The organism is Bacillus sp. AFS053548, assembly GCF_002575105.1.
In the GTDB taxonomy this organism is placed as follows: Bacteria; Bacillota; Bacilli; order Bacillales; family Bacillaceae_G; genus Gottfriedia.
This window is the reverse complement of the sequence record NZ_NUHI01000026.1, coordinates 461,371-519,041: the sequence shown is the minus strand read 5'-3', so window position 1 is coordinate 519,041 and position 57,671 is coordinate 461,371. Positions and strand designations below refer to the sequence as shown.

The 57,671-nt window shown below is 33.1% G+C and carries 41 protein-coding genes (2 of these 41 only partly in view); 28 read left to right on the top strand and 13 right to left on the bottom strand.

Annotation, left to right across the window (positions count from 1 at the left end; translation table 11 throughout):
* The 8 genes from CN946_RS15885 to CN946_RS15845 all read left to right on the top strand — a co-directional run.
* On the top strand, nucleotides 1–1,125 hold the 3' portion of the coding sequence (locus CN946_RS15885) for an APC family permease (protein ID WP_098862025.1). It extends 780 nt beyond the left edge of the window; only the last 1,125 of its 1,905 coding nucleotides appear in the window; its start codon lies off the left edge, out of view; its stop codon occupies nucleotides 1,123–1,125.
* A gap of 235 nt (nucleotides 1,126–1,360) precedes the next feature.
* Nucleotides 1,361–1,804 (top strand): ferritin family protein, encoded by a 444-nt coding sequence (locus CN946_RS15880; protein WP_098862024.1) that lies wholly within the window; start codon nucleotides 1,361–1,363, stop codon nucleotides 1,802–1,804.
* A gap of 459 nt (nucleotides 1,805–2,263) precedes the next feature.
* Nucleotides 2,264–3,115: a lipase family protein gene (locus CN946_RS15870; protein ID WP_098862070.1), complete on the top strand. Its 852-nt coding sequence runs from the start codon at nucleotides 2,264–2,266 to the stop codon at nucleotides 3,113–3,115.
* 16 nt (nucleotides 3,116–3,131) lie between these two features.
* Entirely contained in the window at nucleotides 3,132–3,980 is an 849-nt protein-coding gene (locus CN946_RS15865) for a lipase family protein (protein WP_098862022.1), read from the top strand.
* Nucleotides 3,981–4,167: 187 nt separating this feature from the next.
* A complete protein-coding gene (locus tag CN946_RS15860; RefSeq protein WP_098862021.1) occupies nucleotides 4,168–5,424 on the top strand; it encodes an MFS transporter in 1,257 nt (418 codons plus the stop codon).
* Nucleotides 5,425–6,009: 585 nt separating this feature from the next.
* The gene (locus CN946_RS15855; RefSeq protein WP_098862020.1) at nucleotides 6,010–10,191 is read left to right on the top strand and encodes a S8 family serine peptidase; all 4,182 of its coding nucleotides are present in this window, start codon (nucleotides 6,010–6,012) and stop codon (nucleotides 10,189–10,191) included.
* Between the two features lie 437 nt (nucleotides 10,192–10,628).
* A complete protein-coding gene (locus tag CN946_RS15850; RefSeq protein WP_098862019.1) occupies nucleotides 10,629–19,115 on the top strand; it encodes an InlB B-repeat-containing protein in 8,487 nt (2,828 codons plus the stop codon).
* A gap of 376 nt (nucleotides 19,116–19,491) precedes the next feature.
* Nucleotides 19,492–20,391: a LysR family transcriptional regulator gene (locus CN946_RS15845; protein ID WP_098862018.1), complete on the top strand. Its 900-nt coding sequence runs from the start codon at nucleotides 19,492–19,494 to the stop codon at nucleotides 20,389–20,391.
* A 49-nt stretch (nucleotides 20,392–20,440) separates the two neighbouring features.
* Here the strand turns inward: CN946_RS15845 and CN946_RS15840 are convergent, their stop codons facing one another.
* Genes CN946_RS15840 through CN946_RS15830 form a run of 3 tightly spaced genes read right to left on the bottom strand, consistent with a single transcriptional unit; the run spans nucleotide 20,441 to nucleotide 24,023 of the window.
* The gene (locus CN946_RS15840) at nucleotides 20,441–21,577 is read right to left on the bottom strand and encodes a Ger(x)C family spore germination protein (RefSeq protein WP_098862017.1); all 1,137 of its coding nucleotides are present in this window, start codon (nucleotides 21,575–21,577) and stop codon (nucleotides 20,441–20,443) included.
* A complete protein-coding gene (locus CN946_RS15835) occupies nucleotides 21,574–22,644 on the bottom strand; it encodes a GerAB/ArcD/ProY family transporter (protein ID WP_098862016.1) in 1,071 nt (356 codons plus the stop codon). The genes CN946_RS15840 and CN946_RS15835 overlap by 4 nt, the downstream gene beginning before the upstream one ends.
* Entirely contained in the window at nucleotides 22,641–24,023 is a 1,383-nt protein-coding gene (locus CN946_RS15830; RefSeq protein ID WP_098862015.1) for a spore germination protein, read from the bottom strand. The genes CN946_RS15835 and CN946_RS15830 overlap by 4 nt, the downstream gene beginning before the upstream one ends.
* Nucleotides 24,024–24,341: 318 nt before the next feature.
* On the opposite strand from CN946_RS15830, the gene CN946_RS15825 reads away from it, so the two are divergent.
* Genes CN946_RS15825 through CN946_RS15815 form a run of 3 tightly spaced genes read left to right on the top strand, consistent with a single transcriptional unit; the run spans nucleotide 24,342 to nucleotide 28,004 of the window.
* On the top strand, nucleotides 24,342–26,660 hold the full coding sequence (locus CN946_RS15825; protein WP_098862014.1) for a xanthine dehydrogenase family protein molybdopterin-binding subunit: 2,319 nt from the start codon (nucleotides 24,342–24,344) through the stop codon (nucleotides 26,658–26,660).
* A 1-nt stretch (nucleotide 26,661) separates the two neighbouring features.
* Nucleotides 26,662–27,495 (top strand): FAD binding domain-containing protein, encoded by an 834-nt coding sequence (locus CN946_RS15820; RefSeq protein ID WP_098862013.1) that lies wholly within the window; start codon nucleotides 26,662–26,664, stop codon nucleotides 27,493–27,495.
* Nucleotides 27,495–28,004, top strand: a complete 510-nt coding sequence (locus CN946_RS15815; protein ID WP_098862012.1) for a (2Fe-2S)-binding protein — start codon at nucleotides 27,495–27,497, stop codon at nucleotides 28,002–28,004. Before CN946_RS15820 ends, CN946_RS15815 begins: the two co-directional genes overlap by 1 nt.
* 4 nt (nucleotides 28,005–28,008) lie before the next feature.
* On the opposite strand, the gene CN946_RS23850 is transcribed toward CN946_RS15815, so the two are convergent.
* Together CN946_RS23850 and CN946_RS15810 are read right to left on the bottom strand one after the other, a co-directional pair.
* Nucleotides 28,009–28,137, bottom strand: a complete 129-nt coding sequence (locus CN946_RS23850; RefSeq protein ID WP_286133943.1) for a hypothetical protein — start codon at nucleotides 28,135–28,137, stop codon at nucleotides 28,009–28,011.
* Nucleotides 28,138–28,150: 13 nt separating this feature from the next.
* Complete coding sequence (locus CN946_RS15810; RefSeq protein WP_098862011.1) at nucleotides 28,151–28,588, bottom strand: hypothetical protein; 438 nt, start codon at nucleotides 28,586–28,588, stop codon at nucleotides 28,151–28,153.
* Between the two features lie 348 nt (nucleotides 28,589–28,936).
* On the opposite strand from CN946_RS15810, the gene CN946_RS15805 reads away from it, so the two are divergent.
* From CN946_RS15805 to CN946_RS15775, 7 genes are all read left to right on the top strand, one after another.
* On the top strand, nucleotides 28,937–29,971 hold the full coding sequence (locus tag CN946_RS15805) for an AI-2E family transporter (protein WP_098862010.1): 1,035 nt from the start codon (nucleotides 28,937–28,939) through the stop codon (nucleotides 29,969–29,971).
* Between the two features lie 184 nt (nucleotides 29,972–30,155).
* On the top strand, nucleotides 30,156–30,566 hold the full coding sequence (locus tag CN946_RS15800) for a spore germination protein (RefSeq protein WP_098862009.1): 411 nt from the start codon (nucleotides 30,156–30,158) through the stop codon (nucleotides 30,564–30,566).
* Nucleotides 30,541–30,693: a spore germination protein gene (locus tag CN946_RS15795; RefSeq protein WP_098862008.1), complete on the top strand. Its 153-nt coding sequence runs from the start codon at nucleotides 30,541–30,543 to the stop codon at nucleotides 30,691–30,693. The genes CN946_RS15800 and CN946_RS15795 overlap by 26 nt, the downstream gene beginning before the upstream one ends.
* Before the next feature lie 87 nt (nucleotides 30,694–30,780).
* Nucleotides 30,781–32,775 (top strand): alkyl/aryl-sulfatase, encoded by a 1,995-nt coding sequence (locus CN946_RS15790; RefSeq protein WP_176547342.1) that lies wholly within the window; start codon nucleotides 30,781–30,783, stop codon nucleotides 32,773–32,775.
* 724 nt (nucleotides 32,776–33,499) lie between these two features.
* Entirely contained in the window at nucleotides 33,500–34,987 is a 1,488-nt protein-coding gene (locus CN946_RS15785; protein ID WP_098862006.1) for an amino acid permease, read from the top strand.
* Between the two features lie 200 nt (nucleotides 34,988–35,187).
* On the top strand, nucleotides 35,188–35,376 hold the full coding sequence (locus CN946_RS15780) for a hypothetical protein (protein ID WP_098862005.1): 189 nt from the start codon (nucleotides 35,188–35,190) through the stop codon (nucleotides 35,374–35,376).
* A 12-nt stretch (nucleotides 35,377–35,388) separates the two neighbouring features.
* Complete coding sequence (locus tag CN946_RS15775) at nucleotides 35,389–35,643, top strand: spore coat protein (RefSeq protein WP_098862004.1); 255 nt, start codon at nucleotides 35,389–35,391, stop codon at nucleotides 35,641–35,643.
* Between the two features lie 40 nt (nucleotides 35,644–35,683).
* Here the strand turns inward: CN946_RS15775 and CN946_RS15770 are convergent, their stop codons facing one another.
* Both CN946_RS15770 and speB read right to left on the bottom strand, forming a co-directional pair.
* A complete protein-coding gene (locus CN946_RS15770) occupies nucleotides 35,684–36,265 on the bottom strand; it encodes a TetR/AcrR family transcriptional regulator (protein WP_176547341.1) in 582 nt (193 codons plus the stop codon).
* An 848-nt stretch (nucleotides 36,266–37,113) separates the two neighbouring features.
* On the bottom strand, nucleotides 37,114–38,058 hold the full coding sequence (gene speB / locus CN946_RS15765; protein ID WP_098862002.1) for an agmatinase: 945 nt from the start codon (nucleotides 38,056–38,058) through the stop codon (nucleotides 37,114–37,116).
* 271 nt (nucleotides 38,059–38,329) lie between these two features.
* Here speB and CN946_RS23525 point away from each other — a divergent pair, with 271 nt between their 5' ends.
* The 3 genes from CN946_RS23525 to CN946_RS15755 all read left to right on the top strand — a co-directional run bounded on the left by CN946_RS23525 (nucleotide 38,330) and on the right by CN946_RS15755 (nucleotide 41,894).
* Nucleotides 38,330–38,479, top strand: coding sequence for a hypothetical protein (locus tag CN946_RS23525; RefSeq protein ID WP_176522518.1), 150 nt, complete (start codon nucleotides 38,330–38,332; stop codon nucleotides 38,477–38,479).
* Nucleotides 38,480–39,150: 671 nt separating this feature from the next.
* Nucleotides 39,151–40,332, top strand: coding sequence for a CaiB/BaiF CoA transferase family protein (locus CN946_RS15760; protein ID WP_098862001.1), 1,182 nt, complete (start codon nucleotides 39,151–39,153; stop codon nucleotides 40,330–40,332).
* Between the two features lie 29 nt (nucleotides 40,333–40,361).
* Nucleotides 40,362–41,894 (top strand): class I adenylate-forming enzyme family protein, encoded by a 1,533-nt coding sequence (locus CN946_RS15755; protein WP_098862000.1) that lies wholly within the window; start codon nucleotides 40,362–40,364, stop codon nucleotides 41,892–41,894.
* Nucleotides 41,895–41,950: 56 nt separating this feature from the next.
* Here the strand turns inward: CN946_RS15755 and CN946_RS15750 are convergent, their stop codons facing one another.
* A complete protein-coding gene (locus tag CN946_RS15750; RefSeq protein WP_098861999.1) occupies nucleotides 41,951–42,562 on the bottom strand; it encodes a TetR/AcrR family transcriptional regulator in 612 nt (203 codons plus the stop codon).
* A gap of 223 nt (nucleotides 42,563–42,785) precedes the next feature.
* On the opposite strand from CN946_RS15750, the gene kynU reads away from it, so the two are divergent.
* From kynU to CN946_RS15730, 4 genes are all read left to right on the top strand, one after another.
* The gene (gene kynU / locus CN946_RS15745) at nucleotides 42,786–44,072 is read left to right on the top strand and encodes a kynureninase (protein WP_098861998.1); all 1,287 of its coding nucleotides are present in this window, start codon (nucleotides 42,786–42,788) and stop codon (nucleotides 44,070–44,072) included.
* 38 nt (nucleotides 44,073–44,110) lie between these two features.
* Nucleotides 44,111–45,541, top strand: coding sequence for an amino acid permease (locus CN946_RS15740; RefSeq protein WP_098861997.1), 1,431 nt, complete (start codon nucleotides 44,111–44,113; stop codon nucleotides 45,539–45,541).
* Nucleotides 45,542–45,742: 201 nt separating this feature from the next.
* The gene (locus CN946_RS15735; RefSeq protein ID WP_176547340.1) at nucleotides 45,743–46,537 is read left to right on the top strand and encodes an alpha/beta fold hydrolase; all 795 of its coding nucleotides are present in this window, start codon (nucleotides 45,743–45,745) and stop codon (nucleotides 46,535–46,537) included.
* A 608-nt stretch (nucleotides 46,538–47,145) separates the two neighbouring features.
* A complete protein-coding gene (locus tag CN946_RS15730) occupies nucleotides 47,146–48,186 on the top strand; it encodes a CotS family spore coat protein (RefSeq protein ID WP_176547339.1) in 1,041 nt (346 codons plus the stop codon).
* 62 nt (nucleotides 48,187–48,248) lie between these two features.
* Here the strand turns inward: CN946_RS15730 and CN946_RS15725 are convergent, their stop codons facing one another.
* From CN946_RS15725 to CN946_RS23845, 4 genes are read right to left on the bottom strand one after another with little or no spacing between them, the layout of a single operon-like run.
* Nucleotides 48,249–49,412: a Ger(x)C family spore germination protein gene (locus tag CN946_RS15725; protein WP_098861995.1), complete on the bottom strand. Its 1,164-nt coding sequence runs from the start codon at nucleotides 49,410–49,412 to the stop codon at nucleotides 48,249–48,251.
* On the bottom strand, nucleotides 49,399–50,502 hold the full coding sequence (locus tag CN946_RS15720) for a GerAB/ArcD/ProY family transporter (RefSeq protein ID WP_098861994.1): 1,104 nt from the start codon (nucleotides 50,500–50,502) through the stop codon (nucleotides 49,399–49,401). The genes CN946_RS15725 and CN946_RS15720 overlap by 14 nt, the downstream gene beginning before the upstream one ends.
* 22 nt (nucleotides 50,503–50,524) lie before the next feature.
* Entirely contained in the window at nucleotides 50,525–52,087 is a 1,563-nt protein-coding gene (locus CN946_RS15715; RefSeq protein ID WP_098861993.1) for a spore germination protein, read from the bottom strand.
* Between the two features lie 5 nt (nucleotides 52,088–52,092).
* Nucleotides 52,093–52,218 carry a hypothetical protein gene (locus CN946_RS23845; RefSeq protein WP_098861992.1) on the bottom strand — a complete coding sequence of 42 codons (126 nt, stop codon included), beginning with the start codon at nucleotides 52,216–52,218 and terminating at the stop codon, nucleotides 52,093–52,095.
* Between the two features lie 310 nt (nucleotides 52,219–52,528).
* Between CN946_RS23845 and CN946_RS15705 the strand changes: the two genes are divergently transcribed.
* A complete protein-coding gene (locus CN946_RS15705; protein ID WP_098861991.1) occupies nucleotides 52,529–53,809 on the top strand; it encodes a helix-turn-helix domain-containing protein in 1,281 nt (426 codons plus the stop codon).
* 120 nt (nucleotides 53,810–53,929) lie between these two features.
* On the opposite strand, the gene CN946_RS15700 is transcribed toward CN946_RS15705, so the two are convergent.
* A complete protein-coding gene (locus CN946_RS15700; protein WP_098861990.1) occupies nucleotides 53,930–54,904 on the bottom strand; it encodes an NAD-dependent epimerase in 975 nt (324 codons plus the stop codon).
* A gap of 295 nt (nucleotides 54,905–55,199) precedes the next feature.
* On the opposite strand from CN946_RS15700, the gene CN946_RS15695 reads away from it, so the two are divergent.
* Together CN946_RS15695 and CN946_RS15690 are read left to right on the top strand one after the other, a co-directional pair.
* Nucleotides 55,200–56,297 carry a CotS family spore coat protein gene (locus CN946_RS15695; protein ID WP_098861989.1) on the top strand — a complete coding sequence of 366 codons (1,098 nt, stop codon included), beginning with the start codon at nucleotides 55,200–55,202 and terminating at the stop codon, nucleotides 56,295–56,297.
* Nucleotides 56,294–57,671, top strand: the 5' portion of a protein-coding gene (locus CN946_RS15690; protein WP_098861988.1) for a glycosyltransferase family 4 protein. 335 nt of this gene lie beyond the right edge of the window; the window shows 1,378 of its 1,713 coding nt (coding positions 1–1,378); its start codon is at nucleotides 56,294–56,296; the stop codon falls past the right edge of the window. The genes CN946_RS15695 and CN946_RS15690 overlap by 4 nt, the downstream gene beginning before the upstream one ends.

Sequence of the window (57,671 nt, the reverse complement as noted above, 5' to 3'; positions counted from 1 at the left end):
ACAATTTCAAATGCAGTACCAGTTTTTAGAGAACCACGTCAAAAAAATGCAATTAAAACATATATAGCACTAGGTGTTATAACATCAATTACACTTTTAGGTTTTGCCTATCATTTATATGTGAACGGAATTTCTCCTAATCCAAACGATACGATGTTGTCACAATTAATAAAAGTGTATTTTGGACATGGAATTTTATATCAAGTCATCATTTGGTTTACATTTATCATTTTAATTTTAGCGGCTAATTCAACGTTTACAGGTTTTTCTCAGTTAGCAGCAATCGTAGCAGCAGATGGATTTTTACCAAGAGGATTTACAAACAGAGGAGATCGTTTAGGTTACTCAAACGGAATTATCGCACTTGCTGCAGCGGCGAGTATTTTAATCATTGCATTCCAAGCGCATACAAATGCATTAATTCCGTTGTATGCAATAGGAGTATTTTTATCCTTTACAATTGCACAATTAGGCTTAACTAGAAGATGGAAACGGGTTAAAGGACCGAAATGGCAAGTGAAATTAGCAATAAATATTATCGGTTTAATTGTAACGTCTGTTGTTACGGTAATATTTGCTGTTACAAAATTTGTTGATGGTGCTTGGGTCGTTTTAGTTGTTATTCCAACAATTATTTTCTTCTCATTAGCAATTTATAAACATTATCAAAATGTAGCAAGCGAATTACGGATTGATTTAAGTTCTTTTAAACCAGAAGCAAATAAAGTTATAACAGTTGTATTAGTTTCGGGTACTCATCGTGTTGTTCACAATACATTATCTTTTGCAAAAGGTATTGCTACAGAACCGATAGCAGTTTATGTAGGCTTTGATGATGAATCAATTAAAGGAATGGAAGAAAAGTGGGAAGAATGGGGGACACCTTGTCGCCTAGTCGTTTTAAAAAGCCCGTATCGATCAGTATTAGCACCGCTATCAAGATTCATAAAAATAATTGAAGCAAAAGAGCAAAATAGTCACGTTCAAATTGTGATTCCACAATTTATACCTAAAAGATGGTGGCATAATCTTCTGCATAATCAAACTGCACTATTACTTCGACTTTGGTTGATTAGTCAGAAAGATGTAGTCGTTACGACAGTTCCTTATCATTTGAGAAAATAGTATTAAAAGCATGAAATATTTATTTCATGCTTTTTTATTTGGAAGTCTTAAGAAAAATAAGTGCAAACAGAAAAGTGAATATAAACGTTTTTTAGTTTAATTGATGGATATTAAAGAAATACAGTTTAAAAAGTGTAACAAAAAAATAACTTAATATTGCTAAACGAAACATACAATATATGGGGTATTAATAAAAAATAACTTAATCTTAATTCAGAATTAATGAGGTGTGGTTATGTATTATTATCAAAACTACCGAAACTTGATTGTGAGAGATCAGAAATTAATAAGTGACGTTGAAAAAGCTATCAATGGTGAATATTCAGCTATTAGTTGCTATGCAAAATTAGCGAATTTAGTAAAGAAAGAGGAGGAGCGTAAAACCATATTAGAGATAAGGGAAGATGAAATTAAACACTACAATCAGTTTGTATCAATTTATACTAGTTTAACAGGAAGACACCCACAGCCGAAAGTAACAGAAAATTGTCCTGATGGCTATATAGAAGGTCTTGAGTTTGCACTAAAAGATGAACAAAAAACAGTCGATTTTTACTTAAGTGTTTCAGACGGAACATCAAACCAATTTATTAAAAATGCTTTTAGTAGAGCGGCAAAAGATGAGCAAAATCATGCAGTCTGGTTCCTTTATTTTTACACAAAAAATAAATTGGATTAATTTTAGGAGAGGACAATGAGAATGGATAAACATACTTCGAAAACTCCATCTCCGAAATCACAAAATTTAAATGAAGAAGTATGATTTGATCTTGAATTCCCTAATGAAAATATTTCATATTGAGCATTCAAGAATAAATGGGTAGGCTGGCCACAATATCCACCTAGTATGGCTGTAAAGAAATTAAATCAGAGGACAATTGTATATGCCTCATTGAACGGTTCGACTGAAACTGTCTCCTGGCAAGTTCTAGCTGGTCATTTACCTAATCAATTACGCATCGACACCAATTTTCCCCGAAAAAGATTTGAGACGAAAATGAGTGTAAAATCAGCTGGACCATATTACCAGGTAAAAGCATTGAATAAGACAGGTCAAGTAATCGGCATTTCACATATTGTTCAAATTTAAAGAGTCAGGTGCATAATAGGCATGCAAAAAACGATAGGGCGTGAGTATATGAATCTCTCATCCAAAAGAAATAGTTTCAATAGTAAAGAAGCAATCTTACTTGCTGCATTTAGCTATCAAACTTATGTGCTTTATCAATCAGGAAAAATTAATTTACCAAAGGGCTATGTGCTCAAATATACTATATTTGCTGATGCGAATGTAGAAAATCCAACTAATGAGGTATTTGGATTTATTGCTGAATCGAGTGAAAATGTCATCATTGCATTTAGAGGATATGCTTCTTATCCGGCAGATCTCATTGCTGCATATGATATTCTCCAAGTTCCATATCCTTATGTAGAAAATGCCGGAAAGACCTCTCGAGGTTTTACATGTATTTATCAATCTACAAGAAAAAAATTATTAAAAGAAATAAATAAACTATCAAAGAAGAAAAGCCTATTCATAACTGGACATAATTATGGTGGAGCTTTAGCGACGTTAGCTACTTTAGATCTTGTTGTAAATACAAAATTTGAAAATATATTTGTCTATACTTATGGGAGTCCTCGTGTTGGAAATCCAAAGTTTGTTTTCAAATTTCATCAAATCGTTCGAAATAGCAATAGAGTCGTGAACATCCATGATTCTTTTCCAACTTTTCCAGAAAAAGTTTATCCTCCTCCTTTTACTGAAGAAGGATTATATTATGAACACGTAAATACAAAGTATCCACTTTCATTTCAGCTGAACGATACGCCACGAAACGATGGGATTGGTTGCTATTTTAAAAATCTAAGTAAATTAAATCCAGACTATTCAGAAGTGTTGTGTTCAGAAAATCCCGAGTTTTGCCCCAACTCAGAAATGTGTTTTCCGTTCCAACGAACATGTAATTGTCCAAAACCTTGTCAGTAAAGAAGGTGTGGCTAGTATGGATTATTCACGTATTGGAAATATATTTCATAGTAAAGACGCTATTTTACTTGCCGCGATGTGTCATCAATCGAATCAGCTGATCGAGAATGAAAAAGGGGAAATAATCTTACCAAAAGGATTTAAACTTATTCATACAATTTACGCATTTGCAGGAGTAGAAGAGCCAGAGGCAGAACCATTTGGATTTATCACAGAATCAAAAAATGAAATCATTATCGCATTTAGAGGTACGGATTCATTTAAAGATAATGAATCAGATCAGGATTTATATCAAGTAGAATATCCATTTGCTGAAAATGTTGGAAAAACTCATCGAGGTTTTACATGTATATATCAATCTGCTAGAAATGAAATAATTAGAGAATTAATGAAACTTTCAACTGATAAAACACTATTCATAACAGGTTATAGTTTAGGGGGAGCTTTAGCAGTTTTATGCTCATTTGATATTTCGATAAATACAGATTTTAAAACACCATATGTTTATACATTCGGTAGTCCAAGAGTAGCCGATCCAGAGTTTGCATATCGATTCGATCAAACTGTAAAAAATAGTGTACGTATTTTTAATGTTCATGACATAATACCTACGTTACCAGCAGAAGCATATCCTTCACCATTTACAGTTAGGGGGCTATACTACCGACATGTGAAAAATAATTATTCTGTCTCTTTTCAATTAAATAGCATAGCTCGTAATCATTATATAGGCTGTTATTTTAATAAAATGAGAGAGTTGAATCCTGAATATGCTACTTCATTATGTTCAAATAATCCCGGCTTTTGCCCGAATGTAAAAATTTGTGTTCCTTATAAAGGAAATTGTATAGATAAAAAAACTTAAGTAACAATCAAAGAGGGAAGAGGGCGTAACGGCGCTCTTCTTTTAATTTTGTTTTGTATTTTTTTCGATTAGAGAAGTAAGTCCTATATAGGTAATTAAAATTTCGTTTTATACTTAAGAAGTATTAATCAATAGTTTTCGTAAGTATTTACGAAAAGAATCATTCACTATATAGGAGAGATTTGGGTTGAATCGTTTGAAAATTCTTGCTTTTATATTTGTATTAGGAATTATCAATTTTGCAGATAAGTCGGTTGCTGGATTTTCAGCTGTTCCTATAATGAAAGAATTTCGGCTTTCATATGAACAATGGGGGATTGTTGGAAGTAGCTTTTTCTGGTTTTTCTCGATAGCAGGTATCTTTGGGGGAGCTTTATCAGATCGAATCGGTACAAAAAAAATGTTGGCGATTCTGGCGGTTTTTTGGTCAATTGTTCAGGTTAGTGCTTTTTTCATTACTGGTTTCCCATTACTAATTTTGTCACGGGTAATGTTAGGTATTGGAGAAGGACCTTTTTATGCAACTGCTGTCAATCATTTGAGTAATTGGTTTTCGAAAGACTCGCAAAGTTTTGCTTTATCTATTTTGAACTTAGGAAATACGATTGGTGCATTAGTATCTGCACCGATTTTAGTCGCAATCATTTCGTCTAGTGGATGGAGGATGGCATATGGCTCTTTAGGTCTGCTTAGTATGATTTGGTTTTTTTGTTGGGTTTGGTTTGGTCGTGAAAAACCGAATGTTGTATTAGAAAAACAAGAATTAAGACCCGATCCCTTAGTAAGTAAAAATCAAGTTATATCAATTTTACGAACACCAACTTTTATTTTTTCATGTTTAGCTTCCTTTTCAGCTTACTGGATGACTTCATTTAGTATAGTTTGGCTTCCTTCTTTTTTGGTACAAACAAAGCATTTTACACAAAGTCAGATGAGTTATGCTATAGCTTTTATTGGAATTTTAGGAATTACCGTTAGTATCATTACTTCTAGATTTGTAGATCAATTATATAAGAAAAATGAAAGCTATCGAAAATCACATGTATTCATTGGCGGGTTCTCTTTAATTTTTGCGGGGATACTTACTTATTTTTTAACGATCATTTCTTCTACAGTAATCATAATTGCTATGTTTTCTATTATACAAGGACTATGTATTCTTATGTTTGGTTTAAGCCCTCAAATCGTTAATAGCTTATTGCCTTCTAAAAAAGGATTTATGAGTGGATTAATAGTTGGAATTAGTTCATTGGCAGGTACAATTGGTTCGATTGTTACAGGTAAAGTCATACAATCTGCTGGTACAAACATAGATCTTGGATACAATCATTCAATTTTGTTATCAGCATGTTTCATGCTATTTTTTGGTGTAGCATTTTTGATTTTCGTGAGACCAGAAAATAATATGAACGTTAATGCATCTAAACATCAAGTGGGAGCTTGATAAATGTTCAGCACCTAAAATTAAAAAATCAGAATTAAATTGCTCAATTCTTTCCATAAGAATTGGGCTTTTTTATTTTTCACGTATAATATCTAGCAAATGTTACCATATTTTATTATGGTTGAAATTTATCGTATTTAACAGATTATTCGTTAGTTTTATAGTGCTATTTTATTATTCTTATTATTCTGATAATTAAGTTTTTGATATATTTACAATATAAATATTGGTAATTTTCTATTTTTCCCCCAAATTTTAACCGGAAAATAAATCATTAGCTACAAAATTTGTTTCTAAAATTTAGCTTAAAGGTTGATGAAATTTCCTTTTTCTACACTATTATTCAAAAAACGACATAATATTCGGAAAAACGAAAGGGAATATAAGTCCTTTGAACCAGACGTGAAATCTGAAATTTCCCCAATTTACACTATGCTCATATTTTTCAATAATAGTAATAACATAGGTAGTCTGTAATGGGACGAACGAGAATTTAATGAGAACTAACTTTAGTTGTAATTAAATAAAAGGATCGTTATTCATGAACACTTACATATGTAATAAAGAAAGGCATGGAGGTTTAAGATGGGGAAAAAGTCATACAATAGTAAGATTGTGAAAAGTCTATCTGTAGTTACATTATCATCTAGTTTTATTTTAGGTTCTCTTGGAAATTTAGAATTAACTAAGGCTGCTGGGTATTCAAAGGTTGAAGACATCCTAGCTAATTTAACTCCACAACAACGATCTGCATTAACTCAACTTTCAACAAACGAATCAACAGGACTTCAACTTTCATCTGATATTGATCAAAATTCAACTAAACAAGCATCAGTAATTGTACAGTTTGCCAATCAACCGGTAAAGGTGGCGCAAATTGAAGCAAGTCTTCAAGGACAAACTTTAACTTCAAATGAAGCAGAAAATTTAATTGATCAAGATCATGAGACATTCAATCAAGATGTTGATCAAATATTAATAAGTGATAATAAAAAGGTAGATTACAATATTAATCGCTCATATAAAAATGCGTTTAATGGTGTGTCGATGAGCCTGCCAGCTAATCAAATTAAAAATCTATTAAAATCAAAGGCAGTTAAAACAGTTTGGAGCAATGAAACATTTTCAATTGATCCACCTACAGTGGATGATAATAATCAATTAAAAACAGATGAGGCGAAAGTAGGAAACTATACACCATTTGATGGTTTAGATCGTTTACACGCTGAAGGGTTTACTGGAAAAGGAATTAAAGTAGGAATTTTAGATACTGGTATGGATTATAATCACCCAGATTTAAAGGATTCATATAAAGGCGGATATGATTTCGTCGACAATGATAATGATCCAATGGAAACAACTTATGCTGATTGGAAAAAATCTGGCAAACCAGAACTTAATGGATCATCTCCTTACTACACAGAACACGGCACGCATGTCGCTGGTATTATTGGGGGTCGTGGTAAAGCTGATAGTGATTACAAAATGTTAGGTGCGGCACCAGATGCTGATCTTTATTCTTACCGTGTACTTGGACCATATGGTAGCGGAACGACTGATGCAATTATGGCCGGTATCGATAAGGCAGTAAAAGATGGTATGGATGTTGTAAATATGTCACTTGGAAACACGTTAAATGACCCACTTTACGCAACATCTGTAGCCGTTAACAATGCAGTATTAAGCGGTGTAACAATGGTTGTTGCAGCAGGAAATAGTGGCGATAAAAATTATACTTTAGGCTCACCAGGTACAGCTGCATTAGCATTAACAGTTGGTGCATCATCCATCTCACTTAATGCTTATCAATATACTGGTGTACATAATGGTAAAAATTATACAGTGAGAGAATTAGCAAGAAATTATTCAGATGACCTTACTCAATTAAAAGGAAAAACATACCAATTAGTTGATGTAGGATTAGCAAGAACAACGGCTGATTTTAACGGCAAAGATTTAAATGGAAAAATTGCGTTCATTAAACGTGGAACAAATGCATTAATTGATAAGATTAAAAATGCAAAAATCAGAGGTGCTGTTGGCGTACTGATGTATAACGATGAAGCTAACCAAGCGGAAGGACCTATTAATGCACTAATCGGCGAATCAATTGATGCAGTCCCATCATTTACGATCTCTAATAGTGATGGAGTAGCAATTTTAAATGCAATAAAAGCAGGAAACACAAGCTTCACTTTCGGTGACTATTCGAAAATCCAAACAGCGAGTGATGAATTAGCTGGATTTAGTTCTAGAGGACCATCTCGAGTGAACTATGATATTAAACCTGAAGTAACTGCACCAGGTGTTGCTATCATGTCAACTGTTCCATTTTATGTAAATAATAAAACGGTAGACGGTACTCATACTGAAGATTACAAATATGCTTATGAGCGCTTATCTGGTACGTCAATGGCGACACCATTTGTAGCGGGTGTTTCTGCCTTATTATTACAGTCGAACAAAGATTTACAACCAGCTGATATTAAATCAATTTTAATGAATACAGCTGATCCATTATCAAAAGCATATAGCGTGTTCGAAGTTGGAAGTGGACGAGTTGATGCATACGAAGCAATTCATTCGAATGTAGAATTTGAAGTAGTTGATCAAACTCCGACACTGAATGATAAAGGTAAAGAAAAAACGATTAAAGAATTAACAGGTGGCATGAGCTTCGGTTCTTATGGATTTGACGACCAAGATATCTCAGATGAACGTACTGTTAATTTAAAAAATAGAAGTGAAAAGGCTAAAACATTTAGTGTGAATGTTAAATTCCAAACGGGCTTAAGAGGTTCATTGGATGCTGCGAAAAATAATGTAACATTAACTGGACCTACCTCAGTTAAATTAAGTGGAATTAGTTCAAAAAATATTAAGTTTAATTTAAACATACCGAAAACTGCTGAAAAAGGAACATACGAAGGATATATCGTTTTTACGAACGATGCAGATCCTACTGAAACTTACCAAATTCCATTTGGTGGAAGAGTCGTGAATGAAGGAATTAATTCACTTAATCTTAGTACTCAAACATATTCAGGGGATACTTCTGTGCCTGCGCAAGCGATCCCGTATATTTCATTTAATTTCTCATTAAAATCGCATATGAAATCTGTAGACGTGGTACTACAAGATGCAACAACTGGCGAAGATATCGGTTTCCTTGGAACGTTTGATGGACGTGTAATCAATGAAAATGTCGTATATGGAATTGCAAGTGGATTTACTGGAGCATTTTTCCCATTAACTGGTGATCCGAAAAATCCTATTGGTAGTTCAATTGTGATGGCTAAAACAGGAAAATATAAGTTTAGAATAATTGGTACAAACGACCAAGGCAAAACATTCTCTAAATCAGTTGATTTTATGTATGAAAAAGGTGCTCCAACAATGACATCAAGCTTTGATTCGTTGGATCAAAAAGTTATTGAATCTAAAGATAGTCAATTTGATGCGAATGGACAATATTTATATGATTTTAATATTAATTTAAATGATCCTGAAACTGACGAAGCAAAACAATTTGGTTTACCAGTGGATCAGTCAAGTAATAAAGTTGTTTCACAATATGATAGTCCGTTTTTTTACGAACCTGTAAACACTGATGAAAATGGAAATTACCATGATCAAATTTTAGTTAAAAAGAGATCAACTCCATTGAAAGTACAGTTTTATGGTATGGATGCTGCTAGAAATTTTACATCTGATCTAACAGCGATGGAAAGAGTTGTGTTTGTTCCAGATTCGTATCCTTATTATTACTTAAAAGTAAATAAACGAACTGCATCAACTGGTGATACAGTTAATTACTCAATTCGTTCTAATAATATGAAAAACTTAAAAACAGCTAAAATGACAATTCCAGTCCTAATGATGGACGGAAAAGACTTAGCGACGATTAAAAATGTAGTCGTTAATGATGCTGTTAAGCAATATGGTGACGCACAAGTAAATGTTACATCCACAAGTGATGGAAATCAAACATATTATACAATTACGTTTGATTATTTAGGAAGTAAAGCATTACCAGAAGATCTACAACTTGTTAATTTTGATTTAGAAACGGCTAAGCGATATGCAGTTAACTTCCCAATCAACTGGTACAATATGGAGTTTACAAGTTCACTAACTGATCAATCAAATGCTGTAACGAATAAAGTATACACTTATGTAGATGCTTTTCATTTAAAACAAACTTTCACAAGATTAGAAGGGTCAATGAAATTAGAAGGTACAATTGATCCTGCAACAAACCAAACAAACTGGGCAATTAACCAACAAAATATTGGTGCAAAAGTAACTGTTACTTCTTATGATGGAACTGTTTCAGATGGTCAGTTTACAAACAAAAATGGTAGTTACGTTATAGATGGAATTATACCTGATAGTAAACCTGCAACAATAAAAGTTGATGTACCAGGACACTTTACAATGTATAAGCCATTAGTGTTGTCAAATGAAGTTCGAGGCGAACAACTAGGAAGAAGATTAGGCTTCAACTTAGCTACGGCTGCAGCTGGAGATACAAATAAAGATAATGTCATCGACATCCTAGATGCATTAAATATCCAAACATATTGGGGTACTAATAAAGTAGGTTCTGACTTAAACTTTGATGGTATTGTAAATAAAAAGGATATGGATTATGTAGTTAAAAACTTTGGTTTACAAAATACTACAGTTCCAAATCCACCTAAAGCTAAGGTAGCTTATAAAGGTGTAACGTTAGATGATGTTTTAACTCAATTAGGTTTAAAATAACAAAATAGATTATTATTACAAACAGTTTAAATGTTTTATAAGTTTATTAAAAAACTATCCTACTTTTTTAATTAAAAGTTTGATAGTTTTTTTTGTTAAAAATAGGAATTCTATGTCTTTTCATTTTTTTTAATAAAAAACCTCAAATTCCCCCAAATTTTAAAAAGTCGAAAATTTCCCACTTTACTTAAAATTCGTTGTTTTATAAGGGTTATTAGCCAGGATTCTACAATTAATGTCAAATAATAACATTTTTTTTAATTAAATACGAAAAAAAATGAAGCGTAAATCGCTAAATTTCCCCAATACAAGACAAGCGAAACATGGAGTAATATGTAATTAAATTTAAGTGTTTAGAAAAATTTTAATACTTAAATTTTCTGAATTTGGACAAATAATCGAATTTTTTATTATTTGTTTATACTGGGGGGGAAAACATGAAAGAGAGAAAATCGTCTCATAAAAGAAAGAGGCCAACAAAAAAAATACTTTCGATCTTTGCGTTAAGTTCGATGTTTTTAAATGTTGTGATTCCTCATAGTTATGCAAGTGGAAATACTGCTGAAGCAAAGCTTAATCAGCAAGATTTATCTAGTAATACCTTTGATGCAAAAGAAGTAAACCGTATTCTTGACGGGCTTACTGCTGAACAAAAAGCAAATATTAATAAGCTTACCGGTGCAGATAATGCTGAAAAAATACGTGTAGACAAAAAAGATTTAATCGGTTCAAAAAAGGTTAATGTTATTGTTCAATTTAAACAAGATCCAGCTAAAATACAAATCATTAAGCAATCTTTAGCTAAAGGTGGAGCAACTGCAAATAGTCAAGCGTTTAATAGTGAATATACCGAAGCAATCAACAAAGTTAAAGATTCACATGCAAATTTTAAAAGTTTTTTAAATGCACAGCCTAAAACAACGATAGTGGGTGGGAAATCTGTTAATTCTTCGGCTAGTATTACGCGAGAATTTACAGATGCATTTAATGGAGTTGCTTTAACCTTACCAGCGAATTTAGTTCAAAAGCTTGCAGAAAGTCCAGATGTTGCGTCTGTTTGGTCTCAAGTAGAATATTCTTTACCTGATGAAGGAAATTCTAAAACTACAGCAACAAGTACATCTGTTGGCAAGCCAACTTCAGCACTTTCCTATTTAGGGATTGATAAACTTCAAGCTGATGGTAACACAGGTATCATTAAAACAGGTCCACGTGCGGGTCAAAAGGTTAAAGTGGGTGTATTGGATACAGGAATCGATTACAACCACCCTGATCTTTATAAAGTAACACATGATGAAAATGGAAAATTATATGGTGGACATGACTTTGTTAGTAATGATGGATTAGATGCAAACGGAAACGTTAAATATGTAGATGACCATGATCCAATGGAAACAACTTATGATGATTGGGTAGCTGATAAGGCTAGTTCAAATCCAGTTTGGGGAACACCACCATCAGATTATAAGCCATATATTACTTCGCATGGAACACACGTTTCCGGTACGATTGCAGCAAATACGACGGAAAATAACGATGTTTATTCGGCAAATGGGGTAGCACCTGATGTGGCTCTTTATGGTTATCGTGTATTAGGACCAGGAGGACACGGAACAACGGAATCTGTACTAAGTGGTATCGATCAAGCTGCAAAAGATCATATGGATGTAATTAATCTATCTCTTGGTGCAACTGTTAATGATCCACTTTACCCAACAAGCATTGCGATTAACAATGCTACTTTAGCTGGAGTTGTGTGTGATGTTGCTGCAGGTAATAGTGGCCCTGGGCAAGCTACAGTAGGTTCACCAGGAACTTCAGCACTAGCAATTACTGTAGGTGCAAGTACAGTCCCTGAAGATATTGCAACAATGACAATTAAAAATGGTTCAGTTTCTTATAAAGCACGTTTATTTGGTAAAAACTTCTCTCAATCAGACGATGCTTATAAAGGTCAAACACTTCCAATCGTTGATGTTGGTTTAGGGAGTCAAGCAGACTATAGCGGAATTGATGTGAAAGGTAAACTTGTTCTAGTAAAGCGTGGCGTAGACTATTTACAAACAAAAATGGCAAATGCTAAAAAATCTGGAGCAGCGGGTATGATTATCTGGGATAATACGGATGATAGCGATAGCCAAGGCTTTATTCCTAATTTCTTAGGTGTCAGCATGGATAATGTTTATTCAATTTCATTGACACAAGCACAAGGACAAGCTCTATCTGATGCGATTAAAAAAGATCCTAAATCTGCTAGCATTACGTTCCCTTCTACACTTGATGCTTATATTAGTAAGAGTGGAGATGAATTAGCAAGCTTCAGCTCAACAGGTCCAGTTAAAGATTGGACAATTAAACCTGATGTTGTAGCGCCTGGTGTTGATATTTCTTCAACAGCTCCATACGATATTTGGGAGCCAAATGCATCACATGATTATAAACTTGGTTATCAGATTATGTCTGGTACTTCAATGGCAACACCACACGTTGCTGGTATTTCAGCTTTAATTAAAGCTGCACATCCAGATTATACACCTGCAGATGTAAAAGCAGTGTTAATGAATACAGCTAAAAGTATTGATACAGATTCAAAGAGTTATAGTGTCTACCAAGTAGGTGCTGGACGTGTTGATCCTGCTCGTGCAATTGCTACAGATGTAAAAATTCAGGTGTTAGATAAAGCAATTACGGCGGATAATCTATCAGATGCATCAACTCTACATGAAGTAGATAATCTTACAGGAAGCATGTTCTTTGGTTTTAAAGGTCGAGGAGAAGGTGCAACGAACGGCTCAGATGATGTTGTTTCTTCAAAAGACTTTAACGTTTCGAACCAAGGAAATAGCAGTAAAACATTTAAAGTAAGTACTGATTTTATATCAACAAAATTTGCTGGATCGAATAAAGTAGGTCCGGGCACTGGAAATGATGTAAAAGTTGATTTTACTGTCGATGGACAAAACGTAACAAACATTAATGTTGGCGGTGGAAGTACTGTTAAAGCAACAGCAAAAATTACAGTACCATCAAATGCATTAGAGGGCACTTACGAAGGTTATATTAACCTAGTAAACACAGCTGATTCATCAGAGTCCTATCGCGTTCCGTTTACAATTACAGTTGCGGAAAAAGGCATTAACAATTTCCAAGTCGGGATAAAAGCGGCGGCAGTAGGAAATCTTTCATCTTATTATTTCTCAGTAAATAACGAAGTGGATAACTATTATATCCTAGTAAAAGACAAAGACGGGAAATATATAGGGTTAGCAAGCTCATTAGTAAACGGTAGCAATATCACTCCTGGTGTCCAATACGGTCCACGTATCGTACTATTTAATGGTTGGTATCTTCCATTTACAAAGGCATACGATGGAACGTATGATCAGTCTGGCATATCAAAAGACGTACAAGTGTTACCAGAAGGCGCATACTCTCTTGAGATGATTGCAACAGGTAAGGATGGTCATCGTTACACTGCAGAAGATACGCTATATGTTGATGGTACACCGCCAACTATGACAATGGATAGTGACTCCAAAGGCGGAATTTATGAAATTGATCCGACAGGGTATCTACCTGGACAAGAAATTAAAGGGTTCACGGGTACAGTTTATGACTCGAACATAGACGTAATGAAAGCTAACGGGGAAACGTCCGTGCCAAGCCCTCAGGATGGTATTACACCAGTTCCTGTTGATCAAGGCTTGAACAGTGTTGTAGGTTATCAAGACAGTATGTTCCCAACAGTATACTTCAAAACCAATGCGAAAGGTCGTTTCCATTTTGGTGTGACTGCTGAAGACCTTGCAAATAAATGGGGAAGTCAATTTATTATTGACCCAATTGATTATTCCGGTGAGAGTGATAGTATAAATGATCAAACCTATTACTTTATTAAAAAGGGAAATCCGTATGTTACTTTAACTTCATCTAATGGAGTAGATGCAGGACCAGGTAACGAAGATAAAGTGGTTGTTGATGCGAATAAACCATTCAAAATGACAATGACAACACACTACGGTGTTGGAATGACTGGCGGTAAATTTTTACTGAATGATAATCATGTCTACCAATACAGTAATATCCGACTAACAGACGAGTATAAAAATTATCTTATTAGTAAAGGGATTGATCCAACTAAGGTTCTTACTGTAGGTCAACCTTATGTTCATCAATACTATCAAGTTGGAAAAACAACAGATGTGACACTTTCTAATATAGGAGCAGCAGGTGCACTTGACCATGATATGCCAATATTAGAAGCAGATGTGACCTATTCAAGCCCTGATCCGATTACGGGACCATTCCCATATCAATTATTACAAGCGAATTTAACATTATCAGGTGAAGATACAGAAATCGCATGGTTCCCAACGAATGAACCTTATGTAAGACAGAACATTTCTTTAATTAGAGGACGTGTGGCAGCGGAATCTTTCGCAAGAAATAACATAAACAACAATTATCCACAATTCACAGTTGATTCAGGTGCGAAGGTAACGGTGACGGATGATCAGGGCAAAAAATTTACAACGGATCAACCGACATCAACTAATAACACAATGGCCTATGCGTTTATTAATCCATATTATGCGGTGACAGCAGATGTAAGTAATAAACCATATTCTATGGAAGCAAGTGTACCAGGACATTTTAAAGGATATGGAAAAACACCTGTAATTGGTCAAAACAAATACGGTTATCAATCAGGTACTGTAAAAGATCTTCCAACTCTTTTCCCAATTTTATTAGGAGGAGACGTAAATGGTGATAACGTCATCGATATGAAAGATTTACTGAAAGAAATCGATGTTTATTATCAATATAAAAATATACTAAGTTCACCACCAGGTACGTTGAATACATTAGCAAACAAAACGGCATTCTTAAACACGAATCGTGATGCAGATATTTACTGGATTAAGCCAAGTGGCTTTGGTTATGGAATTGATTATAATGATTTCTACTTTATCTTTAAAAACTTTGGCACGCAAAATCAAAGTGCGAAGGATGCAGGATTAAGTGTTCCAACCGCACAAACAACAGTAGATAAAGATACGACTTTCACAACTGATTATGCAGGTTCAATTACGTTAAATGCTGGTGACACATTAGAGCAAGTTATGCAAAAGCTTAATTTCCCAGCTCCAGCTCAGCAAATCGTATCAACACCGAAGTTAGAAGATTTACAAAATGGAGCAACAATTTCACTTTCTCCAACAAGTGCGGTGTTCGTAGACGATGTAAAGTGGAGAAAATCAATTACAAAAATCATGTTAGGTTCTACTGATGTAACCAATTTAGTGACAATCAATCCTGGATATCAGTATACGGATGCAAGTGGCCAATCGGCAACAATGCCATCAAAAATTACGTTCCCTGGATCGTTATTCCCAACGGCAACAAATTACACAATGACAATAAAAGCGGCAGGATACCAAGATGTAACTAAATCCTTAACAATCTCAACGGTTCCAATTCCGACGCCAGCGATTCCGATTATTACTGACCCAACAGTGGCGCATATTGGAAAGGATTTAACATTAAACTTCACAGAAGATGCGAAATGGCGAAATGGAATCAATAAAGTGATTGTGACAACAAACGGTAAATTAAGTATGGATATCACTAATTTGATCAATCCAGATACGAATCAAAAATATTACGACATAAGTAAGCCTGGAAAAATTACGTTTAACGCAAAAACATTTATGACGAATGCGACTCTTAATCCGAATGATGGTAAAACCTATAATAATGCAACTGTAGACCCAGGTGGAACAAGTTATCTACCACAACTTTACAAATTTACCATCAGTTCACAAGGTGCAGATGGCACTGTTTATCCAGATGTAATTGCTGGTTCAGATCCAGTTTACACGGCTCAACAACCCGTCGGATATAGTGTTACGTTTAATAGCCAAGGAGGAACGCCGATTAATCCGATGGCGATAGGATTTAAAGCAGCCTCAAGTAGATCAAATGGTCCGAGCAGTAATTTGATATCATATAATACTCCTGCCCCAACGAAACCAGGCTATACGTTCCTTGGTTGGTATAATGAGGCATCAGGTACAACACAATGGGATCCATCATCATATACTCAAACTGAAGACAAAACAGTTTATGCAAAATGGCAAATGAATACGACCCAAAGTTATTCACCTGTTGATAAATCGAATCTGAATGGAGCGAAATTCGACCCAAGTAACTTAAATGCAAGTGGTAACGGTTGGGTACTTGGAGAAGGCGATTTAAAAATCAACATCCCAGATTATTTAACAAATGTTTCTTGGTTAACAGGAAAAGACAAAATTGCAAATATTGAAGCGACATTCTATGGAATGAAGAGCGATGGCAATACAGATACGGACCCGACAAAGTATACGTTAGACCCAAGTACTTATGACTTATCGTCTAACGGAAGTAACGGGATTCTATCATTCACAACGGCTACACATGATCAAGCTGTTCAAGCAGGTCAAAATAAACTAGGTGAAAAGTTTGCCTTCAGTGAAATGCCAACTCTTGCAAATCTTGGGAATATTAAAGGATACAATTTAAAGATAACGTCGACAACTGGTGAAAATTTCACAATTAAAGATGTTAAACTTGGTTATAGACGACATGTTGATTTAAACGGTGGTACGTTAAAGAATGCAAATGATACATTCTTTGCTGATGCGTTAGTTAATGCACAAACAACTGCGCCAAATATGACTACAGGTGCAACACATGTAACGAATGGAAATTTAACGATTAGTCCAGACCTTTATTTGGATGCAGCTAATTCAAGTGACAAGAAGTCTGATATTACAACAAATCCGAAAGTCTTAACCGGTAATTCTACATTCTATCTATGTTGGATTAAAGTTCCACCAACAGTGAATAAAGACGTTGCTGGAAACATTGTTGGAAGCGATATTACGCTACCATTTACTGATGACGGAACATGGAAAAATAATATCAAAGCTGTAAAAATAGCTGATAAAACTTTAGAGCTGAATAAGGATTACACAATCACTAATAATAGCATTATCCTTAAAGGTGCACTATTCACGGTTGGACAAAAAGTCAACGTGACCATTGTTTCAGAAGGGTATAAAGATGTTGTAGTGGCTGACCAAGTTATTGGTTACACAGTTTCATTTGAATCAAATGGTGGAGACCCAGTTTCAGCTCAAATCGTAGATAGAAATGCGACAAAACCAGTTGATCCAACAAAAGTAGGATACAAGTTCTATGGTTGGTACATGGACAAAGATTTAACAATGCCATATGATTTTGATAACATTGTGACAAAACCAATCACACTTTACGCGAAATATGCATTAGCTGGTTCAGTTGTAACAGCTGATACAACAGACAATGCAGTAGGCAACGATATGGTATTAGAGTTCAGTGATAAAGATTGGGCTAATGCGATTACTGGCATTAACATCAATGGTCTTGCAGTAGACGCATCGAAATACAATGTAGATAAAGAAAATCGTACGATTACTCTAAACAAGAATCTGTTCACAAGAGCTAAAGATTATACGATTACTGTAAAAGCTAAAGAGTATGCTGATGTGACAGTAGTACAAAAAGTTGTAAATGGATATATTGTGCATTTCGTAATGCCAAAGAATGCACCTGCTGAAGTGAAAGAAGCAACAAAAGATCAAATTGTGGCCCGTAGAATCACAGCACCAACTGTACACGGTTATGATTTGACTTGGTTTGCAGATGAAGCATGTACAATTCCTTGGGAGTTCACAAATTCAATTTACTCTACAAAAACGATTTACGGACAATGGAAACCAGCAAAATACACTGTTATTTATGACACACAAGATGCTGGACTAGCAGTTTCAGTGAAAGCTGAGTACAATTCTTTACTTGATGAATCAAAACCAACAAGAACAGGCTACACATTCGTTGGATGGTATAAAGATGCTGAAGGTAAAACACCATGGAACTTTGCGACAGAAAAAGTAACTGGTGACACGGTTCTATATGCAAAATGGAGTATTAACTCTTACTCTGTTCATTTCAATAGCAATGGCGGAAGTCAAGTAGCTGATAAAACGGCAAATTATAACACAGGTATTACAGCACCAACAACAACGAGAACTGGTTACACATTCGTTGGATGGTACAAGGATGCTCAAGGAAATGTTGCTTGGAACTTTGCAACAGATAAAGTAACAAACAACACTACGTTATATGCGACGTGGAAAATCAACTCATATAAAGTGAGCTATGTAAGCAATGGTGGATCTACAGTTCCTGCTCAAACTGCGAATTACAATAGCGTTATTAATTTACCAAAACCAACAAAAACAGGTTATACATTTGCTGGATGGTATAAAGATGCTACGTTAAAAACGGCAGTAGGAAATTCTGTAACATTAACTAACAACATCACACTTTATGCAAAATGGAATCTTAACACGTACACTGTTAAATTTAACAGTAACGGAGGAAGTTCAGTTACTTCTAAAACAGCAATTTACAATTCAACGATTAGCCAACCGAAGTCACCGACTAGAAAAGGCTATGCATTCATTGGATGGTACAAAGATGCTGCAGGTAAAGTAGCTTGGAACTTCTCAAAAGATCGTGTAACAGCAAACACTACAATTTACGCGAAATGGGTAGCAATTCCTGCTAAACCATCAAATGCGAAATTAACGAAAGCTGGAAAAGATTCTGTTAAATTAACTTGGTCAAAAGTATCAGGTGCAACTGGATATGAAATTGTTAAATCAACTTCAAAAACAGGAACATATTCTCACCTAACTAGTGTGACAACAACAAATTACACGAACAAAGGATTAAGTAAAGGTAAAACTTACTATTACAAAATCCGTTCTTACAAAATGGTTGGATCACAAAAAATTTATGGTGAGTGGACAAGTGTAATGTCTATTAAGCTATAAAAAGTGAAATAACAAGCAGTACAAATTACTCTCAACCAAAAAGGGTGCTTATGAAATTAGGAAGATGGAGTAAACACCCTTTTTGGAAAAGTAAAAATGATTAGATCATCTTTTTCAAATTAAAAACTTTCCCTTAAAAATAATTAAAGACAAGAATACGATTTAAGTAGTATTCTTGTCTTATTTTTTAATTTCAATAAAATTGTTAAAAGTTTAAAAATGAAGATATATTAAGCGGAACTAAATAATTACAAACCTATTGTTACGCATGCTAACACTAAATATGTTAATAATAAGAAATAATTGATTTTTATTAAAACGATAATATAAAATTGAAATCATCACAAAGAGATAGGTTAAGGAGAAATTGTAAAAAATGAATTTTGAGCAAATGGAACATATTGTCTTTGCAGCAAGAGAAATGTCAATCACAAAAGCTGCTGAAAAATTATTTATCTCTCCTTCTGGGATGAGTCAATCAATTACTCAATTAGAAAATGAACTTGGAATAAAAATATTTAACCGTTCAAAACAAGGTGTTACACTTACTTTTGAAGGAAGAATCGTTATATCAAAAGCTATGACTTTATTGAGCACGATTAAAGAGCTTAATAAGGAAATTTATGACATTAAAAATAGAAGTGAAACTCATTTGAAACTCTTAACTGCACCTACTTTTAGTTATCTTCTTCAAGAAACAATGGTAAAGTTTAACAAAGAACAAGAGGAAGTTTCATTTGAAGTTGTGGAAGAAAATCCAGCTACAATGATTCAAAATTTTATTAAACAAGATTATGATTTTGCACTTATTCCTGCAACACTTGAAGAATTAAAAAAAGAAAAGTTCATTGAATTTGAACATTTACATAATGGGCATTTTTGTATTGCAGTAGGTAAGAAATCACCATTTTATTCTTATGATTCTGTATCTCCTAGTGATTTAGTAAATGCAAAAATTGTAATGTACAAAAATTCCGATTATAAAAAGTTACTAAAATTTACGAAAATGAACCCTAAAAATGTTGTGCTAAAATCAAATCGTAGTAGCTTGCTTTTTGAGTTGGTAAAAGAAAGTCAAGCCATCTTATATTTACATGAATTTTCGATTCGAAATCGACCAATGGTCATAAACGGAGACATAAAAATAATTCCAATGAAGGATGAAGAAATATTTGATCTTGATTTTTGGTTAATTTATTTACAAACAAAACCGTTATCACCTTTGGCAAAAGAATTTCTTGAGGAATTAAAAAAACAATTTCATTTAAGTAATTAAAAAGATAGTGAAGCCAGCATAACAACTGACTACACTATCATTTTTTTAATTATTCTTCAAGTTGAGACTCTTTTCCAATTGCTCCTGTACTTAATATGGAAACTGTCACTTTCGGTTTGATTTCAATAGTAGGATATTCCTTTTGCCAATTTAGTTTTCGCCATTCTTCTGGCTGATGTTCTTTTAAATATCTTCCAATACCAAGCACATCACTATTAGCAACCTGAATTTCTTTGATTACCTCTTGAGCTCTTTTATTTAAATCTTTCTTAATATTGGACAACATTTCTTCTTCTTCTAACATTTTAATTGATGTGATTGCGTCTATTCTAACAAATGCATCAACTTTTAAATTTACTTTTATTTTATCTTTAGAAGTCGTAATAGAGAAATTGTTTCTAGGTCTAATGATTTCATAAGCTATTGTATTGTATGGTGCTTCATATTTTTTAGGAAGCTTTGTAATAAAATGGCCAGTATTTCCATATTTCCCCATCATCATTAAAAGAATAGGAGATTGATCAGAAGTTATGAAATGACCAGTATAGCTAGTATTATGCATTAGTCCTGCACCAACAACTTCTACTCGTTTATCTGATGATACATCTACAACTGGGATTGTGAAATCAATTCCGTCTTCAGAAGTATAAGTAAAAATATTAAATAACTCCATTTTTTGAGCGATGGAGGTTAACTCGGCATTATCAATTGTATCTTTTAATATAAATGACAATGGTTTTGAACCAACGGTTTTTAATTCCAAAACGTTTTTTGCAGGTTGCTTATTTGTTATAGCGACAGATACATTTAGATTTGAAAATGTTCTACGCCGAAAGGTACTTAAAAGATGAATAAATTTAGTTTTCGAGAAATCTTCACCTAATAATAAAACCCTCGTTTTTGATGTGGTTATATCTCCAGGTAAAAATGATTGTATTTCCATCCCAGCACGAGATACTGAATTCTGTGTAGATTTAACAGATTCATTTTGGAAATCGAAGACGCCAGATCCTCTTCCGATAATATCAAGTATTAGTGCATTCACCTCAATTTTTTTATCTTGATCTATATCAATACTAATCCCATTTACTAATGTTTTTTTTGTAATTGTTCTTGAATCCCAGCAACCAGTAGCTACTAAAAGGAATAAAAATAAACAAATAATGATTATTGACTTGCGAATCAATTGATTAGCCCCCTAACTTTATTAATTAGGAACAATAGGCATGGAATAATAATAATAAATAAAGGGTCTAAATAACTACCGAAATTTACAATTGTTTCTCTTCTGATTATATGGAAGGAAACTAACGGATAAAAAGCAAATACTACTATAATGATGAAAAGTAATATGCTTTTCCTATTTTTTACAATTAATGATAGTCGCTTATGTACATCTTCACTAACGATATAAATATAGCTAACTATTGTAGCACAAATGACAATTGTCCATAAGCTTAAAAATATCGTATCTAAACTTTCAATCATTTTCGAGTGATAGGTTTTAAAAATATATAGAATGGGGTCTACGATATAACTATTTTCTTTGTTACTTAATCGAATATAGGAAGTAATAATAACAAAGGTATAAAAAATTGTCGTAAAGAAATTTGCAAAAGATAAAGTAAATAATTTCTTTTTTGTATCTTGAAAGTTTGGCGCCAAAAATAAAAAGATTTCAAAACCTAACATTTCAAGAAAGGATGAATATGCACCGGAGCCAATCTTTTTTATTGGATATTGGCCAATAGGTAATATTCTGCCAATATGAACATTATCATAAGCAGATAGTAAAAATAAGATAAAGATTAGAAAGATAAATGTACAAAGTACATATGTTCTTGCAATGGTTTGGATGTCATTTTTCGCGATAATATACGCCGTTACTAAAAATAAAATGAGAATAAGCCAAGAAGGGCTTTTAGGAAAAATCCAGATCGTGATAATATCTGAAAATCTCATCGATACTACAAGCACTAAATACAAAAAATAGACGTAATAACAAATATTTATACATGTTCCAATGAATGGATTCGTTATTATTTTTGTATAGTCAGTAAAGCTTTTGTCAGGAAATTTTTTATATAAACTATAATAAAGTAAGATTAAAATTTGAATGATTATTCCACCTATAATAGTAGAAATCCAGCTATCATGACCTGCAATTTTATACATATTATAAGGATAGCTTGTAATGGCGACGCCGAATTGGGTAAATATAATCAAATAGAAAAGGTGTTTATTATTAATCATGTTTCTTTCCCCTTTCTATTTTTAAAAAGAACAAACTCAGAGAAACCTGGATTTTCAACATATCGAAAACTAAAGGCTTTAATTTTTGATAGGTGAGCAAAAATCATAAAGACGCCTAAACTAATTCCAATAAATCCAAAAATTGATGCAAGGATTAAGAGTGGTATCCCCATGATTCGTGATGCAATTGACATTTCCCTTGATGGAAGTGAAAAAGATGCAATGGCAGTGACTGCAATCACAACAACCATAGAATTTGAGATTAAATTCGTTTGTACAATAGCCGTGCCAATAACAATTGCTCCGACAGTACCGATTGTTGATCCAATAGGATTTGGAAGTCTTAAAGCAGCTTCCTTCAACAGTTCTAAAATAATCATCATCGAAAAAGCTTCGATTAATGGTGGAAGTGGGACATTTTCTATTGATAGCTTTAAAGTATAAAAAATTGAAACTGGCAAAATATTTGAATGATAAGTTGTAATCGCAATATAAATTGAAGGTAATAATACAGCTATCCAAAAAGCTAATATTCTTAAACAATAGAAAGATACTCCAAAAAACCATCGGAAATTAAAATCATCTGCAGCTCGAAAAGAACCATAAATATCACAAGGAAATAATAATGCACTAGGATCATTGTCAACCATAATAGCAGGTCTTCCTGATAATAAATGACGGACTGTACGATCAGGTCTTTCAGTGAACAATACCTGTGGAAAAGGTGAAGAAGGATACTCTTCTATAATGTTTTGAACATGTACAGACTCAATCATTTGATTAGGTTCGACTTTTCCATTCGACTCAAGTTTTTTTATTTTCTCTTCAATTGTTTGAATCATAGATTGAGGGGTTATATCATTTAAATAAAAAATGGAAAGGTTTACAGGATATTTTTTACCAACAGTTATATTCCTGATAATTAATTCTTTCGTACGTAATCTTTTTCGAATTAAAGTTGAATTGATTTTAAGGCTCTCCACAAAACTGTCATGAGCACCTAATGATACTGTTTCAGAAAGTGATTCTGATATTGAACGGTCGCTATTATTACTAGGTGCAGAATATGACTTTGCTTTACTTTTATTATTATCATTAAAAACAATAACGTTTCCAGAAAGAATAGCTTGTATACATTCATCAAGAGTATATGCATCATCAGAATCTAATATAGTCGTGATGATTCGACCTGAATGATCTTTTGAAACTACTCGTTCTAATATATGTGTTTGAATAACCTCTGAATCGATCATTGTATCTAGATAACATAAATGAAGAGTTACTTCACCAATTGAATATTTTTTATATTTAAAATCTGAACTTGAATGAAATTCGTTTTGTACTTCCTCAAGCATGGGGGTTTTTTCATTTACTTCCATTTAAACCAACTCCTTAAAAACTCCGCAATGAATATAAGTATTATTCCCTGTTATAAATTGGATATGTATGGAAAAAAGTCCTGGATTTTATAAAGTACATAAAGTGTCAAAATTTAAGCTCATATAGAAGGAAGAATAACTAAACTTCATTGTTTATCGTTCTGATTAATATGCTTGATTCTCCTATCTGGGCATTTTTTAAGTATTCAAAACATAAATTTTTAAAGTATCTCATATAAAAGAAATCTTAAATTAAATATTGCTAAAGTATTAAATACATTGTGAAATGTTTTTTACGAGAGGGGTTGAGAGAACATCATGCATATAATTGGAAAAGGTATACCCCGCAAAGATTCTTTCGAAAAAGTGACAGGATATGCTAAATACACAGATGACTTTGAAACAACCGATATGCTACATGCCCGTCTAGTCACAAGTCCATATGCACATGCAATTATTAAAAGTATAGATGCAACCGAAGCTCAAGTTGTTCAAGGAGTACGGAAAATAGTATTTGGTGAAAATCTACCTTTAACAGGGGAAGGGGTTCTTGATCGTTTCCCAATCGCTTTTGATCGTGTACGTTTTTTTGGTGAAGTAGTAGCAGTCGTTGTTGCGGACACTCCTTATGTAGCACAGCAAGCTGCAAATTTAGTAAAGGTGCAATATGAATTACTTCCTGTCGTTAACTCACCGACAGAGGCGCTTAAACAAGATGCTCCACTTTTACACCCTAAACTTGGAGAGTATGAAAAAACTGAAGGCATTTATCCAGAGCCAGGTACAAATATTGCCACAAGAATTAAAATTCGAAAAGGCGATTTTAACAAGGGCTGGAGAGAAAGTGAAGTAATGATTGATGAAAGTTTTGCATTTAGGCCATCTGATCATGCTGCGATGGAGACAAGATGTTCGTTTGCTCAAATCCATCACGATGGCACAATTGAGATTACTACTTCTTCACAATGCCCATTTATGGTTAAAGACTTAATTGGAGAGTACTTTGGAGTAAAACCTGGTAAAGTCATTGTAAATACCCCGTTTGTTGGTGGGGGATATGGTGGGAAAGGGGCAGTCCAGTTAGAGCTTTTAGCCTATATTGCTTCAAGAGCTGTCAATGGTAGATTAGTTAAAATATTAAATAGTCGTGAAAATGATATGCTTTCATCACCTGGACATATCGGACTTGAAGCGAATGTGAAGCTAGGATGTACAAAAGAGGGAATGCTCAAGGTTGCAGAGATTCAATTTTTATGGGATGGCGGTGCGTATGCTGATAAATCAATTGATTTAACACGAGCGGGAGCAGTTGATTGTACAGGACCTTACAATATCGAAAATATTTGGTGTGATTCTTTTTGTATGTATACAAATCATCCATACCCAGCACCTTTTAGGGGGTTTAGTCATTCAGAAGTACATTTTGCATTTGAAAGAGCGATGGATATTCTTGCTAGAAAATTAAATATGGATCCTATTGAACTAAGAGAAAAAAACGCAATTAGACCTGGTGATCAAACGCCTACTCAAGTTGTATTAAATTCTAGTACAGTTGGGAATCTTCCTAAATGTATTGAAAAAATGAAAGAATTAATCAATTGGCAAGAAGGTCAGGTTATTGACCTAGGCAATCATAAAGTAAGAGCAAAAGGAATAAGTTGCTCTTGGAAAACTTCTACCATAACACCAAATGCAAGTTCGGGTGTCATACTAATCTATAATGCTGATGGAAGTATTAATTTACTTTCTGGTGTTGTAGAGCTCGGTCAAGGTACAAAAACGATTCTTGCTCAAATGTTAGCAGAGATTCTAAAAATGGATGTAGATGATATTCATGTTCAAATGAAGATTAACACATTAAATACACCAGAGCATTGGAAAACTGTTGCAAGTAGAGGGACATTCATGGCAGGAAGAGCATTGCTAGCAGCTGCTGAAGATTTAATGAGTCAATTAAAAGATTTAGCTTCATTTATATTACGTACACCCGTTGAAGATTTAGAAGTAGGCTATGGAAAAGTATTTTTAAGGAGTGAACCAACTAAAAATATACCGATAAAAGATATTGCTTACGGATATACTTTTCCAAATGGAAATTCGATTGGTGGACAAATAATCGGTAGGGGCCATTATATTTTAACTGGTTTAACACGTATAGATCGAGAAACAGGTGCTGGAAAACCAGGACCAGAGTGGACGGTTTGCGCACATGGAGTAGAAGTAGAACTAGATACGAAAACATATGAATATAGGATTCTTAAAGCTGTTACAGCTGTTGATATTGGCAAAGTACTTAACATTAAAACTGCAACTGGCCAAGTGAAAGGTGCAATGAGTATGGGATTATCTTTTGCAGGAAGAGAAACTTTTTATTTTGATGCGCAAGGGAAGGTATTAAATCCCCAATTACGAACATATCGACCAATTCGGTTTGGAGAGAACCCTAAATATGAAGTAGCGTTTGTCGAAACACCACAAATCGATGCGGTATTTGGTGCAAGAGGAGTAGGGGAACATGGCTTACTAGGAATGCCAGCGGCTCTTGGAAATTGCCTTTCTACTGCACTTTCTGTTAATATCAATCATTTGCCAATTATCCCTGAACTACTATGGAAAGTAAAAGAAGGTGGGATTTAGATTGTTATCTTCTAATATAGAATACTATAAACCAGCGACTATTAAAGAAGCATTGGAGATTTTTTATTTTTTAAAGGCTAATAACAAAAGACCAATTTATTATGGTGGTGGAACGGAAATTTTAACACTGGGTCGTTTAAATTTGGTCGAAACAGATGCACTGATCGATATGAAAGATCTAAAAGAGTGCCAATTGTATGAAGTTAATCAGGACTACTTAATAACTGGTGCCGCAATTACACTTACTGATATTGAAGAGAAAAACCTATTTCCATTACTCTCTAAATCGTCAATGGAAATAGCTGATCGGACTGCTAGAAATAAAATAACTTTAGGTGGAAACATATGTGGTCAAATTTTTTATCGTGAAGCCGTTTTACCTTTTTTACTTTGTGATAGCCAAGTGGTTATTGCAGGATACAATGGTGTAGAGGCTTTTCCAATCGAACAAATCTTTAATCAAAACCTACAACTCCAAGACGGACAACTTCTAATTCAACTTTTAACAGAGAAGAAATATATTAATCTACCAAATATGAGCATTAAAAAACGTCAGCAATGGGTTACGGGTTATCCACTACTGACGATCGCTTCTATTAAATCGGATAATCAATTACGATTTGCTTTTAGTGGGCTATGCCCTTTTCCATTTCGTTCAAAGCAAATGGAAACTGAACTAAATAATACGAACTCAAGTGTAGAAGAAAGAATACAAAAAGCCATTCAATACATTCCTGGTGAAGTACTTGATGATGTTGAAGGTTCAAAAGAGTATAGATTATTTGTACTAAAAAACACATTAGAAGAGATCATGATCGAAATGGAGGTAAGGTAATGGACCAGTCTCCAATAAAAAAATTAAGTGTTTCTTTAAATATAAATGATGAAATTCGTCAAGTAGAGATTCGACCATCGGATACTCTCCTTTTTGTGCTACGAAAAAAGCTTGGTCTCACTGGTGCAAAGCCGGGCTGCCTAAATGGAGATTGCGGAGCTTGTTCGGTCGTTATGAATGGTACTGTATATAAATCATGTATTATGCTTGCTATTGAGGCAATTGGACAAAAAATAACAACAATTGAAGGCTTAAAAGATTCACCGATACAAAAGGCTTTTGTTGAAAATTTTGCGTTTCAATGTGGTTATTGTACTCCTGGATTTATTATGAATTGTCATTCTCTTTTATTAAAACAACCAAATCCAACCTATGAAACGATGAAGGAATGGCTATCTTCAAATATTTGTAGATGCACATGCTACGAAGAGATTGAAGAAGCTGTTTTATCAGTTATCGAGAATAGAGAAAAACCAATTAATAATGAGTTAGAAAAAGACGAATTGTGATCTTTTAACTCACCGGTGTTGAATCACTTGCTTTTCGTTGTGTAAAGAAAAAAATAAACGAAATGACGGAAATTGCCATAAGAAAAACTTGGGTATCAGTAGGTCTTACTGTAGGGATATCTGTTAAAGACATAATCACCATTCCTTTATTTACTAAAGATTCGCGGATCAATATCAAAATGTTTCGAAACAATTTTTTTACAAAAGTAATACGTTTTTTTTAGAAAAGGAAGTGTCGGCTCGCTAACTGGTGCGCCAAAAATGGGACCACTGACATTGAGTGAGAATCTACCAGGTCCTATAACAGAGCTTACAACTCGAACTTCATCAATTAATAATAAAATCGCAAGGATTATATCGATTACATCAATGAGAGTATTTGTTAATTGATCTCCATATTTACTTTCTATACGTTCTCTACCTAATAAGGGTCCACTTAGAGAAAGACTAAATTCACCAGACGTTACAAAAACACCTATTAACGTAATTTGACCAGTTAATAATAGTGCAGCAGTAGCGACATTTAAATCTCTTTGAAGAGTAGCGATAATACGAAGATCTTCTTTAATTTTATAGTCATTCATTGAATCACACCCTCATGCCTATTGTATTCTTTCAGTGCCCAAGTGTGAATGAAAAGGGAAGGGGACAAATATTGACACAAAAAGTTCAATTAAAAGATGCAGTTAGACTTAAATTGTTTAGCTGCATCTTTATTTTTGGTATTAGAATTGGTAAAATATAAAGTGGCGCTTTTCAACATAGAGAATTTGTTAAATGAAAATTCATAATTGAAGATTTTATTAAATAAAAATGAAAAGAGATGCAACTTTATGAGCCACTTCCTTTGGGATGGGGTTATGTTTTTATCATAAAAATTAAGATTTCCATACTACTCAACAAAATAATATCTAAGTAAGGGGGGGTGTGGAATGGAGGTCAAAAAATTTATTCAAAGCAGCACGTTTAGTCGACTTGCAATGATGGCTTGTATCATTCTTGTACTGATCTTAATTCGAAAAATAATAAATTTAGTATTACTCATTTTCATTTTTACTTATCTAATGGATCGGATACATAAATTTATTACGCATAGATTAAATAAGATACTGCCAGTTAATCGTTTAGTTGTTGTCTACTCTTTGTATGTTGTCATAGTGGCGGCGTTAGTTTTTGGAATCTATAATTATTTACCGATTATTACAACTCAAGTTGTTCAACTAATCGTCCAAATAAAAACATTTTATATGAATCCACCAGATGAGCGAATCATAAACTATATCGTTACTGCAATTAAAAAGGTCGAAATATCAGGTTATACGGAGCAAGGATTAGATTTTTTATATAAGTATGCTTCTAATATTAGTCAATGGGGGATCGAAGTATTAATTGCTCTAGTTCTGAGCTTCTTTTTTCTACTTGAAAAACCTCGAATTATAGCTTTTACTCGAAAATTTAAAAATAGTAAAATATCAGTTCTTTATAATGAATTGGCCTATTTTGGTGAAAGATTTTCGCGTTCTTTTGGAAAAGTGATTGAAGCGCAGTTTATCATTGCACTTGTGAATTGTATTCTATCGGTAATAGCTTTAAAATTTATGGGATTTCCTCAGTTAATCGGTTTAGGCTTTTTGATTTTCTTACTTGGACTAATCCCTGTAGCGGGAATGTTTATCTCATTAATTCCTCTTTGTACGATTGCCTATACAATCGGTGGAATGGCTCATATTATGTATATAATCATCATGATTTTAGTCTTACATGCGCTAGAAAGTTATTTCTTAAATCCAAAGCTTATATCAGCTAAAACAAACTTACCTGTTTTTTATACATTCTTGATACTTGTATTTTCAGAACGTTTTTTTGGCGTATGGGGTCTGATTATTGGGATACCAGTTTTCATCTTTTTATTAGATGTATTAGACGTAACAGATCATGGAACAAAAAAAGCAGAATCGACTGAGTAAATGAATGAAGATGATATCGTTATTCTAAAACGATATCATCTTTTTTTGTCTATCCTAGCGTAATAGCAGATATAAATAATAAATGGTTGCTTCTTCCTGCTTCTCCAAAATTAAGTAATTAGCTTAACATAAATTGAAATTTGCCGGACAAACTAACAAAAAATATGTTTAAGGTGATTTTTTAGTGAATAACATAGAACAATCTACTTTATTAGTAAGTTTAGAAAAGAATATTCATTATTTAAAAGAAAAGTTTAATAACTCTACTGATCTAAAAATTAGACCATTAACTGTTAATGATGAAGTGATCAGGGATGCGGCCGTTTTATATTTAGATGGAATAACGAATATACAAGCTATTCAGGATAATATTCTTACTCCTTTGTTAAGGGTTATTAAATTCGATAGTATAGATGCCATTATGACTCGTCATCTTTCGGCCGCAGATGTCATGAAGGTGACATCGTATGAAGACGCTTTGGTAGGACTATCGAAAGGAAAAACACTCATATTAATCGATGGTTATAATGAAGGAATATTAAAAAGGACTACTCATCGGATTCATCATTATGATCGCTTATTTGGCATCAATTAGATCATTAGGTGTTCCTTATTTAGCACCGTTTATACCATTTAATCCTAAAGAGATGAAAGACGCCCTATTTAGAGGAGATTTAAGGAAGATTATTAATAGTAAACATACATATCCTCATAAAAAATAAATTGGAACAAAGAGTGACGTTTTGGAAATCATACGTTGCTTTTTGTTCCAATTCTGTATGCTGATGTCAAAAACTAGGAGTAAAATCATGTTTGAAAAAATAAAATCAAAAAGATTAACCATTTTTCTATTATTAACCATTTTATTGTTTAGTACTTTTAATGCTAACAATGTATACTCTAAGGCTATGCCTCCCACGATGGATACAATTAAATTAAATGAAAAAATTTATAGTGAATTAAATTTCAATGATAAGCAAGATTTTATTGATGCACATAAAGGGTTCATTGCACCATTAATGCAAGATCAAATAAAAAATTCAAAAGGTGTTGTTATTTGGGATTGTAATCAATATTCAATTATTAAAGAGGGGGCTTCACCTTTAACGGTAAATCCATCCTTATGGAGACAAGCTCAATTACTAGATACTCCTGGGCTTTATAAGGTAGTTGAGGGAGTATATCAAATTCGTGGACAAGATGTATCTGTGATGACAATTGTGGAAGGTAAAACAGGTTTAATCGTATTGGATACATTATCAACGATTGAAACAGCTAATGCAGCAATGGAATTATATTATGCGAATCGTCCTAAAAAACCAGTTAGTGCTGTGGTTATTAGTCATAGTCATGCTGATCATTTTGGTGGGGTGAAAGGGGTTGTACAATACGCAACAAATCCAGAAAATGTACCAATTATTGCTCCATTAAACTTTTCGAAGGAAGTAGAAAGTGAAAATATCCTATTAGGTAACATCATGTCACGAAGAGCAGGTTATATGTTCGGAAATCTTTTACCTGTAAATAAAAAAGGATACGTAACAAATGGGATTGGTCCAAGAATTAGTACAGGTACAATCAGCTTTTTGCCACCGACAATTGAAATAAAAGATAGAGTACAGACGATGGAAATAGATGGAATTAAATTCAAGTTTTTATTAACGTTAAATACTGAAGCACCCTCAGAAATGCATTATTACATAAATGATTACAAAACGTTAGTAGTGGCTGAAAATACGGGTCATACAATGCATAATTTTTACACTTTAAGAGGAGCAAAAACACGAGATGCGTCAGAGTGGGTAAAAGCTTTGGATAATACTATCAAGTTATTTGGTAAAGAAGAAATCGAAGCATTAGTAACAGCTCATAGCTGGCCGTTATGGGGGAAAGTTCGTGTAATAGAACAGCTTACAAAGCAACGTGATTTATATAAATACATTCATGATCAAACAGTTCGTCTAGCCAACCAAGGTTACACTGCAGATGAAATAGCTGAACAAATAAAATTACCTGCTAGCCTTGATAAATATTGGGCCAATCGAGGATATTATGGTAATTTGAAGCAAAATGCTAAAGCAGTTTACAATTATTATTTAGGTTATTTTAGTGGAAACCCATCTGATTTAGATCCACTTCCACAAGTAGAGACTGGAACTAAATATGTTCAATATATGGGTGGAGAAAAGAAGGTTCTGAAGCTCGCAAAACAGGATTTTGAGAAAGGTGAATATCGCTTTGTTGCTCAAGTTTTGAAAAACGTAGTCATGGCAAATCCGAATAACAAAGAGGCAAAGAACTTACTAGCTAAATCTTACGAGCAGTTAGGTTACAGAGCCGAATCTGCAGCCTGGAGAAATGTTTATTTGACGGGTGCAATGGAATTGAGAAAAGGTATTAGGAAGACAGATGATTCACAAACTTTAAGTACTGTAGACCAACAAACGATCTTAAATATGAAAGTAAGTGATTTTTTTGATTATATTTCGATTACGCTTAATGGTCCAAAAGCGGAGAATAAGCGTTTTACATTCAATGTGAATTTTACTGATCTGAAAACAAATTACACAATTGATATAAAGAACGCTGTTTTTAATTATAATGATGGTTTAACTACTTCAAGTCCTGATGCAACACTACTTGTAGATAAAGCAACTTTTTATTTAGTTATGTATGGGAATCTCAATGTAAATCAGGCTATTGCAAATGGAAAGTTAAGTATTACTGGGAATGAGGAGAAATTTAAAGAGATGTTAAATTTATTTGATCATTTCAAACAAGAGATCCATATCGTTACTCCATAAGAGAAATTAAAAATAGTTAAAAAATACATTCTTCAGGAGAAATGAAGAATGTTTTTTTGATTTTTTGTTCTAAAAATTCAGAAAACTATCGAACTAGTTTTATTCATTTTTTTGAATATAGTCGATGACAGTAAAGTTAAAAAACCATGACATTTTCACTAAAAAAAGAGTGATTATTTTCCTATATACAGATTCATTAATTTGGAACTTTTATCAAGTCTAGCGCTTTATTAAATAAGGAATGTCCATATTAAACGATAACAAAGCGCTTTCATTATATAATATTTTCCAATCTAAAAATTAATAGTTGAAGAATGTTTAACTAGGACTTAATATATATTTATTGTTTCAAATAAATATACGGTTTTTGAAAATTTAACTATACTTAAATAACTCTAAATTATCTAAACAATGAAAAAACTCCTTCTATTTTTCGTCATATTATGATAATTTAAATTAAGTACAATTCGATGATGAAAGCAAAAAAAATGAAAACGCTATCAGCATTGAGGGGACAAGCTTTATTTCTTTGTTTAATTAGAAGGTAGGATTTTCATCTTTACATCGCTCTCGTTCCAGGATTAGTATTAAAATACGGAATTCGGAATGTGTTTTGTAATTTCTTGACGAATGACAAATTTTCAAAGAAATTGGAATGCGAGCTTTTAAAGATTTAAACAATCCTTCTTGGAGAAATTTCAATTTAAAATAAAGAGGTGTATTCATGCAAAATACAAACCGTAAAGATGATTTCACAATTCAAAGTAACGCGCCTAAAAAAGAGCATTTAGAGAGAAAACTAAAAACAAGACATTTAACTATGATCGCTATGGGTGGTACGATTGGTACTGGTTTATTTTTAGCGAGTGGAGCAACTATTCATGATGCGGGACCAGGTGGAGCTCTAGTTGCCTATTTAATTGCTGGTATCATGGTTTACTTCTTAATGACTAGCTTAGCTGAAATGGCAACTTTAATTCCAATTTCAGGTTCTTTTAGCACATATACTTCAAGATTTGTTGATCCAGCTCTTGGTTTTGCTGTTGGTTGGAATTATTGGTATAACAATGCAATCATCCTTGCATTAGAATTATCAGCTTCGGCTTTAATTATGAAATATTGGTTCCCACATACTCCAGGGATTGTATGGAGTTCTATATTCCTTGTTTTAATTTTTGGATTAAATGTACTTTCTGTAAAAGGATATGGAGAATCTGAGTTTTGGTTTTCAATTATTAAAGTAGCTACAATCATTATTTTTATTGTAATTGGATTATTAATGATTTTAGGTATTATGAGTGGTCATACAGGTGGATTTGATAATTTCACAAAAGGAGAAGCACCATTCAAAGGTGGTCTCTTATCGATCTTTAGTGTATTTATGATTGTAGGTTTTGCTTTCCAAGGAACCGAAATGGTCGGAGTAACTGCAGGGGAAAGTGAAAATCCTGAAAAGAATATTCCAAAAGCAATCAAGCAAATCTTTTGGCGTATTTTATTATTCTACGTATTAGCGATTTTCGTTATCGGCTGTTTAATCAGTTATACAGATCCTAACTTATTAGGTGGAGATGTTGATAGTATTGCGATTAGTCCATTTACTTTAGTATTTAAACATGCAGGACTTGCTTTTGCAGCTGCTGCAATGAATACAGTTATCTTAACTTCAGTTTTATCAGCGGGTAATTCAAGCTTATACGTTGGTTCTCGTGTACTATGGGTATTAGCTGAAGAAGGAAAAGCACCAAAGTTCTTAAGAAAAGTAAACAAAGGTGGAGTTCCAGTTAGTGCATTAATTGCGACGACTCTAATTGGTGCGCTTTGCTTCTTAACTTCATTATTTGGTGATGGTACAGTATACTCTTGGTTATTAAATGCAGCAGGCTTAGCTGGTTATATTTCTTGGTTAGGCATATCAATTACGCATTACCGCTTCCGTAAAGCGTATATCGCTCAAGGAAGAAAATTAAAGGATCTACCTTATTTAGCGAAATGGTTCCCACTTGGTCCAATTTTAGCAACAGTTTTATGTTTAGTTGCTATGCTTGGAACGAATTATCATGCATTTACTGGAAAAAATATTGACTGGTATGGTATGGCAGTTTCTTATATTGGACTACCATTATTCATTCTTGGATACCTTGGCTATAAAGTAGTGATGAAAACGAAGAAGGTTAAATTAGAAGATGCTGACTTCAGCAGTGAGGGCTAATTAAATTTGACAAGCAGTTTAAAGCTCAATCTATCAAGTGTAGATTGAGCTTTTTTACGTATTATTTTACAGGATTTTGGAAAATTAATAGTGTCAATGTGTGGACTGTTGAAAAACCTTGTCGATTAGATTAGGACAGAAGCGCAGGCAGACGAAAAAGTGAATTATGTAACTTATTGTTCGAAAGGAGAAATTAAGAAATGAACAATTCATTAACAGAACTTGAATTAGAAAATCTTCGTCATATGATCGGAGGGCATAGTACAATCGCAAATAAACTAGAGGCTTATGCTCAGAATTGCACTGATCCTGAATTAAAAACTTTATTAGAAAGAGATGCTCAATCAGCAATGGAATCTAGACAACAACTCTTAAATTTTTTAGGATAAGGAGATAAGATTATGTTTCAAGACAAAGAAATGGTTAATGATTATTTAGAAGGACTAAACGCAAGCTTAACAGGTTATGCAGGATATATTAATGAGTCAGCCAACTCTGAATTAAGACAAACGTTAATTCAATTACGCAATCAAGATGAAGCTCGTCAGCGTACTTTGTACAATTATGCACTTCAAAAAGGTTATTACAAGCCTGCTGCACCAGCATCACCAGAGATTGTACAGCAATTCAAATCTGACTTAACTTCAAATCAGTAAAATATCGCAAAAAGGCATTCGAGAAATCGAACGCCTTTTTCTATTCATTTTTAAATCCGTACCAAAAATTCCTCCATATATTCGAAATCCTTGGCTTCATCTTTTCAGCCCCATAATAAGACAGTTCAATAAAGATACCATCAATTAAGCAATAATAAGACATTACAAAGTCTTCTACATTTCCTGTTCGAATTTCATTATTTTTAATCCCTTTATCAATCACCGATCTTAAAATAGTCGACATTGCTTCCTCAGATTCCATGAACTGTGTATGTAATTGCTCCTTTAAAGGTTCAGGAGAAAAAAAGACAGCGCGGTTCACGAAAGTAGATTGCTCCTCGAACTCAATATAATATTCAAATGTTACGTTTAGTATTTGATAAAGCTGTTCCTTCGCAGATAGTTCGCCAATTTCACTCATCAGCTCGTCTACTTTTTTCACATGTAGCCATAGAATGTTTTCATAAATTGTAAGAAAGATTTCTTCTTTACTTTTAAAATGATTATAAATAGATGGTTTTTGAATCCCAACTGCTTTTGCAATTTCAGTTAAACTTGTGCCTTCATAACCATTTTTAGAAAATAAGGCAAGGGCTGCTGCAATAATCTTATCCTTTGTCATCTTCATCCTCCGAAACTAACTCTTGTTAGCTAGATTATAAACTGGAATCATTGTGAAGTCTAAATATTGTTTATATTTGTTGTAAAAAAGGTTTGTTTGGCGGAGAAAGGGCGGCTTAGTTCATGATGTTGAAAATCATGGATACTTTACCCATGAATGGCTCATGAGTAAGTAAAAAAGCAAATTGCAGGGAATCAGTTCCTCATAAAGGGTTCATGAGTAAGTAAAAAGTCAAAAAGCTGAACTATACTACCTCATAAAGGGTTCATGAAGTAGTAAAAAGTCAAAAAGCTGAACTATACTTCCTCATAAAAGGTTCATGAGGTAGTTAAAAGTCAAAAAGCTGAACTATACTACCTCATAAAAGGTTCATGAGGAATTAAAAAGTCAAAAAGCTGATTTATACTACCTCATAAAAGGTTCATGAGGAATTAAAAAGTCAAAAAGCTGATTTATACTTACTAAAAAAGGGTTCATGAGGAAGTAAAAAGTCAAAAAGCTGATTTATACTACCTCATAAAAGGTTCATGAGTAAGTAAAAAGGCAAAAAACTGATTTATACTTACTCATAGAGGGTTCATGAGTAAGTAAAAAGGCAAAAAACTAATCTATACTTCCTCATAAAGGGTTCATGAGGAAGTAAAAAGGTAAAAAGCTGATTTATACTTCCTCATAAAAGGTTCATGAGTAAGTAAAAAGGCAAAAAGCTGATTTATTCTTCCTCATAAAGGGTTCATGAATAAGAAATGGTCAATCTGCAATTTGTGTTAGTTTTATTAAATATTTTGCAATGTTATAGCTCAATACTCCGAAAAAAAGCTCTGTCTAAAAAAACAGAGCTTTTTAAATTACTTTGAGTTTTCTTTATTAATTTGCAATGTAGCTAAACTAGCAAATTCATGAACTAACGTTGCAGCTAATAGTGATGTGATTTGAGTTGGGTCATAGGATGGTAGTACTTCTACGATATCAAAGCCAATAAAATTGAAGTCAGTTAATGAGCGAATCATTTTTAATGTTTCCATACTATTGTATCCACCTACTTCAAGAGTCCCAGTTCCTGGTGCACAAGATGGATCGACAAAATCAATATCAAAAGTTAGGAAACATGGTGTATCACCAATTACTTCTTTCATTTCTTTTAAAATAACTTCAAAACCACGTTCATACATTTCAGGAGTAGTAATAACATTGTAACCAAGTTCATGGCTAGCATCTATATCTCCTGGATGATTCAACGTACCTCGAATACCCAATTGGAATACCTTGTTTGGATTTAGAAGTCCTTCTTCGTGAGCGCGAATAAACGGTGAACCATGCCAGTATTTTTCATCGTAATATGTATCCCAAGTGTCTGTATGTGAATCAAAATGAATCATCGCAACTGGGCCATGTTTTTTAGCCGCTGCTCGTAGGTTTGCTAATGTAATGGAATGGTCGCCACCTAAGGCAATAGGGATAATATTGCTTTCCATTAAATCAAACATTGCGTCTTCGATCATTTTATAGCTTCGATGGATATTATGAGGAATAACCGATACATCACCAATATCAATGGCATTGCTATCGTCAAATGGATAAACCTTATGAATCGGATGATATGGGAATAAAGTCATAGAAGCTTGTCGGATTGCTTGAGGAGCAAATCGTGCACCAACACGAAATGAAGCTGCGGTATCAAAAGGCATGCCAACGATTGCTAATTTCGCATTTTCTTTTGCTGAAGGAAGTCTCATAAATGTTCCAGTTGTACAAAACTCAGGTTTTACATCAGGTGAAAGTGGATATTTCATAAAAATCATCTCCAATTTTGTTATTCCGGCTATTAACTACCGGTAGTTAGTTTAATATGATTATAGTTTGTTAAATCTGAATAGTCAAACTATTAATTTGGAAAAAGATGCTTATTTTTCAATCAAAAAAAGGGATTGGCTATTTAGACAGCTTTTTTGAGCCATTAAAAATTGCTCGCTTCATTATTTGAAATTAGTCAATTCCGTGGGATATGAGAAGGGTTTTTGTAAATAATATGATTGTTTAACAATAATCTTAGGAGGGATTTTTATGCCACAGAATCAGCAAGGAAAAGGGAATATGGGAACTAATATGAAATCAGGAACTAATCCTCAAAAAGTAAAACAACAAATTCAAAGTGATGTTAGCCATGGACAGGGAGCAATGACTTCTCGTGAGGCAGGGGCAATGCGTGATTAATAAATCCACTTTTTAGTGGTTTTTTAAAGCAGTGCATTTCATGTGAACGAATAATGAAAACTTTAAAAAATGAACCGACCATTTTTGATCGGTTCATTTTTAGCATTTAATAGTTAAATCAGTATTTAGTTAATGTCATTCACTTCGAATTCATCGTTTTTTTTGAGGTTCGATAATGATAATATCGTTTGGATAAGTGTTTGTTAAGGTTATATCGTTAAATCGATTGTTAAACCTTTCTTGTGTGTTATACATATTTTGTCTCCCTCAATGGACGAAATTTACAATTACGAGTAATCGTAAGTATTAAGAATATTTAATAGTGTATATTTATTATATAACTTTAATAAATATTCAAATGGTGTAATTTTGTCCAATACAACTTGCAAAAATTCGTCTAATGCATTGTCATCTTTTAATACCTTCTATCGATTTTCAATGCCAACTATCGAAGCAAAGGAGATGTGCCAAACTTTAGTTATAAAATAAATTTGCAATTATAAAAAATAAAGTAGATATGACAATAAATGCAATTATAAAATATCATATTCAATAAAGTGATTTCATCCTCTTTTAAAAAAGGAGAGATACAAAGTAATCTAGAATAATTAATGTACACGAGAAACTATAGTGATGGAGGGAGAAATAATATTGAATAGTAGGTTTACTCCATGTTAAATAAATTGAAAATTCTGGATTTTACACGTCTTTTACCGGGTCCTTATGCAACTATGATCCTAGCGGATTTAGGTGCAGAAGTATTACGAATCGAATCTCCATATCATCCCGACTTATTACAAACTTCACCTCCATTTGATGGGGACCAATCTGCCGCACATCAAACGATTAATCGTTCTAAGAAATCTATTACCCTTGATTTAAAAAGAGAAGAAGCTATTGAGATTATCTATAAACTAGTGAAGGAGTATGATATTGTCATTGAACAATTTCGACCCGGAGTGTTGGAAAAGCTTGGCTTAAGTTATGAGCAATTAAAGAAAATAAATTCGAAACTAATTTACTGTTCAATTACTGGTTATGGTCAAACAGGTCCGTATCGAAATCGAGCAGGGCATGATAATAACTATCTTTCATTAACTGGTATTTTGAGTTATTCAACAAGAAAGAATGAACGTCCAGTTCCAATGGGAATCCAAGTTGCAGACCAAGTAGGTGGATCGTTACACGCGATTATTGGCATTTTATCGGCTGTCATTCATCGTGAGCAAACTGATGAAGGACAATGGGTTGATATTAGCATGACAGATTGTACTTTTGCGTTGCAATCTTTAATGGGATCTGGTTGGTTAACTCAAAAAATTAATCCAAAGCCTGAGGAACACCTTTTAAATGGTGGCGTGTTTTATGACTACTACGAAACAGCAGATGGGCGATTCTTTTCAGTTGGCAGTCTTGAACCTTCATTTCGAAAACAGCTATGTGAGGCATTAGAAATCATGCCATTTCTTCCTTATTCTTTTAGTGAGGAGAAGTATGAGATAGATTTATTTAAAAATGAGTTAAAGCATGCATTTAGTAAGAAAACGTTTAATGAGTTAAAAGATATTTTTAGTAAATTTGATGCCTGTGTTGAGCCAGTTTTAACTTTTGAAGAAGCATTTGAGCATCCGCAAGTAAAAGAAAGAGGGCTTTTAGTAAACGTCCAAAGGAATGACGGAACAAATCAATTGCAAATTGGTTCACCTTTTAAATCATCTGTGTTTAAACCTACTTATCAACATGTCGGAGTAAAACCTGGGACGAATACAAAAGAGGTTTTATTAAATTTAGGATATGATGATCAAACAATTAATCAATTCATTGAAAAAGGGGTTATTAGGTCTGCTAATTAAATCTAATTATAAAATTCGGGGGTAAGCAAATGAGTTTTGGAAATGTATTATCGTTAAACGCACAAAGGCACCCAGATAAATTAGCATTAGTCTATCAAGACCGTACATACACATATTTGGAATTCAATAAAGTGGTTAATCGTTTTGCATGGGGATTACAGAAACTAGGTTTAAAAAAAGGTGAAAAACTAGCTCTTATGATGGCAAACTCTGACTTGTTTGTGATTGGTTATTGCGCTGCTTTAAAAGTAGGTGCTGTCGTCGTTCCAATTAACTTCCGCCTTGTTTCTCGAGAAGTTGAATATATTTTAGAGCAGTCGGATAGTGTGATGGTTGTTTGTGATTCAGATCTAGAGAAAGTCGTGTTAGATGCTTCAAAGTCCTCTTCGAAAGTAAGAAATATCATTACTGCTCCTCTAGCTTCATCGCCGAATTGTTTAAGTTTCTTTGATGTGTTGTCATCAATTGAAGAAGATCCCCAAGTAGAGATTTCCGGAGATGATGATTTTCATTTACTTTATACATCTGGGACGACAGGTCAACCAAAAGGTGCGCTTTTCGACTATAAACGAATTGAAAAGCTCATTAATGGATTGAGTGCGGTAATGGGACAAAGCTGTCAGGATCGCCTTTTACATGTTGCTCCATTATTCCATTGTGCTCAGCTCGTAATCTTTCTATTACCAGGTTTATATTTAGGAATGACAAATATTATTCATCGAGATTTTAACCCATTAAATGTTTTAAAGGATATAGAAAAATATAAAATTACTTTATTTTTTGGCGTTCCTACAATGTATAACTATTTACAGCAAGTTCCAAATGCTGACCAATTTGATCTCTCTTCAATAAAAAGATGTGCATACGGTGCAGCTCCTATGCCTCCTGAAATCTTAATGAAAAGTATGAAATTATTTAATACAAAACAATTTTTCAGCTTATGTGGATTAACAGAAGGGGGACCTACTGGGGTTTATCTTTCTCCAGAAGACCATGAGCACCATTTAGGAAAAACAGGAAAAACCCCTTTACTCTATACAATTATTAAGGTAGTCAATAAACAAGATGAAGAAGTTTTACCTGGTGAAGTTGGTGAATTGATCTTAAAAGGTGAAACAATTATGAAGGAATATTATAAAAAGCCGCAAGAAACAGCAGATACGATAAAAGATGGTTGGTTATATACAGGAGATTTAGCTGTAGTAGATGAGGAAGGATATATCACTTTAGTTGACCGCAGTAAGGATATGTTAATTTCTGGTGGAGAAAATATTTATTCAGTTGAAATTGAAAATATTTTATATGAGCATCATTCTATTTTGGAAGCGGCAGTGATCGGTACGCCTGATGCTAAATGGGGAGAGGTCGTAACAGCAATTGTCGTATTAAAACCAGGGCATCGTCTATCTCTTGAGGAGATTCAAACTTTTTGCCGTGAAAGAATGGCGGGGTATAAGATTCCTAGAGTTGTTGAAATTATTGAGCAGCTTCCTAGAAATGCATCTGGGAAAGTACAGAAGTTTATATTAAGAGAAATATATTGTAGTGCTAATTCAAAATAGAATTCAAAAAGAGCTCAAACTTTAGAAGTGAAAGTTTGAGCTTTTTTATTTGGTTCTTAATAAAGACCAGTTGTATAAATTGATGTGATTGTTTTTGCAATTTCTTCAATCGTATAATGCTGTTCATTTCGAACGATTTCCCATAAGTACATCTCATTTGTAAAAAACCAAGCACGCGCGACTAGTTCATGATTTAGCTCTTTTCTTGCTAATCCTGTTTTTTGTGCATATGAAACATCGAGTGATATGCGATCAATAAACTTTTCACGTATCGTTTTCCATTTGTCTGAGATGATTTCAGAAACTCCAATAGCCTGTTCAAAAATTTGCATCATATTTCGCTCATCTTCTGCCATTTTTAGAAAGGAAGTAGCTTGTTTAAAAATAATCGATTCAGCGGATTCTTTTGTTTCTGGAAAAAAGTGAGTTTCAGCAATTTCATAAAACCTTTCCATTACATTTTCCATTAACACAATTAAAAGTTCTTCTTTACCTTTAAAGTGTACATAAGCTGTTCCATAACCAATATCAGCTTTTTTTATCATTTGTGTTATCGTCGCTTTTTGAAAACCTTCTTCAAGAAATACTTCTTTAGCAGCTTCTAGTAGTTTTTGTCTTGTCTTTAATGAACGTAATTGACGCTTAGATTCTACTTTGTCATTACTCATACTACGATCCTCCAACATATGTTACTTCTAGCATATAGGTAAATTTATAAAAATGGAAGAAATGACAGGAAAACTATGTACGATTAATATAAAACCAGCGCTTTATAAGTAAAAATTTTTATTGTCAGAATATTTGACATGATGTCATTGACATGTTGTCAGTTATTTTGATATGATTTTTTCACAATAGATTTAAATAGTAGATTGATAGAGGAGGAACATTATGAATACGAAAGTTACAGAAACAACATTAGAGTACGCCAAAAAAATGGACAGTCTTGATTCACTTAGACAGTTTAGAGATGAGTTTTACTTAAATCCTGGATCAATCTATATGGATGGTAATTCATTAGGTCTACTTTCTAAAAGAGCTGAACGTACTTTACTAGAATCATTGGAAGATTGGAAGAACTATGGAATAGATGGTTGGACAAATGGAAATCATCCATGGTTTTTCATGGCCGAAAAATTAGGAGAAAAATTAGCTCCTTTAGTTGGTGCTTCACCTGAGGAAGTAATTGTAACCGGTTCCACGACGGTTAATTTACATCAGTTAGTAGCTACTTTTTTCCAACCAAATGGGAATAGAAAAAAGATATTAGCTGATGAGCTTACATTCCCATCAGATATTTATGCCCTTCAAAGTCAACTACGTATTCACGGATTAGATCCTGAGCTGGATCTTATTTGCGTAAAAAGTAAGGATGGACGTTATTTAGAAGAGGACGACATTATTAATGCAATGACGGAAGAAATTGCTTTGATTATTTTACCAACCGTTTTATACCGCAGTGGTCAAATTTTAGATATGAATCGCTTAACTGAAGAGGCTCATAAACGAGGAATTTTAATCGGTTTTGATGGTTGCCATTCAGTTGGATCAATTCCGCATTCTTTTACTGAGTGGGATGTTGATTTTGCCTATTGGTGTAATTATAAACACTTAAATGGTGGACCAGGTGGTGTAGGTGGATTATTTGTTAATCGCAAACATTTTGGTGCATTGCCAGGACTTGCAGGTTGGTTTGGTTCTAGAAAAGATAAGCAATTTGATATGGAACACACTCTAACACCTGCTGAAACTGCTGGAGCTTATCAAATCGGTACTCCACATGTATTAAGCTGTGCACCATTAATAGGATCTTTGGAGATTTTTACAGAAGCTGGTATTGATGCGATTCGAGAAAAATCACTACGAATAAATCAATTTCTAATGGATTGTATTGAACAAGAATTAGCTGAAATGGGATTTTTCATTGGATCTCCTAGAGAGGATACACGACGAGGAGGACATGTAAGTCTAGAGCATGAAGAAGCAGCACGTATTTGTAAGTCTTTGAAAGAAAACGATATTATTCCTGACTTTAGGGCACCAAATATTATTCGTCTTGCACCAGTAGCACTTTACACTTCTTATGAGGAAGTTTGGGAAGTTGTACAAACACTTAAGAAAATCATGACTGAAAAACAATATGAAAAATTTAAAAATGAACGTGAAGTTGTGGCGTAAGTTTAGTTGGCTATCTAAGGGGACAAGGGGATGAGATCATGAAGAAATCCACCACTAATTATAAAATTGAAAACGAGCAAGAAAAAGGCTTAAAAAGAGAGTTGAAAACTAGTCAACTAACAATGATTGCAATGGGTTGTGCGATTGGAACGGGCTTATTCCTTGGAAGCGGACTAGCAATAAAAACTGCTGGTCCAAGCGTATTACTCAGTTATGCAGTTGGTGCATTTATCGTTTTACTGCTCATGGGGTGCTTAGCTGAAATGACTGTTGCACATCCTACTAGCGGTTCGTTTGGAACAATTGCCGAAAAATATATTCATCCTATGGCGGGATATCTTGTTCGTTATTCATATTGGGTGGCACAAGTTCTTGCTGTTGGAGTAGAAGTAAGTGCAATTGCAGTCTATATGAAATATTGGTTTCCAACTGTACCTGGAATCGTTTGGATTGGCTTTTTTGCTGCAGTATTAATCTATATAAATGCTACAAGTGTTAATACATTTGCAACATTTGAGTATTGGTTTTCAATGATTAAAGTAAGCGCAATTGTTGGGTTTATTCTACTTGGATCGTACGTCTTGTTTGGTTCATCTAACCATGAAAATATTGGTGTAGAGAACTTAACAAATGATGGAGGATTTATGCCATTTGGCTGGTGGGGCATGTGGGTAGCCGTCTTTATATCATTATTTAGTTTTCTAGGAACAGAAATGATAGCGGTTACAGCAGGTGAAGCAAAAGAGCCTGATATTGCTGTTCCAAAAGCTCTTAAAGCAACAGTTTTTCGTTTATCAATTTTTTATGTATTAACAATTGCAATCATGCTCATCATCGTACCGTGGAAATCAGCAGGGGTTGATGAAAGTCCTTTCGTAAAGGTAATGGAAATATTAAATATACCTTTTGCATCAGGTCTTATGAACTTTATTATTTTAACGGCAGCCTTGTCAGCGATGAATAGCCAATTATATGCTTCAACTCGTATGGTTTATTCGCTTTCAAAAACTAATCATGCGCCAAAAATTTTAGGAAAAGTAGGAAAAAAAGGTGTTCCGGTAAATGCTCTTGCAGTTTCAACCATTGGTATTGTAGTTGCCGGAATCGTAAATGCAGTACTACCAGATTCCTCATATGCATTTATGATGGGTATCTCAATGTTTGGTGCCATGTTTACTTGGATGACAATCTTTATTTCACATCTATTTTTTAGAAGGAAATGGGAACAGTCAGGCGGGCGAAAATTACCAGTAAAAATGATCGGTTTCCCTTACTTCACAATATTAGGAGCCATTTTATTGTTGGGACTAACAATTACTTCTTGGTTTACTGGCTTTAAAATTATGCTTCAATTCGGAATACCGTGGTTAATTGTATTATCTGTGGCTTACTTATTTATAAATAAAGATAAGGGTCAGAAAATTCAACGTAACGATGCAGTTTTTAAGCAGAAAGTAGATAAGTTTTAATGTCCATCTTGTAAATAGGGGTGTCTCTCATTTTTGAGACACTCCTTTTCTATTTAAAGATTATTTAGCGAAAAGAGAGGAGAAAATAGTTAAGTGCAGAATTTTGTTCATAAGATTCTTTTATGTAAGTTTTTTTTATAAAGGTATTTTCTATTTAGTAAATGAAAATAGTCCGATATAAATATTCTCGAATGGAGTTGAATGATCATTAATAGTAAAGTAGAACTTGAAAATTTATCAATTGCTTATAAGGACCAAGGCAAAGGGAAGCCAATCGTTTTAATTCATGGTTTTATGGGAAGTCATGTATATTGGGAAAAAGTAGTTCCAAAGCTAGCTGAGAATTATCGAGTGATAGCAGTTGATTTACCAGGACATGGAGACTCTACAGCTATAAAAGAAGAGCATTCAATTGAAGATTATGCAGATGTGATGAAAGATTTATTAGATCAACTAAACATTAAGCAAATAACGTTGTTTGGCCACTCGCTAGGGGGCTATATTACACTTGCATTTGCGGAAAGATATTCTAATTACTTAAATGGATTTTCATTAATCCACTCTACTGCATATCCAGATAGTGAAGAAGCAAAAAAAGGTAGAGTAGCAACTAGTGAAAAAGTGAAAAATGAAGGAGTGAAAAATGTAGTTGATGGATTAATTCCTAAACTTTTCTCTCCAAAAAATATACAAACTAATAGTGCAGAAATAGAATTAGCAAAGCAAATAGGGTATAAAACTTCAGTAAATGGCACGGTTAATGCCTTAATTAGCATGAAAAATAGACCTGACCGAAATCATGTACTTAACGATACAAGTTTACCTGTACTTTTACTTGCAGGTAAAGACGATCAGATTATACCGCCTGAAAAGACTTTTTCGGTCGAAAAAGAAAATATTAAAACTGCTACTTTGAACAGTGCAGGACATATGAGCATGTATGAGTCACCTGAAGAGTTAATTAATGAAATGAAGGATTTTTTAAGTTCGTTTTAAAAATTAATTATGAAATATAAAAACGTCGGATATAAAAAATCCGACGTTTTTTATTATGTATATTGGGTGGGGTTCATGAGTAAGTAAACGAACAAGAATATGAAACTAAGTTACTCATAAGGGGCTCATTAGTAAGTTAAAAAGGAAGAATATGAAATTTGGTTACTCATGAAGGGCTCATGTGTAAGTAAAATGGGAAGAGTATGAAATTAGGTTACTCATAAAGGGTTCATGAGTAAGTAAAAGAGGAAGAAAATGAAACTAACATACTCATAGATGGTTCATTAGTAAGTAAAATCTTTAGGATTATTTTATTTGTACACGTAAAATAAGTGCTTAAAAATCATCAATTACTATTTCAAAAAGCATTTAAACACTTAAGAATATATGGAATTATTGCTGTAATTTATTAGGAAATTAAAAGTAAACTTATATAGAAAGAAAATAATTTATACATTTTGAAGATTAAACAGTTATTTCAGAAAAAGTAAGAAATTTATTAGTAGAAAATAATTTACTTCCTAATTTATTTAGTAGATTAGCCGTCTCTAAACATGTACATATTCATAGATTAACAGTGGATAAGTATTATTTGGGAGGTATTTTTTTTGGACGCTTTTTTTAGTGATATAGTAAAAAAAGTAATTGCAAATTACCCTTTAGAAGTAAAACATAAATCTTTAGAATACATTGATGAAAAAAAAGCTGATTGGCCCATTGATACAACTATCGGTGAAGTATTATTGAAGAAAGTTTTAATTGATGAAAGATATATTGAATTTATGATTTATGCAATAGATTATCTTAGAGATAATGGCGTATTTACACCAGAGGTATTAACAACCAAATTAGGTGACGGTTTTGTAAAGATGAAAAATGAATATTTTATGTTATTTGAAGCTGTTAGTGGGAGGAGACTAAATTTTGAGAGTGAAGAAGATCTTATTCTGTTGATGAATGGGATTGCATCTTTTCATAAAGCTTCAATTGGCATTGAATTAACAAATGAGCATATTTCATCCATTCAATCAAATTGGAAAAATGATTTACAAACTAAATTTTTAAAATTAACAAATTGGAAAGAAGAACGAGCTAAGTTAAAGCATCAAAATGAAATCGATAAGCTGTTTTTAAAAAATATAAATTCGGTTTTAATGCAATGTGAAAAAGCTTTAGCAATAATTGATAAATATATTGCTGAAGTAGCAGAAGAGACAGCAAAAACGAAAACATTATGCTATCATAATTTTGATGTAAACGATCTTATAGTTGGAGAAGACGAGAATTTATTTTTCTTAAATATGAGTTCGTTAAAAATGGAATTGCCGATTCATGATATGAGAAGAATTTTAAATATCATAATGAAAAAAGAAAAAAATTGGAATCCAAAGTTAATGAAGAAAATAATCATCGCATATCATGAAACCAATCCGTTAGCATGTTTGCAATACCAATTTCTTAAAGCTGATTTGTTATTTCCTCATTTATTTTATGACGTATTTTCGGCACATTACGAAAATAAGGAAATGTTATGGAGTGATTCTAGTTTAGTTTCAAAAATGAAAAAAATAATTACACTGGAATTAAGCAAAGAAAAAGTGATTTCTACTGTTTTCTTACAAACAAATGAAGCACTTTATGGTCGATAAAACTAACACCTTAAAATGATAAAGCTCAAATCCTTTTTATTTATGGATTCGAGCTTTATTTGTTATTTGTTTTTTTTCTTTCCAATCATTCCATAGTCTCTGACTGTAATATGAACATCGTAGTTTATTTTAGCTTTACTAAAAAGTTCATCCCAATTCTTACTCATTTTTTTCCACTTTTTTGGGTATTGAATTCTTACTTCGTTTCCAAATCCAGCAACATCTGTTTTATATTCATTTTGAAGCTTGTTTGTTACATTTTCTACTATTTTTGTAACTTCATCATCAGTTGCTTTTTCAATTCTTTTAACGTTTTTCTCTGCAAATAATGGTCTTAATTTAGGATTCCAATATTCTGCTACTCTACCTTCAGACACAATTTTTACGTCAAAAGAGATTTTGTCACCTTTTATATGTGGTGTAACTTTACTTTTCATCGATTCAATTTGAAACCAAGTTGGTCCATTGGATTTTTTCGTGTATGCCTTTACTGCTCCACCTTTTCCTTGAGCAGTTATCCAATTAATTCCTTCTACTTCCTGAGTATTAAGAGTGCCAACCATTTTATTTTTCTTACCGTTAAATATTGCTCCACCAGAAAATTTCGCACCTTTATCAGTCGTTTCTAATAATTGGAGGAGGAAGCTAGAACCAGAGTTCATTAATCCACCTATTCTAATTAAAGTTGTTTTACTGACAATTTCTGAAGTAGCTGCTTGGTTTGCAATTTCTACAATTCGTAATGATGGTATTACATTTTGTTCTTTTGTTTCTAATGCTTGGATGGCTTTACCTTTTGTTATAAAAATTAACGTACTTCCACGAATATCAATATCGCGAAAATATAAATCAGTAAGTTCACGTAGGTTTATTTCTCTAGCAAGTTCTTCACTAATGATAATACATTTTTGATGTGATCCAAAAATGTATCCTTCCCTACTTAAAGTTGTTTCCCATCCAGAAGGTTCTAACGAAATGCCTTCCCCGGTTACATTTATATAGGGTTTTTCGGAATTAACCCCACCTGATTTTGTAGTCAATGCCTCAGGGACTGCATATTGTAGTGTGGATTTTAATTTTCCATCATCATCCTTATCTAAGGCAGAACCTAATATAATATTTAAGTCCTCAATTGGTTTACTACTCCAGCATCCCGATAATAAAAATAAGAGACTTATATTAAAAATTGAAATGATAAAAATTCTTTTATAGCTACATTTTCTCATTTAATTTTTTCCTCACAAAAGAAATCACTAGTAGGAGAAGAGGGATGATGCCAAATAAATAAAATGCAGTATTTCCGATTGTATCAGCCATTGTTAAAGTCTGATTTATATCTTTTGGAATCATTGAGATAATGTAAATAAATGGTAATGTACCAAAAAGAAATGGCTTTATACTTTTTTTATTAAAAATTTGAGCCATTCCGAGGGTACATATATAAAATGCAATGATATACGTAGCAAAAATTTGCATAATCCAAATAACTAGAAATAATGAGTCAAATCTTTCTACAAATAGACCTTGTATATCGTAACTGCGAATATAAGTAAGTACTGGCCAAGTTTGTAATAAAACACCGTCTACTGAGAAAGCACCGACTACAGCAACAACTGTAATGGTATAAAAGACAAATGGAATACCTATTCCGAACAGAATTGTTTTAGATATTTTCGTTTTATCTTTCATAAACATAAAAATAAATAAAAACACTTCAAAACCAGAAAAAGAAAGGGAAGTTGTTTTGAGTCCATTAAGGACTGGTTTAATTCCATTTCCTAGGACAGGACGTAGGTTATCAATTTCAATAATTCCTATTCCTAAAAAAATAACTAAAAGGAAAAATAATACAGTGATTGGAAAAATAAGTTCCAACATTCTTGCTATTGGATTGATCCCACCAAGTACTAAATATAAACCAATCCACAAGAACGGAATTAAAATAGCCCAAGTAGGAGTACCTTGTAGTAAAAACAACCTAGTAGTTTCTGCCATCATCCGAACCTCTAAGGCTGAAAGGCATAGATAATAAACGATTATAATGATACTTAATGAAATTCCTAACCATTTACCAATTATTTTTTGATTAAATTGAAAATATGTTTCGTTCGGATATTGTTTACACAGCATAACGAGTAAAAAGACTAAGAGGGTAATGATCAAGCCGGATATGATTACTGAAATCCAACCATCTGGCGTTTTTACTTTGTCGGTAACACTTCTTGGTAATATTAAAATACCTGCACCAAAAATAAAATTTACGATTAGCATCACAGTTTGATTCGTTGATATTTGATCAATAGGCTTTGAATTCATCTAGTACTCCTCCTTTCTTTTGCTATTTCATCCTTCTGGTTTTTTTAGCTTGTATGCTTTTTGGACGATTTTTCATCATAAATAGTGGAGCTCTAACGACGAAATCCTTCCAATCATTAAATCGAACTGGAGCTGCGGGACTTAAGTAAGGAACACCAAAGCTTTTGAGTTTAACTAAATGACTACATACTAATAGGAAAAATAAAACGACTCCATATAAACCAAAAACACTTGCAAAGAGCATTGATAAAAAACGAAGCAAACGAAGGGCAATTCCGACATTATATTGTGGTAATGTAAATGAGGAAATTGCCGTTACTGCAACGACAATAACCATGATTGTACTTACAATACCTGCTTCAACTGCGGCCTGACCAATAATTAACCCTCCAACTATTCCTAAAGATTGCCCAATCGGTTTTGGTAAACGAAGTCCGGCTTCCCTTAATACTTCAATCGAGATTTCCATTATTAGTGCTTCAATTAATGGAGGAAACGGTACACCTCCTCTAGTGGCTGCTATATGAAATACTAGTTTTGTCGGGATTAAGCCTTGGTGAAAAGAAATAAATGCAATATATAAAGATGGAGCAAATAAAGCAATAAAACAAGCAAGATAGCGTAATAATCGTACCAATGTAGCAGCAGCCCATCTCTCATAATAATCCTCAGGTGATTGCACTAACATTTGAAATGTTACAGGGGCTATCAATGCAAACGGTGATCCATCTAATAAAATGGCAACTCGACCTTCCATTAATGCACTCATAACTCGATCTGGTCGTTCTGTACTTTGAATTTGTGGAAATGGACTTAAGTAATTATCTTCAATTAATTGTTCGATATAACCTGAATCTGGGACTGTATCAATTTCAATTCTTTTAATTCTTTTTTTTACTTCTTCAACAAGTTGAGAATCAGCAAGATTTGTAATGTACGCTATTACTAATTCTTTTTTTGATACTTCTCCAATCTCAAATCCTATAATTGATAAATCTGGAGTTTTTCCGGAACGCCTAAGCAGTGCTGTATTATCAGATAAGTTTTCAACAAAGCCAATTCTTGGTCCACGTACTAGTGCTTCTGAATCTGGTTCTTTAATATCTCTTGATTTTGTTAATGCTGCACCGATTAAAAAACATTCAGATATACCATCTATTAATAATACAATTGAACCAAATAGTACTCCCGATTTTAATTTTTTATAAGTATTAACATCTTCAATTGTACAAACTGCGAGTGATTGCTCTTTAATAAATTTTTTAATTTCATTTTGTTTTAGAGAGAGTCCATTTGTTTTTTGTTCATTTGCAATTGCAGAAAGTCCAGCCATTAACTCGCTCATTATATGACTTTGAATTAGCTCAGTATCTGATAAACCTTCAATAAAAATAATTGCAAGTTGAATTTCTGTTTCACCTAATAGAAATTCTCTAAATTTCACATCAGAATTATGTCCGATTTCATTAAACATCCGATCCAAATTTACTTGGAGATCACTGGATAAATTCTCATTACTATTTTGAGCTTCATCATTTAGAGATGCCGCATTTTCCTGATTTATTTTGGATCTCCACCGCTTCATTTAAATCACTCTTTCTCCATAAAATGAACCCATTTGAAAAATTTTGATAAACCTACAGGAACGATAAAGGTAACAAAAGCTTGGATGAAAATAGGATACTCAGGTATAAATGAAATAATCTTTTTCAACATTTAAACATCCCCAATAAAGTTTTAATAAATGATAAAGGTATTATTTCCGATTGTAGGAAAAGAATGCAGAAACGTAGGAAAAGTAATATGCATATTGAAATAAAAACATTAGAAAATGAAACAGTATTTAAATAATTAATTAATTTTAATTAAATTATTGAATATTTCCTATTTTAAAAAAACAACAAAATAGTATAATAAACCTAATAGAATATGTGCGATAATACCTAATTTTCCACTTTTTATCTAGATAAAAGGTTGGGAATGTTGAATTTAAAAAGATTATTACCAAGTATGGAGAGGAAAGCTTATGAATCAGATACTTCTATATGATTTTCTTGCATTAATGAATGACAAAAAATGGAATAAAGCTGATTTGGCTAAATATTCTGGAATCCATATTAGTGATATTAGTAGAGTATTTAATAATAAAAAGCCATTATCTTTGCATTATTTAGATGCAATTACAGAAGCATTCGGTTTGGCAGAAGGATATTTTTACTCGAGCTATACACAATTATGCTTTAATCAGAATCGATATTTAGATAAACGAAGAAGTGTAGCGTTTATTTATAAATGTGCAATAAATGGATTTAAAAAAGAGTTAAACTTTATCATTTCTGAAATGTTAGAGGAAAAATCTAAGACAATACGGACTAAAAATTTACAAAATTTATTTGAGATTGCTGAAAAGTTATTTGCTGAAGGGAAAGAAAAAGAGGCTTTACCTTTATATGAAATCATTATTCATCACATGCCAGATCAAACAGCAGAAGAAGTCGCTATTAGTTATTTTAGAAAGTACTATTTAAATAGATTAACAGAGGAAGGACCAGCTACTCTTGTCCATGTACTAGAATATATGAGCTATATGCCGGATGATTTTCAGGAATTAACAATTTTATGGATTACGGCTACTTACTATATGCTAAAACAATGGGACAAAGTCCTACATTATGCTAAGCGATTAGAAAAAATGGCAAAGACTGAAAAGCATTTTGGCTACGCATTAGTATACCAAGGCTTCGCTTTAAATAGGTTAAGTAATTCTTTAGATGACGTACTTGAAATAATAAAGAAGTATGGTAAGATAAATGATTTTTTTACAGAGGCTGCAATAGGTAATCGTTATGTTACATTACTTGATTTTGGCGAGTTACATTATGTTGATGAATACTATAATTGGATTAAAGAGCGAGATGATCTTTATGTTGGCATTCCGAGGATTATAGAATCTTATGTAAAACTAGGTAGATTAGAAGAAGCCTCAGCGTTAATCAATCTTCATAAAAAAGTAATTAATGAAATGGCAACTAGTTCAAATTTGTATAAACAACAATTGTATTTAGATTTCTGCTACGCACAATCACTTTTAAAATGTGAAAATAAGCAATATATTGAAGGGCTAAATGAATTAATAAAGGTGGCTAGAAAAGTAAAGAATGCAGGAATAATAGAAAAATTTAAAATTTACTTATTATCAATTTGGCACTATCGTGATCATTTAACAGATCAATTAAATGAGGATTATATTCAAATGTTAAGTGAGGATCGGAACCAGGCGAATAATTTATATGTAGTGAGACCTTAAACTGGGCTTCTTTTTTTGTCAATAAACAGCAATAGATGAAAATACATTAGACAAATAAACCACAAGGAAATTTAAAATCCTTGTGGTTATTTTCATTTGTTACCTTATTTACATAAGTTATTAGTCTATTTTTTTATATTCCTTAAACCATTCAACGAATTTAGCAATACCGTTTTCAATTGAAGTAGTTGGACTATATTGAATATCATTTACGAGTTGATCAATATCGGCATATGTTTCAAGTACTTCTCCTGAAATCATCGGCAATAATCGAATATTTGCTTTTATACCAAGCTGCTTTTCTAAAATTTCGATAAAATAATTTAATTTCACTGGGCTATGGTTACCAATATTATAAAGTTTATAATACGAGGCGGATTCATTTGGTGGCCCATTTTTAATGATTCTTACAATTGATTCAACTACATCATCAATATAAGTAAAGTCTCGTTTCATATTTCCATAATTATAAACATCTATTGGTTGTCCGTTAGTAATTGAATTAGCAAATTTATATAATGCCATATCTGGTCGGCCCCATGGTCCATAGACCGTAAAAAAACGCAATCCAGTAGTAGGTAGATTAAACGTATGACTATAAGAATGTGCCATTAATTCATTTGATTTTTTTGTTGCTGCATATAAGCTAATTGGTTGATCTACTCGATCATTAATTGATGAGGGAGTTTTCTTATTATTACCATAAACAGAACTAGAAGAAGCGTAAATAAGGTGTTTAATTTGATGATTTTTACAACACTCTAAAATATTGGCAAAACCAACAAGGTTTGATTGGATATATGACCCTGGATTTTCTAAGCTATATCTCACCCCAGCTTGTGCTGCTAGATTAATGACTAGATCGAAATTATATTGTACAAAGAGCCCTGCTAGTAGCTCCATTTCATGAATTGAGCCATTTGTGAAACTAAAATGCTCATATTTCTTTAAAAGTTCCAATCTATCAAATTTTAGACGTCTGTCATAGTAATCATTTAGATTATCAATTCCAATGATTTGAAAACCTTGTTCCAATAGGCGTCTGCTTAGATGAAATCCAATAAATCCAGCACAGCCAGTAATTAAGATGCGCATAGTATCAGCTTTTTTAATTTTAAAAACCTCCTTATCTTACAAGAGTTGGAATATCATATGATGGATAAAACGACAAAGTTCGAATTCAAATCGAAATATGTATATAACTAGATTAGTAGAAAATACTTTTTTGATAGTATACACATATACCCTCACAATACTTGGACAAAATCATATTATTACATTAGGTCTAAACACATTTAGAGCAATAAAAGTCATAAGCAACTATTAATTACATTTCATGAAAAAGAAATGTGAATTTTTTTATGGGCTCTAAAAAAGTAGGAGGGAGAAATTGAATAATATAATAATTGAGCCATGGATCGTCGATGAACTTATTCATGATGAATTCTATGTGCCAGAATATATTGAAAAAATTGGACTTGAAGTACTTAAGTTTTATGACCTTCAAGTAAATAGCATGCAAGTAATTACGACGAAAGCTGACAAAGGTGGAGCAATCTGGAAAATTGAAACGAACGATGGTCCAAAAAGCTTTAAGCTTTTACACAGAAGACCTACTAGAAGTATGTTTAGTTTAGGGGCTCAGAAGTATTTAGTTGAGGTTCAACAGGCTAGAGTTCCAAGCATTGTTCGAACTAGAGATGGCGAGGAATATGTAGAAGCCGGTGGAAAGCTATGGTTCGTTGCAGAATGGATTGAAGAATTGGCACCAGTTTCTAAAGATTTAGAAGGTGCTAAGCAGTTATGTAATGCACTTGGTGAGTTTCATCGTTTAAGTAAAGGCTATGTACCACCGATTCAAGCAGAAATTGCATCAAGATTGCACAAATGGCCAAAAAGTTATGAAAAAGTATATAACAAAATGAATTGGTTTAGAACAATTGCCTTGGCTTATGAAGAAATGCCAGCTAGTCAGGATTTATTAAATGTAGTAGATCTATTTCAAGAACAAGCAAGAAAGAGTATGGAAGACTTAAACAATTCTGGTTACTTTAATATGGTAAATGAAGGAAACGCAAGTTGGGGCCTAGTTCACCAAGATTACGGCTGGTCAAATGGTCAAATGGGACCAAATGGAATGTGGGTTATTGATTTAGATGGAGTTGCATATGATTTGCCAATTCGTGATCTTAGAAAACTGATATCTGGTACAATGTCTGATTTATTCGCTTGGGATGCTACATGGGTAAGAGAAATGATTAACGCATATCACGAAGCAAATCCAATTTCTAAAGAATTATATGATGTATTAATGATTGATTTTTCAATGCCAAATGAATTTTATAAAAACATTAAAGAAGTACTTTATGAACCAGAATTATTTTTAGGTGAAACGACTAAACAATTAATTCAATCAATCGTTGACTTAGAGCAGTCAAAGTGGGCAACATTGAATGAAGTTCGCAACGACTGGAGTGGAAAAGAATGAAAATATTAATGGTATGTACAGAAAACCTACCAGTACCTCCAGTTTTAGGTGGTGCGATTCAGACTTATATTGCAGGAAGTTTACCTTATTTAAGTAAAGTACACGATATAACAGTACTAGGCGTTAATGATCCAACATTACCAGATGAAGAAACAATCGACGGTGTAAATTATGTACGTGTACCAGGGAAAGTATTAGAACTATATCGTGAAGGTGTAGTTGAATACATTAAAGGAAATCAATTTGATTTAATCCACATTTTTAACAGACCACGACTTGTTCTTCCGATTAGAAAAGTAGCACCAAATTCAAAAATTACGTTAAGTATGCATAATGACATGTTTAATATTGGGAAAATTGCTGTTGATGAAGCGAATTTAGTATTAGAAGAAGTTTCAAGTATCGTTACGGTAAGTGATTATGTAGGAAATGTAATTCGTGAACTTTATCCTCAAAGTGCCAATAAAATTAGAACGATCTACTCAGGTGTTGATTCTGACCGTTTCTTACCTGGTAATGATCCTAAAATGATTAGTACGAGAAACACACTTAGAAAAGAGTATGGTTTAGAAAATAAAACAGTTATTTTATTTGCAGGAAGACTTTCAGAAAATAAAGGCGTAGACCGTCTAATTAGAGCATTGCCAACACTTTCAAAAACCTTCAAAGATTTAGCTTTAGTCATCGTAGGAAGCAATTGGTTTAGTCAAAACAATGTTACAGATTATGTTGCTTATATTCGTGCGATCGCAAAAAAACAAGATGTACCGATTATTACAACAGGGTTTGTATCACCTTTTGAAATACACAACTGGTTTGCTGTAGCAGATTTATTTGTATGTACTTCATTATGGCAAGAGCCTCTTGCAAGGGTTCACTATGAAGCGATGGCAGCTGGACTTCCAATTGTAACAACTGCTCGAGGTGGGAATCCGGAAGTTATTATTCCAGGTGAGAATGGATTAATCGTAGAAAATCCAGTTGATCCAGATGAATTCGCTACCAAAATTACAGAAATATTATCAAACAAAACGCTAATGAAGAATATGGGAATAAAAGGTAGAGAACTTGCAGTTAATAAGTATTTATGGAGTCGTGTAGCAAATGAAATTCTATCTACATGGAGCCAAACTGAATATGCTTCAACTATTTCACCAGAACAATTAGAACAATTTGAACCTCAAACATTATTTAAAACTGCAGTACAAAATACACAGTTGAATGTAGCTAATAATAATGTATCTGAAGTAAACGAACAACCGACGACAGAAATCATTGAAGTAAACGAACAACCGACGACAGAAATCATTGAAGTAATCGAACCAACTGTAGAAATAAAACCAACTACAGAATCAATAGTAGAGGTACCAAAAC

What these genes read in the sequence shown, in the direction of transcription:
- CN946_RS15790 (WP_176547342.1), top strand. Translation starts at nt 30,781, where the DNA reads ATGTTTGAAAAAATAAAATCAAAAAGATTAACCATTTTTCTATTATTA.
- CN946_RS15735 (WP_176547340.1), top strand. Translation starts at nt 45,743, where the DNA reads ATGATCATTAATAGTAAAGTAGAACTTGAAAATTTATCAATTGCTTAT.
- CN946_RS23845 (WP_098861992.1), bottom strand. Translation starts at nt 52,218, where the DNA reads ATGTTGAAAAAGATTATTTCATTTATACCTGAGTATCCTATTTTCATC.
- CN946_RS15750 (WP_098861999.1), bottom strand. Translation starts at nt 42,562, where the DNA reads ATGAGTAATGACAAAGTAGAATCTAAGCGTCAATTACGTTCATTAAAG.
- CN946_RS15760 (WP_098862001.1), top strand. Translation starts at nt 39,151, where the DNA reads ATGTTAAATAAATTGAAAATTCTGGATTTTACACGTCTTTTACCGGGT.
- CN946_RS15720 (WP_098861994.1), bottom strand. Translation starts at nt 50,502, where the DNA reads ATGAATTCAAAGCCTATTGATCAAATATCAACGAATCAAACTGTGATG.
- CN946_RS15810 (WP_098862011.1), bottom strand. Translation starts at nt 28,588, where the DNA reads ATGAATGACTATAAAATTAAAGAAGATCTTCGTATTATCGCTACTCTT.
- CN946_RS15830 (WP_098862015.1), bottom strand. Translation starts at nt 24,023, where the DNA reads ATGGAAGTAAATGAAAAAACCCCCATGCTTGAGGAAGTACAAAACGAA.
- CN946_RS15775 (WP_098862004.1), top strand. Translation starts at nt 35,389, where the DNA reads ATGTTTCAAGACAAAGAAATGGTTAATGATTATTTAGAAGGACTAAAC.
- CN946_RS15815 (WP_098862012.1), top strand. Translation starts at nt 27,495, where the DNA reads ATGGACCAGTCTCCAATAAAAAAATTAAGTGTTTCTTTAAATATAAAT.
- CN946_RS15870 (WP_098862070.1), top strand. Translation starts at nt 2,264, where the DNA reads ATGAATCTCTCATCCAAAAGAAATAGTTTCAATAGTAAAGAAGCAATC.
- CN946_RS15805 (WP_098862010.1), top strand. Translation starts at nt 28,937, where the DNA reads ATGGAGGTCAAAAAATTTATTCAAAGCAGCACGTTTAGTCGACTTGCA.
- CN946_RS15755 (WP_098862000.1), top strand. Translation starts at nt 40,362, where the DNA reads ATGAGTTTTGGAAATGTATTATCGTTAAACGCACAAAGGCACCCAGAT.
- CN946_RS15740 (WP_098861997.1), top strand. Translation starts at nt 44,111, where the DNA reads ATGAAGAAATCCACCACTAATTATAAAATTGAAAACGAGCAAGAAAAA.
- CN946_RS15770 (WP_176547341.1), bottom strand. Translation starts at nt 36,265, where the DNA reads ATGACAAAGGATAAGATTATTGCAGCAGCCCTTGCCTTATTTTCTAAA.
- CN946_RS15845 (WP_098862018.1), top strand. Translation starts at nt 19,492, where the DNA reads ATGAATTTTGAGCAAATGGAACATATTGTCTTTGCAGCAAGAGAAATG.
- CN946_RS15780 (WP_098862005.1), top strand. Translation starts at nt 35,188, where the DNA reads ATGAACAATTCATTAACAGAACTTGAATTAGAAAATCTTCGTCATATG.
- CN946_RS15850 (WP_098862019.1), top strand. Translation starts at nt 10,629, where the DNA reads ATGAAAGAGAGAAAATCGTCTCATAAAAGAAAGAGGCCAACAAAAAAA.
- CN946_RS15825 (WP_098862014.1), top strand. Translation starts at nt 24,342, where the DNA reads ATGCATATAATTGGAAAAGGTATACCCCGCAAAGATTCTTTCGAAAAA.
- CN946_RS15705 (WP_098861991.1), top strand. Translation starts at nt 52,529, where the DNA reads ATGAATCAGATACTTCTATATGATTTTCTTGCATTAATGAATGACAAA.
- CN946_RS15795 (WP_098862008.1), top strand. Translation starts at nt 30,541, where the DNA reads ATGATCGCTTATTTGGCATCAATTAGATCATTAGGTGTTCCTTATTTA.
- CN946_RS15715 (WP_098861993.1), bottom strand. Translation starts at nt 52,087, where the DNA reads ATGAAGCGGTGGAGATCCAAAATAAATCAGGAAAATGCGGCATCTCTA.
- CN946_RS15880 (WP_098862024.1), top strand. Translation starts at nt 1,361, where the DNA reads ATGTATTATTATCAAAACTACCGAAACTTGATTGTGAGAGATCAGAAA.
- speB (WP_098862002.1), bottom strand. Translation starts at nt 38,058, where the DNA reads ATGAAATATCCACTTTCACCTGATGTAAAACCTGAGTTTTGTACAACT.
- CN946_RS23850 (WP_286133943.1), bottom strand. Translation starts at nt 28,137, where the DNA reads ATGTCTTTAACAGATATCCCTACAGTAAGACCTACTGATACCCAAGTT.
- CN946_RS15855 (WP_098862020.1), top strand. Translation starts at nt 6,010, where the DNA reads ATGGGGAAAAAGTCATACAATAGTAAGATTGTGAAAAGTCTATCTGTA.
- kynU (WP_098861998.1), top strand. Translation starts at nt 42,786, where the DNA reads ATGAATACGAAAGTTACAGAAACAACATTAGAGTACGCCAAAAAAATG.
- CN946_RS15700 (WP_098861990.1), bottom strand. Translation starts at nt 54,904, where the DNA reads ATGCGCATCTTAATTACTGGCTGTGCTGGATTTATTGGATTTCATCTA.
- CN946_RS15865 (WP_098862022.1), top strand. Translation starts at nt 3,132, where the DNA reads ATGGATTATTCACGTATTGGAAATATATTTCATAGTAAAGACGCTATT.
- CN946_RS15725 (WP_098861995.1), bottom strand. Translation starts at nt 49,412, where the DNA reads ATGAGAAAATGTAGCTATAAAAGAATTTTTATCATTTCAATTTTTAAT.
- CN946_RS15835 (WP_098862016.1), bottom strand. Translation starts at nt 22,644, where the DNA reads ATGATTAATAATAAACACCTTTTCTATTTGATTATATTTACCCAATTC.
- CN946_RS15785 (WP_098862006.1), top strand. Translation starts at nt 33,500, where the DNA reads ATGCAAAATACAAACCGTAAAGATGATTTCACAATTCAAAGTAACGCG.
- CN946_RS23525 (WP_176522518.1), top strand. Translation starts at nt 38,330, where the DNA reads ATGCCACAGAATCAGCAAGGAAAAGGGAATATGGGAACTAATATGAAA.